The organism is Brevundimonas sp. (genome assembly GCF_016742135.1).
Lineage (GTDB): Bacteria > Pseudomonadota > Alphaproteobacteria > Caulobacterales > Caulobacteraceae > Brevundimonas.
Genome location: NZ_JACVCG010000002.1, coordinates 52,052 through 108,577, shown reverse-complemented (window position 1 = coordinate 108,577; position 56,526 = coordinate 52,052). Strand labels below are relative to the sequence as shown.

Annotated in this window: 51 protein-coding genes (2 of these 51 only partly in view); 28 read left to right on the top strand and 23 right to left on the bottom strand. The window is 67.1% G+C overall.

What is annotated here, in order from left to right; all coding sequences use genetic code 11:
• A protein-coding gene (locus IBJ06_RS04045; protein WP_292157516.1) for a hypothetical protein crosses the window boundary here: on the bottom strand, window positions 1-374 show its 5' portion. Its footprint begins 391 nt before the window's first position; the window shows 374 of its 765 coding nt (coding positions 1-374); its start codon is at window positions 372-374; the stop codon falls past the left edge of the window.
• Between the two features lie 789 nt (window positions 375-1,163).
• On the bottom strand, window positions 1,164-3,008 hold the full coding sequence (locus IBJ06_RS04040) for a PPC domain-containing protein (RefSeq protein ID WP_292157515.1): 1,845 nt from the start codon (window positions 3,006-3,008) through the stop codon (window positions 1,164-1,166).
• Window positions 3,009-3,114: 106 nt separating this feature from the next.
• Here IBJ06_RS04040 and folD point away from each other — a divergent pair, with 106 nt between their 5' ends.
• The 5 genes from folD (at window position 3,115) to IBJ06_RS04015 (ending at window position 7,048) form a co-directional block, all read left to right on the top strand.
• A complete protein-coding gene (gene folD, locus IBJ06_RS04035; RefSeq protein ID WP_292157513.1) occupies window positions 3,115-4,041 on the top strand; it encodes a bifunctional methylenetetrahydrofolate dehydrogenase/methenyltetrahydrofolate cyclohydrolase FolD in 927 nt (308 codons plus the stop codon).
• A 71-nt stretch (window positions 4,042-4,112) separates the two neighbouring features.
• Window positions 4,113-4,727: a LemA family protein gene (locus IBJ06_RS04030; RefSeq protein ID WP_292157511.1), complete on the top strand. Its 615-nt coding sequence runs from the start codon at window positions 4,113-4,115 to the stop codon at window positions 4,725-4,727.
• Complete coding sequence (locus tag IBJ06_RS04025; protein ID WP_292157509.1) at window positions 4,724-5,557, top strand: TPM domain-containing protein; 834 nt, start codon at window positions 4,724-4,726, stop codon at window positions 5,555-5,557. Before IBJ06_RS04030 ends, IBJ06_RS04025 begins: the two co-directional genes overlap by 4 nt.
• Window positions 5,557-6,243 carry a TPM domain-containing protein gene (locus IBJ06_RS04020; RefSeq protein ID WP_292157507.1) on the top strand — a complete coding sequence of 229 codons (687 nt, stop codon included), beginning with the start codon at window positions 5,557-5,559 and terminating at the stop codon, window positions 6,241-6,243. Before IBJ06_RS04025 ends, IBJ06_RS04020 begins: the two co-directional genes overlap by 1 nt.
• Window positions 6,244-6,304: 61 nt before the next feature.
• Window positions 6,305-7,048: an endonuclease/exonuclease/phosphatase family protein gene (locus IBJ06_RS04015; RefSeq protein WP_292157505.1), complete on the top strand. Its 744-nt coding sequence runs from the start codon at window positions 6,305-6,307 to the stop codon at window positions 7,046-7,048.
• Here the strand turns inward: IBJ06_RS04015 and IBJ06_RS04010 are convergent.
• Window positions 7,000-8,508, bottom strand: a complete 1,509-nt coding sequence (locus tag IBJ06_RS04010) for a phospholipase D-like domain-containing protein (RefSeq protein ID WP_292157503.1) — start codon at window positions 8,506-8,508, stop codon at window positions 7,000-7,002. The two genes, IBJ06_RS04015 and IBJ06_RS04010, sit on opposite strands and share 49 nt — an antisense overlap.
• 172 nt (window positions 8,509-8,680) lie before the next feature.
• Between IBJ06_RS04010 and IBJ06_RS04005 the strand changes: the two genes are divergently transcribed.
• From IBJ06_RS04005 to IBJ06_RS03995, 3 genes are all read left to right on the top strand, one after another.
• Entirely contained in the window at window positions 8,681-8,866 is a 186-nt protein-coding gene (locus IBJ06_RS04005) for a hypothetical protein (protein ID WP_292157501.1), read from the top strand.
• Window positions 8,867-8,990: 124 nt separating this feature from the next.
• A complete protein-coding gene (locus tag IBJ06_RS04000) occupies window positions 8,991-11,504 on the top strand; it encodes a tipN (protein WP_292157499.1) in 2,514 nt (837 codons plus the stop codon).
• A 104-nt stretch (window positions 11,505-11,608) separates the two neighbouring features.
• On the top strand, window positions 11,609-12,202 hold the full coding sequence (locus tag IBJ06_RS03995) for a hypothetical protein (RefSeq protein ID WP_292157498.1): 594 nt from the start codon (window positions 11,609-11,611) through the stop codon (window positions 12,200-12,202).
• Here the strand turns inward: IBJ06_RS03995 and IBJ06_RS03990 are convergent.
• Window positions 12,173-13,360: an MFS transporter gene (locus IBJ06_RS03990; protein WP_292157496.1), complete on the bottom strand. Its 1,188-nt coding sequence runs from the start codon at window positions 13,358-13,360 to the stop codon at window positions 12,173-12,175. The two genes, IBJ06_RS03995 and IBJ06_RS03990, sit on opposite strands and share 30 nt — an antisense overlap.
• Window positions 13,361-13,409: 49 nt before the next feature.
• Between IBJ06_RS03990 and IBJ06_RS03985 the strand changes: the two genes are divergently transcribed.
• Window positions 13,410-13,790, top strand: coding sequence for a DUF423 domain-containing protein (locus IBJ06_RS03985; RefSeq protein ID WP_292157494.1), 381 nt, complete (start codon window positions 13,410-13,412; stop codon window positions 13,788-13,790).
• A gap of 18 nt (window positions 13,791-13,808) precedes the next feature.
• Window positions 13,809-14,789, top strand: coding sequence for a prolyl aminopeptidase (pip, locus tag IBJ06_RS03980; RefSeq protein ID WP_292157492.1), 981 nt, complete (start codon window positions 13,809-13,811; stop codon window positions 14,787-14,789).
• Here the strand turns inward: pip and rodA are convergent, their stop codons facing one another.
• From rodA to IBJ06_RS03935, 9 genes are all read right to left on the bottom strand, one after another.
• A complete protein-coding gene (gene rodA / locus IBJ06_RS03975) occupies window positions 14,790-15,947 on the bottom strand; it encodes a rod shape-determining protein RodA (RefSeq protein WP_292157490.1) in 1,158 nt (385 codons plus the stop codon).
• Window positions 15,944-17,977 carry a penicillin-binding protein 2 gene (gene mrdA, locus IBJ06_RS03970; protein WP_292157488.1) on the bottom strand — a complete coding sequence of 678 codons (2,034 nt, stop codon included), beginning with the start codon at window positions 17,975-17,977 and terminating at the stop codon, window positions 15,944-15,946. The genes rodA and mrdA overlap by 4 nt, the downstream gene beginning before the upstream one ends.
• On the bottom strand, window positions 17,974-18,492 hold the full coding sequence (locus tag IBJ06_RS03965; RefSeq protein ID WP_292157486.1) for a hypothetical protein: 519 nt from the start codon (window positions 18,490-18,492) through the stop codon (window positions 17,974-17,976). The genes mrdA and IBJ06_RS03965 overlap by 4 nt, the downstream gene beginning before the upstream one ends.
• Window positions 18,489-19,442 carry a rod shape-determining protein MreC gene (mreC, locus tag IBJ06_RS03960; protein ID WP_292157484.1) on the bottom strand — a complete coding sequence of 318 codons (954 nt, stop codon included), beginning with the start codon at window positions 19,440-19,442 and terminating at the stop codon, window positions 18,489-18,491. Before mreC ends, IBJ06_RS03965 begins: the two co-directional genes overlap by 4 nt.
• 138 nt (window positions 19,443-19,580) lie before the next feature.
• Window positions 19,581-20,615 carry a rod shape-determining protein gene (locus IBJ06_RS03955; protein ID WP_209120518.1) on the bottom strand — a complete coding sequence of 345 codons (1,035 nt, stop codon included), beginning with the start codon at window positions 20,613-20,615 and terminating at the stop codon, window positions 19,581-19,583.
• Window positions 20,616-20,813: 198 nt separating this feature from the next.
• Window positions 20,814-21,440, bottom strand: coding sequence for a glutathione S-transferase C-terminal domain-containing protein (locus IBJ06_RS03950; RefSeq protein WP_292157480.1), 627 nt, complete (start codon window positions 21,438-21,440; stop codon window positions 20,814-20,816).
• 76 nt (window positions 21,441-21,516) lie between these two features.
• On the bottom strand, window positions 21,517-22,230 hold the full coding sequence (locus tag IBJ06_RS03945; protein WP_292157478.1) for a VTT domain-containing protein: 714 nt from the start codon (window positions 22,228-22,230) through the stop codon (window positions 21,517-21,519).
• The gene (locus tag IBJ06_RS03940; RefSeq protein ID WP_292157476.1) at window positions 22,227-23,282 is read right to left on the bottom strand and encodes a hypothetical protein; all 1,056 of its coding nucleotides are present in this window, start codon (window positions 23,280-23,282) and stop codon (window positions 22,227-22,229) included. Before IBJ06_RS03940 ends, IBJ06_RS03945 begins: the two co-directional genes overlap by 4 nt.
• A gap of 76 nt (window positions 23,283-23,358) precedes the next feature.
• Window positions 23,359-24,405, bottom strand: a complete 1,047-nt coding sequence (locus IBJ06_RS03935; protein ID WP_292157475.1) for a hypothetical protein — start codon at window positions 24,403-24,405, stop codon at window positions 23,359-23,361.
• Window positions 24,406-24,526: 121 nt separating this feature from the next.
• On the opposite strand from IBJ06_RS03935, the gene IBJ06_RS03930 reads away from it, so the two are divergent.
• Complete coding sequence (locus tag IBJ06_RS03930; RefSeq protein WP_292157472.1) at window positions 24,527-25,732, top strand: pyridoxal phosphate-dependent aminotransferase; 1,206 nt, start codon at window positions 24,527-24,529, stop codon at window positions 25,730-25,732.
• Here the strand turns inward: IBJ06_RS03930 and IBJ06_RS03925 are convergent.
• Entirely contained in the window at window positions 25,729-26,745 is a 1,017-nt protein-coding gene (locus IBJ06_RS03925) for a polyprenyl synthetase family protein (protein ID WP_292157470.1), read from the bottom strand. The genes IBJ06_RS03930 and IBJ06_RS03925 overlap by 4 nt on opposite strands.
• Window positions 26,746-26,849: 104 nt before the next feature.
• On the opposite strand from IBJ06_RS03925, the gene IBJ06_RS03920 reads away from it, so the two are divergent.
• Both IBJ06_RS03920 and IBJ06_RS03915 read left to right on the top strand, forming a co-directional pair.
• Complete coding sequence (locus IBJ06_RS03920; protein ID WP_292157468.1) at window positions 26,850-27,605, top strand: methyltransferase; 756 nt, start codon at window positions 26,850-26,852, stop codon at window positions 27,603-27,605.
• A gap of 40 nt (window positions 27,606-27,645) precedes the next feature.
• Entirely contained in the window at window positions 27,646-28,260 is a 615-nt protein-coding gene (locus IBJ06_RS03915; RefSeq protein ID WP_292157466.1) for a TIGR02466 family protein, read from the top strand.
• A gap of 27 nt (window positions 28,261-28,287) precedes the next feature.
• Here the strand turns inward: IBJ06_RS03915 and IBJ06_RS03910 are convergent, their stop codons facing one another.
• Window positions 28,288-30,858, bottom strand: a complete 2,571-nt coding sequence (locus tag IBJ06_RS03910; protein WP_292157464.1) for a hypothetical protein — start codon at window positions 30,856-30,858, stop codon at window positions 28,288-28,290.
• 140 nt (window positions 30,859-30,998) lie between these two features.
• Here IBJ06_RS03910 and IBJ06_RS03905 point away from each other — a divergent pair, with 140 nt between their 5' ends.
• From IBJ06_RS03905 to ettA, 3 genes are all read left to right on the top strand, one after another.
• On the top strand, window positions 30,999-32,240 hold the full coding sequence (locus tag IBJ06_RS03905) for a putative DNA modification/repair radical SAM protein (RefSeq protein ID WP_292157462.1): 1,242 nt from the start codon (window positions 30,999-31,001) through the stop codon (window positions 32,238-32,240).
• Window positions 32,240-33,682 (top strand): UdgX family uracil-DNA binding protein, encoded by a 1,443-nt coding sequence (locus IBJ06_RS03900; RefSeq protein WP_292157460.1) that lies wholly within the window; start codon window positions 32,240-32,242, stop codon window positions 33,680-33,682. Before IBJ06_RS03905 ends, IBJ06_RS03900 begins: the two co-directional genes overlap by 1 nt.
• 90 nt (window positions 33,683-33,772) lie before the next feature.
• Window positions 33,773-35,440: an energy-dependent translational throttle protein EttA gene (gene ettA / locus IBJ06_RS03895; protein ID WP_292157458.1), complete on the top strand. Its 1,668-nt coding sequence runs from the start codon at window positions 33,773-33,775 to the stop codon at window positions 35,438-35,440.
• Window positions 35,441-35,480: 40 nt separating this feature from the next.
• Here the strand turns inward: ettA and IBJ06_RS03890 are convergent, their stop codons facing one another.
• Window positions 35,481-37,001, bottom strand: coding sequence for a M56 family metallopeptidase (locus tag IBJ06_RS03890; RefSeq protein ID WP_292157456.1), 1,521 nt, complete (start codon window positions 36,999-37,001; stop codon window positions 35,481-35,483).
• Window positions 36,998-37,396, bottom strand: coding sequence for a BlaI/MecI/CopY family transcriptional regulator (locus tag IBJ06_RS03885; RefSeq protein WP_292157455.1), 399 nt, complete (start codon window positions 37,394-37,396; stop codon window positions 36,998-37,000). The genes IBJ06_RS03890 and IBJ06_RS03885 overlap by 4 nt, the downstream gene beginning before the upstream one ends.
• A gap of 126 nt (window positions 37,397-37,522) precedes the next feature.
• Here IBJ06_RS03885 and IBJ06_RS03880 point away from each other — a divergent pair, with 126 nt between their 5' ends.
• Window positions 37,523-38,452 carry a 2-hydroxyacid dehydrogenase gene (locus IBJ06_RS03880; RefSeq protein WP_292157454.1) on the top strand — a complete coding sequence of 310 codons (930 nt, stop codon included), beginning with the start codon at window positions 37,523-37,525 and terminating at the stop codon, window positions 38,450-38,452.
• Here the strand turns inward: IBJ06_RS03880 and IBJ06_RS03875 are convergent.
• On the bottom strand, window positions 38,449-38,931 hold the full coding sequence (locus IBJ06_RS03875) for an EF-hand domain-containing protein (protein WP_292157453.1): 483 nt from the start codon (window positions 38,929-38,931) through the stop codon (window positions 38,449-38,451). The genes IBJ06_RS03880 and IBJ06_RS03875 overlap by 4 nt on opposite strands.
• A 102-nt stretch (window positions 38,932-39,033) precedes the next feature.
• Here IBJ06_RS03875 and IBJ06_RS03870 point away from each other — a divergent pair, with 102 nt between their 5' ends.
• From IBJ06_RS03870 to metH, 7 genes are all read left to right on the top strand, one after another.
• A complete protein-coding gene (locus tag IBJ06_RS03870; RefSeq protein WP_292157452.1) occupies window positions 39,034-39,996 on the top strand; it encodes a metalloregulator ArsR/SmtB family transcription factor in 963 nt (320 codons plus the stop codon).
• The gene (gene metF / locus IBJ06_RS03865) at window positions 39,996-40,931 is read left to right on the top strand and encodes a methylenetetrahydrofolate reductase [NAD(P)H] (RefSeq protein WP_292157450.1); all 936 of its coding nucleotides are present in this window, start codon (window positions 39,996-39,998) and stop codon (window positions 40,929-40,931) included. The genes IBJ06_RS03870 and metF overlap by 1 nt, the downstream gene beginning before the upstream one ends.
• Complete coding sequence (locus tag IBJ06_RS03860) at window positions 40,928-41,995, top strand: homocysteine S-methyltransferase family protein (RefSeq protein ID WP_292157449.1); 1,068 nt, start codon at window positions 40,928-40,930, stop codon at window positions 41,993-41,995. Before metF ends, IBJ06_RS03860 begins: the two co-directional genes overlap by 4 nt.
• Before the next feature lie 95 nt (window positions 41,996-42,090).
• Window positions 42,091-42,513, top strand: a complete 423-nt coding sequence (locus tag IBJ06_RS03855; RefSeq protein WP_292157447.1) for a hypothetical protein — start codon at window positions 42,091-42,093, stop codon at window positions 42,511-42,513.
• On the top strand, window positions 42,510-42,959 hold the full coding sequence (locus IBJ06_RS03850; RefSeq protein ID WP_292157445.1) for a PIN domain-containing protein: 450 nt from the start codon (window positions 42,510-42,512) through the stop codon (window positions 42,957-42,959). The genes IBJ06_RS03855 and IBJ06_RS03850 overlap by 4 nt, the downstream gene beginning before the upstream one ends.
• 1 nt (window position 42,960) lies before the next feature.
• Window positions 42,961-43,653: a class I SAM-dependent methyltransferase gene (locus IBJ06_RS03845; RefSeq protein WP_292157444.1), complete on the top strand. Its 693-nt coding sequence runs from the start codon at window positions 42,961-42,963 to the stop codon at window positions 43,651-43,653.
• Window positions 43,650-46,316 carry a methionine synthase gene (metH, locus tag IBJ06_RS03840; RefSeq protein ID WP_292157442.1) on the top strand — a complete coding sequence of 889 codons (2,667 nt, stop codon included), beginning with the start codon at window positions 43,650-43,652 and terminating at the stop codon, window positions 46,314-46,316. The genes IBJ06_RS03845 and metH overlap by 4 nt, the downstream gene beginning before the upstream one ends.
• An 18-nt stretch (window positions 46,317-46,334) precedes the next feature.
• On the opposite strand, the gene IBJ06_RS03835 is transcribed toward metH, so the two are convergent.
• Together IBJ06_RS03835 and IBJ06_RS03830 are read right to left on the bottom strand one after the other, a co-directional pair.
• Window positions 46,335-46,886 (bottom strand): hypothetical protein, encoded by a 552-nt coding sequence (locus tag IBJ06_RS03835; RefSeq protein ID WP_292157441.1) that lies wholly within the window; start codon window positions 46,884-46,886, stop codon window positions 46,335-46,337.
• 152 nt (window positions 46,887-47,038) lie between these two features.
• Entirely contained in the window at window positions 47,039-50,308 is a 3,270-nt protein-coding gene (locus IBJ06_RS03830) for a TonB-dependent receptor (protein WP_292157440.1), read from the bottom strand.
• 561 nt (window positions 50,309-50,869) lie between these two features.
• On the opposite strand from IBJ06_RS03830, the gene IBJ06_RS03820 reads away from it, so the two are divergent.
• Entirely contained in the window at window positions 50,870-51,724 is an 855-nt protein-coding gene (locus tag IBJ06_RS03820) for an MBL fold metallo-hydrolase (protein ID WP_292157435.1), read from the top strand.
• Here IBJ06_RS03820 and IBJ06_RS03815 read toward each other — a convergent pair.
• Both IBJ06_RS03815 and IBJ06_RS03810 read right to left on the bottom strand, forming a co-directional pair.
• Window positions 51,709-52,386 (bottom strand): DUF1499 domain-containing protein, encoded by a 678-nt coding sequence (locus tag IBJ06_RS03815; protein ID WP_292157433.1) that lies wholly within the window; start codon window positions 52,384-52,386, stop codon window positions 51,709-51,711. The genes IBJ06_RS03820 and IBJ06_RS03815 overlap by 16 nt on opposite strands.
• Window positions 52,387-52,390: 4 nt before the next feature.
• Entirely contained in the window at window positions 52,391-54,025 is a 1,635-nt protein-coding gene (locus tag IBJ06_RS03810) for a long-chain-fatty-acid--CoA ligase (protein WP_292157431.1), read from the bottom strand.
• Between the two features lie 188 nt (window positions 54,026-54,213).
• Between IBJ06_RS03810 and IBJ06_RS03805 the strand changes: the two genes are divergently transcribed.
• Genes IBJ06_RS03805 through IBJ06_RS03795 form a run of 3 tightly spaced genes read left to right on the top strand, consistent with a single transcriptional unit; the run spans window position 54,214 to window position 56,196 of the window.
• Window positions 54,214-54,792 (top strand): hypothetical protein, encoded by a 579-nt coding sequence (locus tag IBJ06_RS03805; protein WP_292157429.1) that lies wholly within the window; start codon window positions 54,214-54,216, stop codon window positions 54,790-54,792.
• A gap of 9 nt (window positions 54,793-54,801) precedes the next feature.
• Complete coding sequence (udk, locus tag IBJ06_RS03800; protein ID WP_292157427.1) at window positions 54,802-55,464, top strand: uridine kinase; 663 nt, start codon at window positions 54,802-54,804, stop codon at window positions 55,462-55,464.
• A 48-nt stretch (window positions 55,465-55,512) separates the two neighbouring features.
• The gene (locus IBJ06_RS03795) at window positions 55,513-56,196 is read left to right on the top strand and encodes a TetR/AcrR family transcriptional regulator (RefSeq protein ID WP_292157425.1); all 684 of its coding nucleotides are present in this window, start codon (window positions 55,513-55,515) and stop codon (window positions 56,194-56,196) included.
• Between the two features lie 3 nt (window positions 56,197-56,199).
• Here the strand turns inward: IBJ06_RS03795 and pdxH are convergent, their stop codons facing one another.
• A protein-coding gene (gene pdxH / locus IBJ06_RS03790) for a pyridoxamine 5'-phosphate oxidase (protein ID WP_292157423.1) crosses the window boundary here: on the bottom strand, window positions 56,200-56,526 show its end. Its footprint extends 354 nt past the window's final position; 327 of the gene's 681 nt are visible here — the last part of the coding sequence; its start codon lies off the right edge, out of view; it ends in the stop codon at window positions 56,200-56,202.

Below are 56,526 nucleotides of genomic sequence, written 5' to 3'. Positions count from 1 at the left end.
TCGCCGGCGTTGAAGGCATTGGCGCGGATCAGGAGACGCGGCTGGGTAAAGGTGCCGCTGACCTGGGAGTTGGTGTTGTTTCCGCTGTCGTCGTCGGCCGCCACGGTCGTCATGCCGTCGCCGCAATCCCGGCCGGTCCCGACCACGAGGAAGGTGTCAAAAAAGCCGCTCATCAGGTCGATGGTGATCGGCTGGCCGTTGGGCTCCACCACCCAGCATTGGTAGTAGCTGCCGTCCTGAAGCCGGGGCGAGCTGGCATCAAGGGTCCCTCCCGACTGCTCGCCGACCGCGATACGGGTCTGAGCCGAAGCGGCGCCGGCACCGGCGACAAGGGCGAGGCCAACAGCGGTGGCGGTGACAAGGCGTAGGAGCATGGGATCCCTCCAGATATGTGACAGAGGCTAGCTGCAAAGCTGCTGCAAGGCGTCTGACGAAGCCTGACAAGGAACCGCCCACGCCAAAGCCCCTCTCGCCCGGGGGGCAGAGGTGATGGAGAGGGGGGCGGCGCGCGGGCCGGGGCCCGGAACCGTGTGCTCCCGTGCTTTCGCCGTCAGGGAGCGTGTGTGATTTTCGGCACCTGGCCTGGCGCCGCCCCGGTCGGTTCACGCGAGCGGTCTGAAGCTCCGGTCTCTTCCGCCGGGACCGGGGGCGCCGACGAACTTGCGCACCCCGGCTCGTTTGACCCGGTTCGACCTCTTTCAGACGTCTCGGCCCGCGACGGGCGGGGTGTCCAGAAACACCCCGGGCCCCGGCGTTTACACCGGGCAGTCCCGCTCGACCGGCCCCCGCCGCCGCATCAGTGCCTGGGTCCCGAGGCGCCTCTCCTGCGACGGAGACAGGTGAAGAGTTGCACACCCCGCGACCCGGTCGGGAAGAACGGTGCGAGAAACGGTGGGGGCGTTGAAAGGGATAGGGAATTTCGGGGCAGGTTTTATAGTTGAGGGCGTCGGCTCAGCGGTCCTTCTCCCCCGATAGGGAGAAGGGAGAAGAAAGAGGTTCATCACAAAGGACACTGAGGGGCCACGAAGGGCACAAAGGGGGGGGGGTGTCCGGGCTCGACCTCGTTGTGTCCTTTGCGGGCTCTTTGTGGCCTTTGTGATGAACCTGCCTGGCAGCTACGCGCCGCCCCTCGGGTGGCGGAGACGGGTAGCTGCCCCCGAATCCTAGGGCTTGCGGTCAACCTTGAGAGCGTAGGCACCGGATTCGCCCTGGCCGTAGCTGCCGGCACGGATGATGTAGACTCCGTCGTCCGGGACCCGCCATTCGAGGCGTGCGTGGGTTTCGGACAAGCCGTCGTCATCGCTGGCGAGGACTTCGAGGCGACCGCCGTCCTTCTCCCGTCCGACGATGATGAAGGCGTCAAAGGCATTTGAGACCATGGTGATCACCAGGGTTTCCCCCGCCTTGGCGGAGATGCGATAGGCATCGAAATAGCTGCCGTCATCGGCGGCAGCGTCGGTCTCGGTAAGGGTACCGCGTGCGGTGGCGCCGACCAGAATGCTGCCGGGCGACGGGGCCGGCCCCCGGTCGATCAGTTCAAGGGAGTAAAGGCCCTCACCCCCCTCGCTGAGGGGCGACACGCGGATCACATAGTCGCCGTCCGAAGGGAGGGTGAAGTTGATGCGCGAATCCGTACCCTCGCCCAGACCGTCGTCGTCGGAGGCCATGGCCTGGAACTCCCCCTCGGCAGAGCCCAGGCGCAGGAAGGTGTCGAAGTCGCCCGACCGGGCGATCACCTGCACCCGGTTGCCCTCGACCCCGGTGAAACGGAAGGAATCGTAATTCCGGTTCTGGGCGTCGGTGGGATCCCGATCATCGATCACGCCCTCCCGCACGGTGCCGAAGGCGATGGGCTCGGGCGGTCGCTCGGGGGCGATTTCGGCGAGGCTGAGGGTATAGCTACCCTCGACCATCTGACTGAAGCCACGCACCTCGATCAGGTAAGGGCCGGTGCCCTCGAGCGTGCGAAGCAGACGGGAGTTGGTCCCGACACTGTCGTCATTGTCGTCCAGACGGGTCGGCGGCTCACCGTCGTCGCGATAGAGCACGAGATAGGTGTCGAAGTCCTCGGCCTCGAGCCGGATGTCGATGCGCTGACCTTCGCGCCCCTCGAAGCGATAGAGCTGCGCGCGGTAACCTTCGTCGTTGACGGGAGAGTCCGGGCCGAGGCTACCGGTAAGGCTGTCGCCGATGTTCAGCCGTTTGGCTTCGGGCCGTGGCGGGGCGGCCTCGAGACTCAGTCTGTAGGCCCCGGCCTCGCCCCACGACAACGGGCGGACGCGGATCAGATACTCGCCCGGTGCGGGCACGGCAAAGACCAGGCGCGAATTAAGCGAGTCGCCGTCGTCGTCATTGAAGGCCAGTTCCTCAAACCCGCCGTCCGTGAGGCGACCGACCTGGACGAAGGTATCGAAGTCGTCGGAGGTCAGAACCATCATCACCCGCTCGCCCGCGGCGGCGGAGAAGCGCCAGGCGTCGTAGGCAATGTCCTGATCGTCGAGAGGGTCGGTGTCATCAATGACGCCCTCCACCGATTGGCCGAGCCGTATCGTCCCGGGTTCCGGGGCCGGTGGAGCCGGCGGGCGTTCGACCGCAATCAGGCGATAGCTGCCTATGGTCTCATCATCAAAGGAACTGGCCCGTAGGGTGTAGGTGCCGTCGACGGGGGCCGTATAGCGCAGGCGGGCATCGGTGCCGTCACCCGCCCCATCGTCATCGACTGCCACAGGGTCAGTGTCGTCGCCGGGGCCGTAAAGCTCCAGATAGGCGTCAAAGTCGCCCGAGGTCATCTCGATCTCGATACGCTGGCCCGCCGTCAGCATCAGGCTATAGGCATCGTAGGGTCCGCCGAATTCATCGCGGGAATCCTCTGCCGCGAGGGTGGCGTCCAGCCCCTCGCCCAGGGTCAGGGATACAGCTTCCTGGGCCCAGGCCCCACCGGCCATGAGCAGGGCCAGCGCCGAGGCGCCGACAAGCCCGACAATTCTGGTCCCCTGGAATCGGCGCATGATATCCCCTTCACAGCTTTACCCGATCATAGACGCCGAACCCGGCCCTGTGTAAATCGCCTGACCGCAAGGATTCCTGACAAGGGATCGGCAGACCGGACCCGCCATGACCGTGACCCCCTCCCCGACCGCCCGGATCATCGACGGCAAGGCGCGCGCCGCGGCCCTGGTCGATCAGGTGGCGGGGGCCGCCGCCCGACTGAAGGCCGAGACGGGCGTGTTGCCCGGGCTGGCCGCCGTGCTGGTGGGCGAGGACCCGGCCAGCCGTATCTATGTGAAAAGCAAGGGCGAGACGGCGACGCGCGCGGGGCTGAACTCCTTCACCCACACGCTGGGTGCAGAGACGACCGAGGCGACGCTGCTGGACCTGGTCGCGCGACTGAATGCCGATCCGGCGGTGCACGGGATTCTGGTGCAACTGCCCCTGCCCGCCCACATCCGCGAGACGGCGGTGCTGGCGGCCATCGACCCGGACAAGGATGTCGACGGCTTTCACGTGATCAATGCCGGGCGGCTGGCGACCGGACAGCCGGGACTGGTGCCCTGCACGCCGCTGGGCTGTCTCAAGCTGCTGAAGGCGACGCTGGGCGACCTGTCGGGGCTGGAGGCCGTGGTGGTGGGGCGCTCGAACATCGTCGGCAAACCGATGGCGCAGCTGCTGCTGGCAGAAAGCTGCACGGTGACCATCGCCCATTCACGGACGCGGAACCTGGCCGAGGTCTGCCGCCGGGCAGATATTCTGGTAGCCGCGGTCGGACGGCCGCTGATGATCCCCGGCGACTGGATCAAGCCCGGCGCGACCGTCATCGATGTCGGCATCAACCGCGTGCCGTCGGCGGACCCGGTCAGGGCGGCCGAGGGCAAGACCCGGGTGGTCGGGGATGTGGACTATGCCTCGGCGGCAGCCGTTGCCGGGGCCATCACCCCGGTGCCGGGCGGGGTCGGGCCGATGACCATCGCCTGCCTGCTGGCCAATACCTATGCCGCCGCCTGTCGCGCGGCGGGTGTGGAACCGTCACAGTTGAGCGCTTGAAGCGGCGACCGTCCGGGCCGATACTCCACAGTCGGCCGGATCGTCGGCCGAACCGCTCAAGGGGGCTTTCCATGACCGTTCTGCGTGCGCCCGTGCTGGCCGTCGCCGCCGTGACCCTGACGCTGGGAGGCTGCGGCTACAACACCATCCCGACCCAGGAAGAGGCGGCCCGGGCCAAATGGGCCGATGTCGAGGCCCAGTACCAGCGCCGCGCCGACCTGATTCCCAATCTGGTGGCGACGGTGCAGGGTGCCTCGATCGCCGAGCGCGAGACCCTGACCCAGGTGATCGAGGCCCGCTCGCGCGCCACCTCGATCCAGCTGGACGCCGATGCCCTGTCCGATCCGGCAGCGGTCGCCCGTTATCAGGCGGCCCAAGGCGAGTTGAGCCAGGCGCTGTCGCGACTGATGCTGGTGGTCGAGCAGTATCCGCAGATCCAGTCGAATGCGAACTTCATCGCCCTGCAGAGCCAGCTGGAAGGGACGGAGAACCGCATCGCCGTGGCCCGGCGCGATTACAACGAGGCGGCGAGGGTCTATAATACGACGCTGCGCACCTTCCCGGGGAACCTCTGGGCCGCGACCTTCCATTCGGGGTCTGATCCCCTGCCCCTGTTCACCGCCACCGAAGGTGCCGAGACCGCGCCCCAGGTGCAGTTCAACACCGGAGCCACCCCCAACCCGTGACCCGCACCCTGACCGTCGAGCAAGGGATGTGGCGAGCCGCAGCAGCAGGACTGGCCCTGGCGGTGGTCTGGCTGGCGCTGGCCCTTCCGGGGCACACCCAGCCGCGCTTTCCCGAGCTGACCGGCCGGGTGGTGGATGAGGCCAATCTGCTGAGTCCGGCCAGGGAAGCCGAGCTGGAGGCGCGGCTGGCGGCGCTGGAGCGCGACACCAGTGATCAGCTGGTGGTGGTCACTGTGCGCTCGTTGGGCGGCTATGACATCGCCGACTATGGCACCCGGCTGGGCCGGCACTGGCAGATCGGCCAGAAGGACGGCGACAACGGCGTGCTGCTGATCGTAGCGCTGGAAGAGCGCAAGATCCGCATCGAGGTCGGCTATGGGCTGGAGGGCATACTGACCGACGCCCTGTCGGCCCTGATCATCCACGAGCAGATCACCCCGGCCTTCAAGGTTGGCGGCTTTGAGCGGGGGATCGAACAAGGCGTGATCGCCATCGAGGCGCAGCTGCGGCTGGACCCCGAGGAGGCGCGGGCCCGGGCGGCGGCGGTCGAGGCCGCCGGACCCGGAATACCGGTCGGCGCCCTGATCATCATCGCCCTGGTGTTCGGCTTCATTCTGATCGCGGTGATCGGCATCGTCAGCAATGCCAGCGGACGCCGCCGCCGGGGCGGATCGGACATCGCCCCCATCCTGATCTGGGCCGCGTCGGAGGCCCTGCGCTCGCGCGGCGGCGGGGGTCGCGGCGGCGGCTTCGGCGGGGGCGGATTTGGCGGCGGCTTTGGCGGCGGAGGGGGCAGCTTTGGCGGCGGCGGCGCCTCGGGAGGCTGGTAATGCGTATTTCCCCGATGGATCACGACCGTATCCGCCGCGCCGTCGAGGAGGCCGAACAGGCCACCTCGGGCGAAATCTTCTGCGTCATCGCCCGGCGGGTGTCGTCCTACCGCGAGGTGGGCCTCGCCTGGGCGGCGGCGGCGGCCATGATCCTGCCCCTGCTGCTGATCCCTCTGGGCTTCAGCGCGGCCTGGCTTCCCGGTTATTCCGACGGCTGGCAGGCGGCACAGCTGGCGGCCACGCCGGTGACCCTGGCCCAGACGCTCGGGGCCTATGCCCTGGTGCAGGTGGTGATCTTTCTGGGGGTGTTCCTGATCCACGGCCTGCCGGTGGTGCGCAGGCTGATGACACCGGCCTCGATCCGTCGGCACCGCGTGCGCAAGGCGGCGATCCATCAGTTTCTGGCCCACGGCATCCATGTGACGGACAACCGCACCGGGGTGCTGATCTTCTGCGCGCTGGACGAGCACCGGGTCGAGGTGGTGGCCGATCAGGGCATCCACGCTCGCGTGCCGGTCGAGACCTGGGCGGATGTCACCTCGGCCCTGACCCGTGAGCTGCGCGCGGGGCGCCCCATCGAAGGCTTCGAGGCCGCCATCGCCCTGTGCGGTCAGGTGCTGGCGGCCCATTTTCCGCCGGGTCCGGATAATCCCAATGAACTGTCGGATCGACTGGTCGAACTGTGACGCCCCCTGAAGGCCCGAGTGGTGACCGAAACCGGCCCTGTTGTCCTGTCAGGAGGCACGCATGCCCCGCCTGATGTCGTACAATGTGCACCGCTGCGTCGGTATGGACCGCAAACTGGACCTGGACCGGATCGTCGGCGTGATCGCCGAGTATGAGCCCGATATCGTCTGCCTGCAGGAACTGGATGTCGGTCGCGCCCGCACCGGCGGCGTCGATCAGGCCGCCGAGATCGCCCGCAAGCTGGCCATGACGGTCCATTTCCACCCGGCCATGCAGGTCGAGGCGGAACTGTATGGGGACGCCGTCCTGACCCATCTGCCCGAGCGGCTGGTCAAGACCGACTCCCTGCCCTCTGTCGCCGGCATTCCGGGACTGGAGCCGCGCGGTGCCCTTTGGGTGCGGATCGAGATCGGCGGACAGGACCTGAATGTCCTCAACACCCACCTGGGACTGGTGCCGCGTGAGCAGCGCCGTCAGGCCACAGCGCTGGTCGGGCGCGACTGGCTGGGGCGCAAGGACTGCTCGGGTCCAACCATATTGACGGGGGACTTCAACGCCACCTCGATCACCCGTCCCTATCGCATCCTGGCCCGGCGACTGGATGACGCCCAGCGGCGGCTGGGGCTGAAGCCGTCGGTCAAGACGTTTCCGTCGAGCTTTCCCGCCATCCGGATCGATCATGCCTTCGTCAGCCCGGAGGTGCGGGTGACGGGCGTCAGGTCGTCGTTTTCACCGCTGGCCCGGATGGCCTCGGATCACCTGCCGCTGATCGTCGACTTCGAGTTGCCGCCCGCAAGGGCCTGATCCGGACGCTGGGTCGGGTTGCGCCGCTTCCACGGACGCCAGGCATCATCGGCCGACGTCGGGTCGCCCAGTTGCCATTCGGCGATAAGAGCCTCGATGCGTGACGGCGGATGGGCCCCCAACACCCGCATGCGGTGCGCCCCAAAGGTCAGGATCGCCCGCCCGACCGAGCCGGTCACTTCCTCGGCGGCGCGATAGGCATCCATCGGCGCGCCGATAAAGTGGGCAATAGACGCCTGCCGCAGTCGCCGGATGGCGCGACGCCCGGCCTCGTCAACCGGTTCTGCGGCGATGTCGCATTCCGTGTCGAAGCCCATGGACCGGTTGTTCAGATTGGCCGAACCGATCCTCAGCACCCGGTCGTCGATCACCGACACCTTGGCATGGACGATCAGGCGCTGCCCACCGTCGGTGACGGGACTGAAGGCGAAGAAGCGATCATGATGATCGGCCTGCTCCAGCCGGTAGAGAACCTCGGAACGAGTCGTGTCCATGGTCAGGCGATCGAACCAGCTGGGGCTCTGCCCGGTCGAGATGAGGACCACCTCCGGGCCATCAGGCTCGGCCAGACGCCGGGCAAGGGCTGCCGCGATGCGGGGCGAGGTGAAATACTGGTTCTCGAGATAGATCAGAGATTTGGCGGATTCTATTGATTCAAGATGAAGGGTCTCGACTTCGCGGACCTCTCGCCGGCCGGCCCAGCGGGGCTCGGTGCGCGCCACTCCGACGGGCACATTCACCAGATCCGGTTCGACCCCCTCGGGCCAGGGATCATGGTCGACGACATCGGGCTGGGTGCGTTCCCAGGTGGCCCGGAACCACCGCTCGCGCGCCAGATCGCCGAGGGCGCGGGCGGCATCGCCATCCATCACGCACATGGTCTCGTGACGGGGAGGTGCGATCAGGCCGGACGGCATGCAACGTCGCGGGTCGTCATCCAGATGTTCGGTGTTGTCCCAGCGATCCGTGGCCACGTCGCCGCCGCCGGTGAAGGCCACGGCATCGTCGATCACGATCACCTTCTGATGATGGCAGGCACCCAGCGGACCGGGCTGATCCAGCCGGAACTCGACCATGCGCTTGCGGAACCAGCCCTGGGCCCGATGCGGGTAAAAGCCCTGGGATGCGGCGATCAACAGGGGAGAATTCCAGATCAGCAGCCGGACATCCAGCTGAGGCCGGGTCTTGACCAGCATGCGCAGCTGATGGCCGATCTGGGCCTGATGATCATCGGGGCGGGTTTCGGGATCCAGCCGCGTGCGGGGGTCGAATTGCCAGCCCAGCACCACGATCGACCTTTGCGCCCTGGCAAGGGATGAGGCCAGGGCTTCGAAATAGGCCTCATTGTCCATGAGAACGGCGAACCGCGAGGCCGTGGCAACCTTCCAGCAGGCCCCGGGCCTGTCGATCAGGGAGGGTTGGGCAATCAGGGCGTCATTCCCGTCTGTGAACTGGCTCATGCCCTACCTGATGCGCCGAAGTCGTCATGACCGTGCCTTGCGTGTCCTATCGCACACTACCCGTCAATCCTGAGCGTTTCTTCGCATGCCGACGTTGTCGGGAGGGCGAAATTGTCGCATAGGAGGCTGGTGATGTCGCGTGTTTGCGGCATGAAGGGGAGGTGTGTCGCCCGTGCAGGCCCTGATCGAGATGATCATCGGCTTTATCGCCTTTATGGCGGCGGCGGCGCTTGCCCAGTTCGGTGTGGAATCGCGCGCCGAGCCCACCTCCAACCCCGAAGTGCATCGCGTCATTGAATGCGACAAGCAGCCTTCCTCCGCGGTTCTGGTCGGCACCGCGCCCAAGCGCGGGTGTTGATCCATCCCCTGCCCTGACGCGCTTCCTTTGCCTGAAGCGCTTTGCGCCCGCGTCCTGAGCCGTTAGGTTGACTTTTCGAGGTCGCGCCGGGGGGCGCGACGCCCGCGCATCGAGCAGAGTGTCCATGAAGTCCCGCCAACGGCCGCCGCTGAACCTGACCGCTCCCGATGAGGGTGCAGAGGTCGCTCACGAAAGAGAGGCGGGCGAGGTCAGGGGCGGCATGCCCGAGGGCGGAGTCGATCCCGAACCCGCGACCGAATCGCGGGCCGAGCGCCGGAAGCGCCGCCAGCGCGAACAGGCGGAAGCCGCAGCCGCGAAGACCGCCGCGCCCGAGCCGGAGCCGGCGGCCAGGACCTCGCTGTCCGTGCCGGTGTCAAAGGGCGAGGCTGTGCCGACCGAGCCGCCCGCTGCCCCCGCAGAAAGCGCGGAACTGGCTCCGATCCGGGCGGCACTGGACACTGTACCGGCCGAGACCATCAGCGCCCGGGGCGGGTACTGGACTGCGGCCCTCGCCTCCGCCCTGTGGGCGGGAGGCGTCGGCGCCTGGGCAGCCTATGAGGCCGGGTTCGGAGCCGCGCCGATCGAGCCGCTGAGACTGGCTTTTTACATTCTGGTGGCTCTGGCGCCTGCGGGTCTGACGTTTCTGCTGGCGCGGGCCGTGCACCAGTCCCGTCTGATCGCCGCCGAAACGCGCCGGGCCCGGGGTCTGGCCGAGGCCCTGATGGCCCCCACGGCCTTGGCGGCCCACAAGACCGGCGAGGTTCTGGTCGGGCTGAGAAATGACATTGACCAGGCGGCCCTGGCCGCCGAGCGCGCCCGTCAGGACATGGCCGAGTTGCGCCGGTCGCTGGCAGAGGAGAGCCGCCTGCTGAATGAGGCGGCCGAGACCGCAGGCCGGACTGCCCGTCGGCTGGTCGAGAGCCTGTCCGGCGAACGCGAGGCCATGGCCGCGCTGGGTGGCACGCTGGAGGGACAGGCCGCCCATGTGCTGGAGGTGGTGGATCGCCAGTCGCGCATGGTGGTGGAGGCCTCGGATCTGGCCCAGACCCAGCTAAGGGAGGCCGAGACCGCATTGGCTGCCCGGGCCGCCGACATGGCCGCCGCCGCAGGGGAAGCCCAGGAAGCCGCCCGCGCCGCCGCCGATGATCTGGCCCGTCAGACCCTGCGTCTCGAAAACGCCGGAGCGGGCGTTGCCGAACAGATCCAGTCGGTCGAGGAGGGTCTGGGCCAGCAGCGCGCGGCGCTGGTGACCGCCGCCTATTCGCTGCGCACCGATCAGGAAGATTTCTCGGCCCAGGTCGAGAGCCAGCGAGCCCAGCTGACCGAACAGCTGTCGGTCGTGCGCTCGACCAGCACCGAACTGGTCGAGACCACCACCATCGGAACCGAGGCGCTGCGCGACCTGGTCGAGGCCGCAGCGGATCAATTCCGCGCCCTGATCGAGATGTCCCAGCGCGAGGCCGACAATTTCGACAGCGCCACCAAGGTCTCTCTGGACCGGTTCGAGGCCCTGTCAGCCGACGCCCGCGACACCCTGCTGGAAGAAAGCCGCCGGGCGCTGGAGGCGCTGAAGGCCACCGCCGAGGAAAGCCGCAGGGCCGCCGCAGAAGCCACCGAGGAAGCCCAGCTGCGCGCCGACCGGCTGGGCGAGGCCGTGTTCGAGGCTTCGCAGAAGGCCGAGGCCGCCGCGGAAGCGCGTATCGACGGGGCCCGCAAGGTGGTCACCCACACCGCCGATCTGGTCGATGAAGCCGGCGACCGGGCCCTGCAACGGCTGGAAGCCACGATCGAGCGGATGAATGCGGCGCTGCAGAGGGTGGATGACTCGATCAACGAGCTGGATCAGCGCGCGGCCGAGCTTCCGGAACAGGCCCGCGAGCGAGTGGATGCCGTGCGCGCCGCCGTCGAGGACGGCCTTGCGGCCCTGTCGGAAGCGTCGCGCAAGGCGGCCGAGGACACCGAGGCGCTGGACGCCGGCTTCCAGGAGCGGGTCAGGCGCAACTATGAAATGCTGACCGAGGCGGTGCGCCTGATGGGTGTGGTCTCCGGCGACGGCGGGCGTGGCCGACGCGAGGCGCCTCCCCCTGCAGAACCGCCGGAGCCCCCTGCCCTGCGTCGCCCCCGGACCGAGCCGGAAGGTCGCGGCTTCGGCCTGCGCAACCGCGGCGACGCCCCCCGGACCCGGGCCCCGGACGAGGGCATGGGGTGGAAGGACCTGATGGGCGACGATCCGGAGCATGCGCCGATGGATCTGGACACGCCGGTGATGCCGCCCGCCGACACGGAGGCCCTGAACGAGCGGATGCTGGCCTCGATCCGGCGCATGGGGGTCGATCCCAATGCCCTCCTGCCCCGCTCGCGCATCGAAGAAGCCGCCGAGGCCTTTGTCACCCGCGATGCCGATGCTGCCCGACAGATCGTGCGCCGGGTGGCCCCCGCCGCCGTGCGCAGTGTCTCGCGCCGCGTTCTGAGCGATCCCGAGCTGAAGATCGATGCCGAGGCCTACGTCCGCACATGGTCGCGCATCGTCAGGGACCACGCGACGAACGGTGACGGACCGGCGGTGCTGAACCGGCTGGCTTCGGACGGCGGGCGGGCCTTCCTGCTGCTGGATGCCGCGGTCGGCGACCTCTCCTGAAGGGGGAAACCACCGTTCCATTCGGATTTGGGGGTTGACGATCCGGCCCCGATAACGACACGGTCCCCCCGCCGTCATATGTCCGTCACAGCTCTCTCAGGCCCATGCTCGACACGCCCGCCGATGCCCAGCCGGACTTGCGCCCCGGGCTTATGCTTTGCGCCTATGAGCCGGAGCTGGACTGGGACGTGGAAGGTCCGGAGGCGTCGCGTGACTGGATGCCCCCGGGCGCGCGCCTGATCCCTGTTGAAGCCGAAGCCCCGGAATCCCTGGCCCGAACCCTGGTTGAACGCCTGCGGGATCCGGCGTGTCGCGCGGCCCTGCTGGTCGGTCGGGCGACCGGAGCGGGCGACTTCCTGATCCAGACCCGCGCGGAAAACCGGGCGCTGAACGGCAAGGCCCGGCTGGTGCCCACGGGGCCGGGCGTGGCGCGCGCCACCGCCCCCGCCCTGGAAATGGCCCAGACCCTGTCCGAGGCCGGCCTTACGGCACGGCTGTCGTCCGAGACCGTAACCGACCCGGGCAATTATCTGCTGTATCGGCTGCTGTGCTCCCTGCCCGACGGCCCCGAGGCACCGCTGGTCGGCCTGTTGCGCGTGCCGGAGGGCGACGGGTCCATGATCAGACGCGCCGTGCGTCTGGCCGCCGAGGCCATGGCGCGGCACCTGTCACCCCTGCCCCGCCCGCGCGCGGCCTGAGCCTCGATCCAGCCGCCCACGCAGGCTGAGCGCGGCCACCCCACCCAGCGCCGCCAGCCCAGCCATCGCCAGATAACCACCGGCGCCATAGCTGTCGTAGAGCGGACCCGACAGGACGGTGGCGATGCCGATCAGGACCCCCGCAGAGACCGTCGAGGACAGGGTCTGGGCGGCGGTCTGGGCGTCCTCGGGGGCCAGGCGCTCGACGATCTCGACCCCGGCCAGATAGGTGGCGGCAAAGGTCAGGGCGTGCAGGCCCTGGAGCGGCCACAGCAGGGCGAGTGACGGACTGAAGGCCAGGACCGTCCAGCGCAGAACGCCCGCCCCGACCCCGACCGCCAGCATGGGCCAGGGCCCAATGCCCAGCCGTCGCCGCCAGGGATCCAGCCACCACATGAAGCCGATTTCGACGATCACCGATCCGGCCCACAGCGCGCCGACGAGACCGGTGGACAGGCCCTGCTGAGTCCAGAGGATGGCCGAGAAGCCGTAATAGAAGCCGTGGCTGGCCTGCACCGCGCCGATCGCCAGGAGGGCCGCCATGAACACCGGATCACCCAGCAGGCGCCCAAGCCCCAGAAAGCGGTTACGGCCCGAGGCGCGCCCGGCGGCACTGACCGCTTCAGCCGGCAGGCCGAACTGGGCATAGAGTGCCATCAGGGCGCTGCCGGCGACGATCCAGACGATCACCACCGCGACCGGCAGCCGGATCAGCAGCGCCCCCATGGCCAGATTGGCCAGCACAAAGGCCGCCGAACCGAAGCCGCGCGGGACGGAAAAGGAAAAGCCCTCGCGCCGGGCGATGCGCAGGCTCAGCACATCGATCAGGGGAACGATGGCCGAAGTGGCGGTCGCCGCCACGAACCAGCAGAGCGTCCAGAGCACATAGCCTTCGACCAGGCCCGCCGCGCCATAGCCCGCCACCGCCACCCAGCCGAGAATGGCGATCGGCGCGCGACGGGTGGCGAATCCGTCGGCCCAGACGGCGATCATCGGTCCCGTCACGAATCGCGCCAGCATGGGCACCGCCAGCAGGGTGCCGATCTCGGCCCCGTCCAGCCCCAGGCTTTTCAGCCACAGACCCGCGAACGGCAGGCTGACCCCGGTGACGCCGAAGAGCAACACATAGTGAAGGGCAAGACGAACGGAGGGCTGCATCCCCGTTCCGATAGCAGACTCCGGCGATTCCGTGGGTTAGCTTGGCCATATGTCGGTGAATCGTACCCTGGCGGTGACGGCCTGTGGCCTCGGCGCATTCTGTGTTCTGCTGGGTGCGTTCGCGGCCCACGGTGCGGGCCCGCAGGTCAGGACCCTGCTGACCACCAGTGCCCATTATGGTCTAGTCCACGCCCTGCTGGCAGTTGTGGCTGCGGGGCTGGCGACGCACAGTCGTCTGATCCTGGGGGCCGGGTGGCTGGCGGTGATCGGGGGCGCGATCTTTGCCCTGGCCCTCGCCCTGATCGGTATGGCGGGCCTGACCGCGATGGGTGCAGTGGCGCCGATCGGCGGTGTGCTGATGGTCGCCGCATGGCTCCTGTTTGCGTTCGGGGCGTTAGGCCTGCGCCACCACCCGCGTGACCCATCCTGAGTTCCACAGCGAGTATTCATGTCCTTTCCCAAGCCCGAGGGCGACCGCCGCGACCTGTTCCCCGAGATCGAAGCCTTTGCCAGCGGCTGGATGAAGACCCAGGATGGCCACGAAATCTATTTCGAGGAGAGCGGTAATCCGCAGGGCAAGCCCGTGCTGGTCCTGCACGGCGGGCCCGGCGGGGCGACCAGCCCGGGCATGCGGCGTTATTTCGATCCGTCGGCCTACCGGATCATCATGTTCGACCAGCGCGGCTGTGGCCAGTCCAGGCCCTATGCCTCGCTGGACAACAACACCACCTGGACCCTGATCGAGGATATCGAGCGGCTGCGCGAGCGCTGCGGCGTCGACAAATGGGTGGTGTTCGGCGGGTCCTGGGGTTCGACCCTGTCGCTGACCTATGCGGTGACCCACCCCGAGCGGGTCAAGGCGCTGGTGCTGCGCGGCATCTTCCTGCTGACGAAGAAGGAGCTGCACTGGTTCTACCAGGATGGGGCGTCGATGATCTTCCCCGACGCCTGGGAGCGGTTTCTGGCACCGATCCCCGAGGCCGAGCGTGACGACCTGATGGCGGCCTATGAAAAGCGGCTGACGGGGGACGATGAGGCCGCGCGCCGCGAATGCGCCATCGCCTGGTCCAGCTGGGAGGGCGAGACCGTCAGCGTGGGTGGGCCGGACTCACGCCCCGACAAGTTCGCCGAGGCCGAGTTTGCCATCGCCTTCGCCCGGATCGAGAACCACTATTTCCGCAATGGCGGATTCCTGCCCGAAGACGGTTGGCTGCTGAAAAAGATCGACCGCATCCGGCATATCCCGGCGTGGATCGCCCAGGGCCGGTTCGATGTGGTGACGCCGATGTCCGGCGCCTGGGCCCTGCACCGGGCCTGGCCGGAAGCGCGGCTGGAGGTGATCGGCGACGCGGGGCATGCCTCGTCAGAACCGGGCATTATCGACAGTTTGGTGCGCGCCACCGACTGGGCCGCAGGCCTGCCGGAGTGATCAAAACAGGCCGTGACCCTTGGGCAGTTCGACGTAACGGTGAACGCGGGTGGCCATCACGAGACCAAAGCCGATCATGACGGTCAGCATGACTGTGCCGCCGTTTGACATCAGCGGCATGGGCACGCCCACCACCGGGGCCAGCCCCATGACCATGGCCCCGTTGATCAGCACATAAAGGGCAAAGGTGGCGGTCACTCCGGCCGTGGCCAGACGACCGAAATGGCTGTGCGACAGGGAGGCGATCCGCAGCGAGATCAGGATCACGCCCAGATAGCAGAGCAGCATGCCGAACGAGCCGACGAAGCCGAATTCCTCGGACACCGCCGCGAATATGAAGTCGGTGTGGCGTTCCGGCAGGAACTCCAGCTGGCTCTGGCTGCCCAGACCATAGCCCTTGCCCAGCAAGCCGCCGGAGCCCATGGCGATCTTGGACTGCATGATCTGATAGCCCTCTCCCGAGGGATCGGCCTCGGGGTTGAGGAAAGTCAGGACCCGGTCGCGCTGATAGTCATGCATGACGAACTGGATGAAGGGCCAGACACCCGCGATGGCGGCCCCGGCCCCCGCGACAATGATCTTCCAGCTGAGGCCCGCCGCGAACATGATGGCGGCACCGGTCAGGCCCAGCAGAAGGGCGCTGCCGAGGTCGGGCTGGTGGGCGACGAGGGCGAAGGGTGCCCCGATCATGAGCGCCGGATAGATCAGTTTCCAGTGGAACCGGGCTTCCTGGGCCGTGGCACCGTGGTACCAGCGGGCCAGCGCCAGAACGAGGGCGATCTTCATCAGCTCGGACGGCTGGATACGGGTCACGCCGAGATCCAGCCAGCGGGTCGCGCCCATGGCGGTATAGCCCAGGCCGGGAATCTCGATCGCCGCGAGCAGCAGCAGCGACCCGAAATAGGCCGGATAGGCCAGATGGAACCACCATTTGAGGTTCACCAGCGACAGGGCCAGCAGGATCGCCAGACAGAGGCCAAAGCGGATCAGATGATTGGCGGCCCACGGCTCCCACGAACCCTTGGCCACCGAATAGAGCATGGCGGCCCCCATGCCGGCGATGGCGCACAGCAACAGGAGCAGTCGCCAGTCCAGCTGGGCGATCTTCACGCTCAGCCGGTCACGCTCGCCGGGACGGGTCAGGGCCGAGGCGGTCATTGCGGATCCGGAAGATAGGGCTGCGGGCCGGCAAGCTCCTGCGGCGCGGGCCTGGCGGGAACGGGGTCAGGCGCGACCGGGGCCGGCGACGGCGGCGCGATGGCCGCCGGGTCTTCCTCTTCCAGCGGCCCCACGGGCTCGGGGGGCAGCGGCCGCTCGATCCGGCTGCGCATGTCGGGGTCCTTGAGCAGCGTCACACGCATGACCTCGCGCGCCTTCTCTGCCGCAATCCGGGATCCCCCGCCGTGCTGGACGATGACGGCTATGGCATAGCGCGGCGCATCATGGGGGGCGAAGGCCACAAACAGGCCGTGGTCGCGACTGGACCACGCTACCGAGGTTCCCCGGCGCAGGCCGGCGCGGGCCTGGGCCGTGCCGGTCTTGCCCGCCATCTGTATGTCGCCGAGACCCAGCTGGCTGACCCGATAGGCCGTGCCGGTCACATCATTGGCCACCGCCGCCATGCCCGCGCGCACGATGTCCAGGTGCGTGTCCTCGAACGGAAGATCCTTGACGGCCGCGCCCGAGGGACGGTCCACCCCGCCCACGGACTTGATGAGGCGCGGCTCGATCGCCTTGCGGCCGTTGGCGATGCGGGCGGTCATGACCGCCAGTTGAAGCGCGTTGACCTCAATGGCCCCCTGGCCGATCGCCACGGACAGGGTCTCGCCCGGAAACCAGGTCTGGTCCGCCGGATTGCGAAAATTCTCACGCTTCCACTTCGTCGACGGCATGGTGCCCGCCCGTTGGCCCGACAGACCCATTTCATAGGTCCGGTGCAGGCCCAGCGCCTCGGCGGTGCGGGCGATGCGGTCCACGCCCGCCCGGTTGGCCATATGATAGAAGTAGACGTTGCAGGAGTTCTTGATGGCGTCGTGCATGGTCTGCGGACCATGACCGGCGCGCCGGTGGCATACGAACGTCCGGTTGCCAAAGCGATAGGCGCCCGAGCAATTGACCCTTTCGGTCGGATTGATGCCCGCATCCAGAAGCGCCAGGGCGGTGGTCATCTTGAAGGTCGAACCCGGCGGGAAGGTGCCATAGATCGCCTTGTCCAGCAGGGGACGGCGCTCATAGTCAGCCCAGGCGCGGTAGATGTTGCTGGGCACGCCCGAGACGAACAGGTTCGGATCGAACGAAGGCGAGGACACCATGCACAGGACGTCCCCGTTGCGGACATCCATGACGACACAGCCGCCGGACTCCTCGCCGAACACCTCGAGCGCCCGGTTCTGGATATCGGAATCCAGGGTAAGCACCACTTCCTGCCCGGGCACAGCGGGTCGGGAGTTCGCGGGATCCTCGCCGACCACCCGGCCGCGGGCATCCACCTCGACCCGCTGCCCTCCCGCCACACCGCGCAAATCGGTATCCAGGGTGGCCTCGACCCCCTGACGGCCAATGCGGAAGCCGGGGTTGAACAACAGCGGCGAGGCTTCCTCGCCCCGGGCCCGTACGGCCTCGACATCGGCCGCTGAAACCTTGGCCACATAGCCGACGACGTGGGCAAAGGCGCCGCCGTGCGGATAGTAGCGGGTCTCGTGCATGTCGGCCATCACGCCGGGCAGTTCATTGGCGTAGAGGTTGACCTTGGCGAATTCTTCCCAGGTCAGGTCGCTCTTGACCGGCACGGGTGAGAAGCGCGGGGCGGCGTTGACGTCGCGGATGATGGCCCTGCGGCGGTCGAGTGTTTCGGGGATCAACCGACCCAGAAGATCGAGCGTCTGGTCCAGATCCTTGGTCTCGTCGCGAACCACCAGCACGCGGAAGCTGGGCCGGTTGCCGGCGATGACCACCCCGTCCCGGTCCTTGATGACCCCGCGCGGCGGCGGGACGAGGCGGAAGTTGAACTGGTTGGCGGTGGCCAGGGTGGTGTATTCCTGCGCCTGGACGACCTGCAGCTGACCGAGTCGCGCAGTCAGGCCCAGCACGCCGAGGGCCGTCAGCCCCCCCATGACGAAGGTGCGCCGCAGGAAGGAGCCCTGCCGCTCATTGACGTCCGAAAAGAAGATCGAGGGTTCGCTGCTCATCGAAACCGCACATCGCCATCGTCAAACCGCTGGATCAGGCGATCCGCCAGCGGGAAGATCAGAAGCGTCGGCACCACCTGACCCAGAAGGGCCAGCAGGCTTGGCGCCCGCCCCGCGGCGATTGTAACGATGACCCAGGCCAGAAAGAAGGCCCCCAGAGCGGCGACCGTGTACCAGACGAACAGCACACGGGTTTCCTGCCCGATCAGGAAGTTTCGCGACACCAGAATGGCGGCATAGACGCACAGCAGGACCAGTCCCCACAGACCCAGCGGGCCGTACCACAGCAGGTCCAGCACCAGACCCAGGGCAAAGAGGGCCAGCGGCGCGGTGATCGAGGGCCGGATCAGCGGCCAGGCGAAGGCCAGGACCATGGGGATGACCGGCTCGGGCAGGCTGAGGCCGAACAGGGTCACGGGCGTGGCCAGTACCAGGGTCGCCAGTATGGCCAGCAAGGACGGATAGACGATCCACTGCAGAGGCCCGACGACGCGGACGGCGACCGGACGTCTCACTCGCCCGCACCGCCGGGCTGGGCCGGAGTCGCCGGAGGCGGGGTGGCGGGGGCCTGAGTGGCGGGGGCCGGCCCCAGGGCGGCCAGAGGCGGGGCATTCAGCGCCTCGGGATCGACCAGTTGGCCGAAGTCCTCGAACTTCATGACCTTGACGAAGTCGATGGCGCCCCGGTCACTGAACAGCTTGACCCGCCAGGACCCGTCGATGCCCCGCGCGACAACGCCGATCGGCACGCCGCGGGGAATACCGCCGCCGTCGCCCGAGGTCAGAACGCGGTCGCCGACCTCGACCGAGTCGGTGCCCCGGACGTATTCCAGACGCGGATTGCCGCTGCCGTCGCCGGACAACATGGCGCGCGCATCGGTGCGGTCGATCAGCACCGGGATGCGGCTGGAGACATCGGTGACCAGCAGGACGCGGCTGACGCGCGGCGATGTCCCGACCACTCGTCCGACCAGGCCGTGCTCATTGATCACCGGATTGCCGATCCGGACACCGCGAGATGTACCGACATCGACCAGGCGCGAGCGGGCGAACGGACCACGTGACTCCGAAATCGACCGCGCCGTTTCCATCTCGACGCTCGGCTCGACCCGGATGCCCAGCATGGCTTCATAGCGGGTGTTGATGTTCTGCAGGGCGATGTTGGCGTCGGCCACGGCCTGAAGCTCGGCCACCTGCTCCTTGAGGCGGCGGTTCTCGGAGACGGCAAAGAAATAGTCGCCGACATAGTCGCTGGCGGCGCCGACCCAGCGCACGGGAGCGGCCAGAACGCCCCCTACCCCGCCCGAGACCTGGTCACCGGCACCCCTGATGGCATTCTGGCTGTCGCCGCGACGCTGGCTGATCAGCAGAAAGGCCGAGGCGACCAGAACGATGAGCACGGTGATGCCCGCCGTCCAGATCAGCGGCACCTTGAGGTTTTCGAACGGTCCGTCGCGAAACGCCACGGCGACCCTTGCGTCAGAGGGTTGAAGTCACCCGGCCCACGCGGGAGCCGGCGGGCGAATCTGCCCATGAAAATCAGGCTATCGCAGAATCACCGGGCCTTGAAAACCGCTGATGTCCGCAGGCGCGCGAGACGGACTCTAGAGCGAGCTTTCCAGCACGCCCTTCATCCAGCGCGGGTGTTCCAGCACCCGGCCGCAGCCGATGGCCACGCAGGACAGGGGATCGTCGGCGACCGATACCGGCAGGCCCGTGTGATCGCGGATCTCGGCGTCCAGACCACGCAGCAGGGCCCCGCCGCCGGTCAGCATGATGCCCTTGTCGGCGATGTCAGCGGCCAGTTCCGGCGGGGTGGCTTCCAGCGCGACCTTGACCGCGTCGATGATCTGGCTGACCGGCTCGGTCAGGGCTTCGGCGGCCTGGCGCTCGCTCATGCGCACCTCGCGCGGGACGCCCTGCATCAGGTCGCGGCCCTTGACCTCGATCGACAGGCCTTCGCCGTCGGCCGGGATGCGGGCCGTGCCGATGTCCTTCTTGATGCGCTCGGCGGTGGTCTCGCCGATCAGCAGATTATGGTTGCGGCGCATATAGCTGATGATCGCCTCGTCCATCTTGTCGCCGCCGACGCGGACCGAACGCGAATAGACGATGCCGGACAGCGACAGCACAGCCACTTCGGTGGTGCCGCCGCCGATGTCGACGACCATGGAACCGGTCGGCTCGTGGATCGGCAGGCCGGCGCCGATCGCCGCGGCCATCGGCTCGTCGATCAGGCCGACGCGACGGGCCGAGGCGTTGAGGCAGGAATCATTGATGGCGCGGCGCTCGACCGCCGTGGCGCCCGACGGCACGCAGACGATGACCTTGGGGTTCACGAAGCCCTTGCGGTTATGCACCTTGCGGATGAAGTGCTTGATCATCTCCTCGGCGACTTCGAAGTCGGCGATGACCCCGTCGCGCATCGGACGGATGGCTTCCATGTGACCGGGCGTGCGGCCCAGCATCTGTTTGGCCTCGATGCCCACCGCGTGGACGATCTTGCGTCCACCGACGTTTCTGAGGGCCACCACCGACGGCTCGTTCAGAACAATGCCCTTGCCCTTCATATAGATCAGGGTGTTGGCCGTGCCGAGGTCGATGGCGATGTCGTTCGAGATCATGCCGAAGAGATGCATAGGGGTGGGATACCGTTCCGGGTTGGGCCTTTTTGGGGCGGTCAGCGATCATGTCCGCTGCGACGAAGCCCCGCCCCGCTGCGCATCCCCACGCACGGGCCGTCCTGATCGATATCGCCGAGCCGACCGTGGCCCGTTTGCCCTTACGGGACAGGGATTACAAGTCCTGAATCGGCCCGGCGTATCACGAGGGTGTCGTCAGGCGGCGACGGGTTCCAGACCCTCGGCCTTCAGCATGCGTTGAACGGCGGGGCGGGCCTGGACGCGATCCAGATGGGCATTCAGCTTCGGATAGCGGGCCGCGTCCAGCAGCTTCGCCTGCCGCGCCCAGCGGGTGAAGACGGAAAGATAGTTGTCGGCCAGAGTCCAGGCATCGCCGAACACCCAGTCGCCCTCCAGCAGATGCTGTTCGGCCAGGTCGTATTTGGCCAGCGCCTGTTCGACGGCCTGGTCCCTGGCCTCGCCCTCCAGCGGCGGGCGGCTGAACAGCACCTTGCCGATGGCCGGGTGAAGGCTGGACGCCAGCCAGCCATTGAAGGCGTGGAAGCGGGCCATGGCAAAGGCATCGCCGAGCGGGGCCAAATTCTTGTCGGGGTTGGTCTCGGCCACCCAGGCGAGGATGGCGGCGTTCTGGGTGATCACGCCCTGATCGGTCTTCAGCGCCGGGGTCACGCCCGCCGGGTTGATGGCCAGATACTCGGGCGTGCGCTGCTCGCCCTTCTTCAGGTCGATGACCGTGGCCTCATAGTCGAGACCGGCCTCCTCGAGGGCGGAATGCGAGGCCATGGCGCAGGCGCCGGGCGAGATGTAGACGGTCAGGGACAAGCGATCTCTCCTTCCAGATTCGGGTCAGTGCGACCTGAACGGGCAGATAGGCGTGCGGCTCCATATTGCAACCGACTCAGTTGCGTTTTGCCTCGCGGCGCTTGACCCATTCCCGCACGCCCAGCATCAGGGCCAGCCAGACGACGGCCACGCCCGCCAGGATCAGGCTGGTCCAGACGCCGTCGCCGCTGACCGCCACCGCCACCGCTCCGCCGAAGAAGGCCACCAGCGCCGTCTTGGGCAGGACGCCCAGGGCACAGCCGGCGAGGAAAGGCACGAACCCGGCCCGGGCCGCCCCGAACGCCATATTGACCACAATGAAGGGCGCCGAGGGCACATTGCGGATCATGAAGCTGGCGTAGAAGGCATTGCGCCCGACGAAGCCCTTCAGCCGCGTCACCGTCTTGCCGCTCCAGCGGTCCAGCAGCCGCGCGGTTGGCCCGCGCCCCAGCCAATAGGTCACTCCCGCCGAAATCACCGTAGCCGCCCAGCTGTACCAGAACCCCAGCGACGGCCCGAACGCCACCACACAGGCTGCGATCAACAGAAACTGCGGTGCCCCGATAAAGGCCGCCCCGACAAACAGTGCCACCGTCGCCGCAAACGCCCATGGCCCTCCGGCATAGCCCTCAAGCCAGGCCTCAAGCCGGTGATCCGCCTCCAGCCCCAGCATCGACTTGCCGACCAGCAACAGCCCAAGGACCGCCGCCAGCAGCACAGCCGTCACCAGCGCCGCCCGCCACCTGGCCGCCTCCATATTCAGCACAAAATCGAGGATGCGGCGGATCATTCGTCCTCAGGTTTCAGTTCGCGGAAAGGGCCAACGGTCCAGTCATCCAGATGCCATAGCCCGCCCGGCGCCCGGGACCATTGCTGGACATAGTCGGCAACCATATAGCGACGTTCACCGCCAGATGTGCCCTCTTCCCGATAGGCGACCTGCCCCTTGATCCAGCCTTGTTCGTCGTCCCTGGCCCCGATTTCAGCCTGATAGATGGTGAGATCGGGCAGAGTCGCGCCGAACTCGACCATGACCTGCGACAGCCGGGGCGCCTCCGCCTGACCGGAACGATAGGTATTGCTCTCTTGATAGATCTGACCACCCCAGTCCAGCCGACCGCCGTTGTCGGTCGACAACCATTCCCGCCATTCGGCTTCTGTTGGCGTGATGCCATAGGAAAATGACGGCGGCTCGCCCTTTTGAGTCATCAGACTGGCGGCCGCAAGCGTATTGCCAGACAGATACAGGCAGTCGCTCAGTCGCACGATGTTGTTGTAGTATCCGTCGAGGTCGAGTTCCGCACAGGCCGGAAACGCCTCTACGGCCAATCCGGCCAGAATGAACCCGAACCTGACGACGGGCTCCGGGCCGATTGTATCACAGGCGTTCTGGCGGCGGCGGTAGGGTTCGCTCAGCCGCTTTCGGCCATATTCGTATGTGTTCGCCAGCTCAACGGTCGTGGTCCAGCCGTCCGTGCAGAGGGTATAGACAACCTCATCCCCGGTCTGAACGTCCTCCGGTAAAGGCACGAGTTCACGGCCCACGATCCAGCTCTCATCGACGACCCGATCCCAGGCCTCACGGCTCACAGGGGCCGAAATCCGTTTTCCCTCAAAGCCATACACACTGACCATCGGCGGCGCATCCGGGCGCATCTCGAAACTGACCCCGAGTAGATCCCTGCCATAGCCATTCCTGTAGAACGCCCGGTAAACCACCGCCCCCGTGGCCGCTTCTTGCTCGATCGGCACCATACCGAGGGATTGAAGCAATTCCGCGCTCGGCGTCGGGTCCGGCTCCTGCCCACCCAACACCACACTCATCAGCATAGCCATCAGCATGAATGTCCCTCCTGCCGGGTCTGGAGCCTACCTGTCTCAGGTATCTCGAACAGCACGTCTATCAGAATACGGCGGATCACAGTTCGTAGGACCCCGTCGATTGAAACGGTTCCACGATCCAGCTCTCCAGCTCCCACTGGCCGCTGTAGGGAGAAAGGCCCCAAACCTGCGTGTACGAGGCCTCAAAACTAACTCGATGGGTCGGAGTATCCTGTTGGTAGGTAATGACACCAGTGACCTGTGCGGTTGTCGCAGTATCCCCGTGCACGGTCCCGACGTAGCCCCATAGCGCCTCGAGTTGACCGTCCTTCTCCTCAAGGAAGGTGCCGATGTCCGCTATGCCGACCAAGGGGGGCTCGTCATCCCATTGCAGGTGGGCTGTGCGGGAGCTGCCGAGCCACCAGATCCACGAGACGCGACCATCATCGACTACATTGAAGTCAAAGTTCCTGTGACCGATGGCGTTCATCACATCCGCCGCTGCGATGACATCTCCCGTCAGATTGCCGCAAGCTTCGAAACGCGAGACCTCGTTGCGATAGTACTCAGGATCGAGGCGGTCGCACGCGGGAAACAGAGGCATGGCGGCCCGTGCGAGCGACCATGAGAACTGGTGGGTCAGGTCTGCCTTGCAGCCCACTGACTGACGGCTGCGAACCGGCTCTGGCTCCATTGCACGCTGAGGCGCGTTCACTATTTCCACGGTCGAGGTCCACGGATGAAGGCACAGGAAGGGCTCATCGGCCTCGATCGGCACAAGCTCCCGGTCGGCATAGAGGGCCTGTCGACGAACGTCAGCCCACACTTCGGCAGGGACCGGAGCCTCGAGGCGCCTGTCGGGTGTAAAGTAGATCACTGCCAACGGGGGCTGACCCGGGCGCCGCTCAAACGACAGAGTCGGCATGCTGCGCCCGTAGCCATCGGAAAAGAACGCCCGATAGGCTTCTACCCCCTCGCTCGCCTCCTGTTCGGCAGGTTTCACGCCCCTTCGGGCGAGGACACAGACATGATCGCCAAATCGGTCCCAAGGCAGGCCATCCAGATCATCGCAGGGCTCCCCCGCTGAAGAAGCGGCTCCAGCCTGCCCGCCTAGTATCAAGCTCATCAGCATGGTGATCAGCATGCGGGACCCTCCCCGAAGCGTCGGGCATCCGATCTGCCCGCCCCCATTTGCACCGGCGCGCCGCCGCTCGTAAACAGCACAGGTCCGAATTGCCGGGCCTCCCCGAATGCGAGTCTGCCCCATGTCCGAGCTCCAGTCCAAAGCCCTTGCCCGCGTCAAGCCGTCGCCGACCCTTGCGGTGACCGCCCAGGCGCGCGCGCTGAAGGCCGAGGGCCGCGACATCATCAGCCTGGGCGCGGGCGAGCCCGACTTCGACACCCCGGATAATATCAAGGAGGCCGCCATCGCGGCCATCCGCCGGGGCGAAACCAAATATACCGACGCCGACGGCATGGCCGAGCTGAAGGCCGCCGTGGTCGCCAAGTTCGCCCGCGAGAACGGCCTCACCTATGCCGCCAATCAGGTCCACGTTGCCTCGGGCGGCAAGGCGGTGATCTACAACGCGCTTCTGGCCACCCTTTCACCGGGCGATGAGGTCATTGTCCCGGCCCCCTACTGGGTCAGCTATCCCGACATGGTGCTGCTGGCGGGCGGCGAGCCCGTCACCGTGGTCGGCGAGGAGGCCGATGGCTTCAAGCTGCGGCCCGAGGTGCTGGAGGCCGCCATCACCCCCCGCACCCGCTGGCTCATCCTGAACAGCCCGTCCAACCCCACCGGCGCCGTCTATTCCGCCGCCGAGCTGGAGGCCCTCGCCGAGGTCCTGAGTCGCCACCCGCACGTCTGGGTGCTGACCGACGATATGTACGAGCACCTGCTCTATGGCGACACGCCCTTTGCCACCATCGCCCGGGTCGCGCCCGACCTTTATGACCGCACCCTGACCGTCAATGGCGTCTCGAAGGCCTATGCCATGACCGGCTGGCGTATCGGCTATGCCGCCGGGCCCAAGGCGCTGATCGACCTGATGCGCAAGGTCGCCAGCCAGACGACCTCCAACCCCTCCTCCATCAGCCAGTGGGCCGCCGTCGAGGCCCTCAACGGCCCGCAGGACTTCATCGCCGGGCGCGGCCGGGCGTTCGAGGCCCGCCGAGATCTGGTCGTTGCCATGCTCAATCAGGCGAGCGGCATCCGCTGCGCCACGCCGGACGGTGCCTTTTACGTCTATCCCTCCATCGAGGGCCTGATCGGCAAGACGACGCCGGCCGGGACGGTGATCGACAGCGACGACACCTTTGCCAGCGCCCTGCTGGACGCCGAGGGCGTGGCCGTTGTGCAGGGCTCGGCCTTTGGCCTCAGCCCCTATTTCCGCATCAGCTATGCGACCAGCGAGAGCGTGCTGGAAGCGGCGTGCGAACGGATTCAGCGGTTCTGCGGAAGTCTGCGCTAGTAGACCCGGCTGACGGCGTAGTCGGCGAGCAGCTCAAGCGCGTCGCGCCAGTCGCTGTCGGGAAGGACCCGGAGGGCGGCCTTTGCCGCGTCGGCATAGTCGCCGGCCACGTCCAGGGTGGCGCTGACGGCACCCGTGCCGATCACCCGCTCCCGCGCGCGGGCGAAATCGTCGTCATCGCGGACGGACTTGGCAAAGGTCTGATCCCAGAAGCCGTCTTTCAGACCGCCGCCACGCTCGATAGCCAGGATCAGCGGCAGGGTGACCTTGCCCTCGCGAAAGTCGTCGCCGGCATTCTTCCCCAGCGCTGCGGCCGTGCCGCCATAGTCCAGCGCATCGTCGGCCAGCTGGAAGGCGATGCCGAGCTTCATGCCGTAATCGCGCAGGCCCTTGATCACGACGTCATCGGCGCCCGCTCCGACAGCGCCCGCTTCGGCGGCGGCCGCGAACAGTTCGGCGGTCTTGGCGGTGATGATCTCGAGATAGACGTCGGTATCGAGGTTGAGGTCGTGGGCGCGCGTCAGCTGCAGCACCTCGCCCTCGGAGATGACGCTGGAGGCCCGGGCCAGAGTGCCCAGCGCGCGCATGGAGTCCGTCTCGACCATCAGCTCGAAGGCGCGGGCGAACAGGAAGTCCCCAACTAGCACGCTGGAGGGGGCGCCCCAGATCAGGTGCGCGGCCACCTTGCCCCGGCGCAGGTCCGAGGTGTCGACCACATCGTCGTGCAGCAGGGTGGCGGTGTGGATGAACTCGACAGCGGCCGCCAGCTTCAGCGGGTTGTCGATGCCCCTGTCCCCGCCCGAGGCGCGCGCCGCCGCGATGGTCAGCATGGGGCGCAGACGCTTGCCGCCCGCCGCGATCAGGTGATCTGCCAAGGCCGGAATCAGCGGCACGTCGGACGCCATGCGCTCACGGATCAACTGGTTGACGCGATCCATGTCGGGTTCGCTCAGCCGCACGATCGGGGCGACATCTCCGGCGGGTCGGCTGACGGAATTGGAAACGGCGTCCAAGGAGAACTCGTGCGATACAGCGGGGGATAAGAAAAGCCGGTGCCCGTCTTGCCGGGGCGGGTTGGCGCGCACAATGGTGGTCGGACCATGAAGGGTCAAGACGCGTGACAGTCGCAGGCAGTATCCCGGAGGTCCAGGAAGACGCCCTGCTGGGCGAGCGGGTAAGGCTGGCCCAGCCGGTGCGGGGCTATCGCGCGGGCATGGATGCAGCCCTGCTGGCGGCCACGGTCGCGGCCCGCCCGGGAGAGCGGGTGATCGAGGCGGGTTGTGGGCCGGGGGCGGTACTGACCCAGATCGCGGCGAGGTGCCCCGGCGTGCAGCTGGTCGGGCTCGAGCGCGAGGCGGAGATCGCCGAATTGGCGCGGCGGAATGTCGAGACGAACGGGCTGGGCGACCGGGCGGATATTCTGACCGGAGATGTGGCCGACGGCTTTCGGGCGCTGGATCTTGCGCCGTTCAACTGGGCGGTCAGCAATCCGCCCTTTTTTGACGACCCCGGCAGCTTGAGGCCCCCTGCCCCCGAGCGACGCGCGGCGTGGATGGCGGATGACGGGCTTGAGGCCTGGACCGGCTTTTTGCTCAAGGCGGTGAGCGAGGGCGGACGGATCGTCCTGATCCACCGGGCCGAGCGACTGGCTGACATCCTGGCGCTGCTGTCGCCCAAGGCCGGGTCGTTCGCCATCCGCCCCGTCCATCCCTTTGCCGACCAGCCGGCCAGGCGGGTGCTGGTCCAGGCGGTCAAGACCGGCAAGGCGCCGCTGCGCCTGTTGCCGCCGCTGATCCTGCATGACCGCGGGGGGGCGCCGCATACGGCGGAGGCAGAGGCCATTCTGCGCGGGGAAGCGGCCCTGCCCTTCTGAGCGGCTTCTCGCCGGACGCACGACAGGGTATCCCGTCGCCATGACATTGCGCCCCCCCTCCCTGCGCCCCCTGTTTGTGACCCAGGTCTATGAGTCCCGTCTGGACGATCCCGCCCTGATCGGTGAGCTGGCCGAGGCCTGTCGCCTGCTGGCGGTTGAGGACGGGGCGGGCCGCGCCTGGTGCCGGGATCACGGCTATCGCGGCTATACCTCCTACGGCTCGCTCAACGACCTGCCGAAGCGGATGCCCGAGTTCGAGGCGCTGAAGCGGCATCTGGACCGTCATGCCCTGGCCTATGCCAGGGCGCTGAACTTCGAACTGGCGCGAAAGCCCCGGCTGGACAATCTGTGGGTCAATATCCTGAAGCCCGGCGGCGGCCATTCGGGCCACATCCACCCGCACGCCTTCCTGTCCGGCACGATCTATGTCGAGGTGCCGGACGGGGCCTCGTCGCTGAAACTGGAAGATCCGCGTCTGCCGATGATGATGGCGCGGCCGGGGGTTCATGCCGAAGCTCCGGAGGCCGAGCGGCCGTTCGTCTATCTGGCGCCCCGCTCCGGTACGGTGCTGATGTGGGAAAGCTGGCTGCGCCACGAGGTGCCGCCCAATGCCGCAAAGGCGGAGCGGATCTCGATCAGCTTCAACTACGCGTAATTCCGCCGAACCGGGCTTGACCGCGGTTTAGGTCTTCCAATCCTTGAGGGCAGCCAGGATCTTGCTGCGTCTCTGTTCGAGGAAGGGCATGTGGAAGGCCATTGGCCCTTCCCGCGATGCGGCGATCAAGGCATCGAACCGGGTCACGGTCCGCTCAAGCATGGGGCGATCCTGATCGACCCGACCCAGGTGCTCCATCATGGCCACGGCCGCGAAGGCGGCTTCGAACCACAGGCCCTGTTGCCTCTGGGGGTCCAGAAGGGTCAGGGCGCGATCCAGGGCGGTCAATGCCGACCTGGCATGGAACTCCGCGTCCGGGCCCCGACCTTCGATCTCCGCAAGGCTGGCATGAGCGCTACCGAAGGATTTCAGGGCCAGGGTTTCGCCATGCAGGTTGCCTGTCGCGGCGAAGAGGTCGGCCGCTGCTTCCGCGTCATCCGCTGCGGAGCGAAGCAGGCTCCTCCGGTGTTCGGTCGACTCCAGCGGAGCGAGGCTGCATCGAGCGACGGAGCGGTTAAGCAGGATTGATGCCTCCATGGCGCGATCCCTCGCGGTGGTGGAACTGTTCAGCATCTCCCCGCTGAGGCTTTCCGCCTCGCGCAGGCGGGAGACGGCCAGGGCGGGTTCGCCGCCTGCGGCTGCACCGATAAGCGCGATGACCATGTTCGCCCGGGCCTGTTCCAGGAGGGCGTCGCCAGCCAGTTGCGGATCATGGATCACGCGGCGATAGGTCTCCAGACTCCGCGCGATCAGTCGATCCTGATCGGGTCCGGCGGGCGTCAGCGCCGCCTGGATCGACAGAACCTGGGCCTCGATCTCCTGCACGGCTGACCCGACACGTGGCACATCCCGGCCCGCGATCCGTTTGGTTTCTGCAACCCAATGCAGGGCCTGCTGGATGGCCTGCGGTCGGGTTTGATCGTGGATCAAATGCACCCGAAGACGCCATACCTGCGCCATGCGATAGGCCGCCGTGCCCCGGATCGCGACGGGAAATGCCTCTGCGGGGCTGTCCAGAATCGACTTCAGCTGCGCGGCGACGGCATCCAGAAGCGCGAATCCCTGGGCCGATCCTGACTGTCCGACCGCCAGTATCACCGCCGCTGCGTGGTCGAGGAGTTCCATCGGCGATCGGGCACGGTCCGGCTCGGCGGCCAGATCGGCCACGTCGACGGCACCGTCTCCGTGGGCGGACAGCGACACCTTTATCCCGGAGAGCAGCCGCCGCGCCTCGGCCACGATCTCCGGGTCGGAAACCGTGCGGGCCGTCATCCGGTCGATGAAGGCCTGGACGTCATGGACCAGATCGCGCGGATCGACGTCCGGCGTGTCTCGCATCATCCCGGCCCGCTCCGTGACCGCCGCCCAGTAAAGCAGCTCTGCCTTGTCCGCTTTCCGGACATGGCCGAGAGCGTGCAAGCCTCTCGCCGCCTTTTCGAGTCCGTCAGCTGCCGTCTTCAGGCGCTCGGCGGCGTCGGCGCCCCCGGTCCGCAGGCTGAGCGTGTACAGGGCCTGGGATCTGGCGGCGAGGCACAGGTGATACTCCAGCGGATCCTGTTCGAGCAGCTGCGGCGTCAGCAGCACGTCATAGGCCAGCATGGCCGTGTTCAGCGCACCGGGTCCCAGCAGGGCGCCCTCCTCGCCCAGAGCCAGGAGATGGTCGGCCGCAGCCCGTCGCAGACCGACCCGCGGAGCCTCCCCGTCCAGAGGCGGCAGGGCGAGGGTCTCGAGCGTGCGGGCCGCTCGCGAATTGCCGCGTCGCGCCAGATCGACGATGGCGTCAAGCGCTGCGTTGACCTCCGCTTCCGTCCCGGCGACCGCCAGAGCCTGTTCCTCGCGCCGGATGTCCTCCTTGCGGGCGATGCGGCCTGCGATCTCGGCCGCCTTCAGCAGACCGCCGATGACGAGAACGTCGAGAACCAGACGGAAGACGAAAGCCGCGCCGCCACCTGTCGGCTGGACGACCTCCACACCAGAAGGATTGTCGTAGCCGAAGACCTCTATGTTGCCGATGATCGGGAGGGCCTCGAGCGCCTCTGAGGCGACGTACAGAATATTGCCGCCCTGCGCAGCGCTCGGGTCCAGATCAAAGAAGCCCAGTTCGGCCAGACGCCAGACCAGCAAGGCGCCGAACAGAAAGACACAGGAAAGCGCCGCGACCAGTTCGTTGTTGAAGTCCTCGCCGCCCGGAGCGCGCTTGTGGTGAGCCGCAAGCCCGAGGGCGCGATCTTCCTCGTCCCAGGTCCACCGCCGCACCACCGCCAGGACCAGCGCAAGGCCGAACAACAGCAGCGGAGTCGCCACCACGGCCGGAAGGAAGGCCCCGGCTATGGCCAGTCCCAGAAACCACGCCACCAGTCGTCCCCAGCGCCTCAACCCCTGCGTTTCGTCGAGCCCGAGCAGGCCGGCCAGTTGCAGGGCCAGAACACTGTCGAGCGACCGGAAGCCGAGCGACAGGGTCGCCAGGGGCCACCGGGTGGCGCGCTGCACCCCCGCCACCACAATCATCCCCATGATGAGGAACAGGACAGCGCCCGCTGCAGCGACCCCCAACTGCGTCGCCGCAACCGCCATATCCGGCATCTGTAGCTTCATCATGCCCCCCCGATTTGACCCGCCTTCATTTCATCACACGGCGCGAACGAGGAGAAGACGGCAGCGCGGCAACCCCGCCCGCGACATTCCGCCTTTATGGCCACGCTGGACCTCATCCGTGATATGGAACATAGCATGAACACATGGCCCGTCTCGACCTTCGCCGAAAACTGGAAATCCTGGCCGATGCGGCCAAATATGATGCGTCGTGCGCGTCGTCGGGGGCGGGCAAGCGGAACTCGGTCGGGGGCAAGGGGATCGGCTCGACCGAGGGGATGGGCATCTGCCACGCCTATACGCCGGACGGGCGGTGCGTCAGCCTGCTGAAGGTCCTGCTGACCAACTTCTGCATCTATGACTGCGCCTATTGCATCAACCGGGTGTCGTCGAACGTGCCGCGGGCGCGGTTTTCGGTGCAGGAGGTCGTCGACCTGACGCTGAACTTCTATCGGCGGAATTACATCGAGGGGCTGTTCCTGTCGTCGGGCATCGTCCAGTCGGGCGACTATACGATGGAGGAGCTGGTGCGGGTCGCGCGGATGCTGCGCGAGGAGCATGACTTTCGCGGCTATATCCATCTGAAGCTGATCCCCGAGGCGGACCCCGAGCTGGTGGCGCAGGCGGGGCTGTATGCCGACCGGCTGTCGGCCAATATCGAACTGCCGCGCGACGAGGCGCTGGCCCGGCTGGCCCCGCAGAAGGACGCCGGCGTGATCAAGCGGACCATGGGTCAGGTGCGCCAGCGAGTGGAGGCCGCCCGACCGGCGAAGAAGGACCGCAAACGCCCGCCCCGCTTTGCCCCCGGTGGCCAGTCGACCCAACTGATCATCGGTGCCGACGGCGCGCCGGACGGAGAGATTCTGGAGCGGTCGGCGTCGCTGTATGGCGGCTATGGCCTGCGCCGGGTCTATTATTCCGCCTTCAGCCCCATTCCGGATTCGTCGGCGCAACTGCCGCTGTCGAAACCGCCACTGATCCGCGAGCACCGGCTGTACCAGGCCGACTGGCTGATGCGGTTCTATGGCTTTTCGGCACCCGAGATCGCCTCGGCCACGCCCGATGGCATGCTGGACCTGGCGGTCGACCCCAAGCTGGGCTGGGCGCTGGCCAACCGGTCCAGCTTTCCCGTCGATGTGAATGTGGCGGAGCGCGAGACCCTGTTGCGGGTGCCCGGCCTCGGCGTGCGCTCGATCGACCGGATCCTCAAGGTGCGGCGCTACCGGACGCTGAGGCTGGAGGACATCCAGCGGCTGACGCGCAGCCTCGACAAGATCCGGCCCTTCATCACCACGCTGGACTGGACCCCCGGCGGCCTGACCGATGCTGCCGACCTCAAGGCGCGACTGGTGAAGCCGCGCGAGCCCGAGCAGCTGAGCCTGTTCTGATGCGCACCGTGCGGCTGGAGTCGGAGACCGACCTTGAGGGCTGGCGCACCCATGCGCGCGCCCTGCTGGCCGAAGGCAGTCCGCCGTCCAACACCTGCTTTCTGACCCGGGCGGCTCCCGGCGGTCTGTTCGAGGATGAGGCGCCCTCTGCCCCGGTCCCGCCCGGCTCAGGCCTGAGCGTGCCCCGCGCCTTCCTCGACCTCGCCGAACAGGTGGCCCTGCACCGGTCGGAGGACCGGTTCGACCTGCTGTACCGGCTGCTGTGGCGGCTCCAGCGCGAGCGGACCTTGCTGCACATCGTCTCGGACCGCGACGTGGCCGACGCCATGGAGCGGGCGAAGAACGTCAGCCGGGCGGCGCACAAGATGAAGGCCTTTGTGCGCTTTCGCCGGATCGAGGATGAGGGCGGCGAGCACTGGATCGCCTGGTTCGAGCCGGCGCACCGGGTGCTGGAGCGGACCGCCCCCTTCTTCCAGCGGCGGTTCACGACCATGCGCTGGACCATATTGACGCCCGACGGCACGGCACACTGGGACCTTGAACGCCTCAGCTTCGGGCCGTCTGCCACCAGGGATCAGGCGCCCGAGGGCGACGATGTCGAGGAGTTCTGGAAGACCTATTACGCCTCGACCTTCAATCCGGCACGGCTGAAGACGAAGATGATGCAGAGCGAGATGCCGCGTCGCTACTGGGCCAATCTGCCTGAGGCTTCGCTGATCCCCGACATGATCCGCGAGGCGGAGGCCCGGCTAGCCACAATGGTCAGCGCCCCGGCCACGCCCGCCAATCCGCGGCTCAGCCACGCGGTCGCGCCTGTCGTGGAGCGCCCAGGCGAGCGATCAGAACCGCCGGTGTCGCTGGACGGGCTTGAGGCTGCGGTTCAGGGATGCCGTCGTTGCCCCCTGTGGCGCGATGCTACCCAGGCCGTCTGTGGCAGGGGGCCGGCCCGCGCGGACCTGATGATCGTAGGTGAGCAGCCGGGCGATCAGGAGGATCTGGCCGGCGAACCCTTTGTCGGGCCGGCGGGTCAGGTGCTGGATGCCGCCCTGGCCGAGGCGGGCATCGACCGCGACCGGGCCTGGGTCACCAATGCGGTCAAGCATTTCAAGCACGAACCGCGCGGCAAGCGGCGCCTGCACAAGACGCCCGACTCCGGCGAGGTCGAGGCCTGCCGCTGGTGGCTGGACGCCGAGCGGGCGCTGGTAAAGCCCCGGCTGATCGTGACGCTGGGGGCCACGGCGGCGCTGGGCGTGCTGGGCCACAAGATCGCGGTGACGAAGGACCGGGGCCGCCCGATCCGGCTGGACGATGGAACGGCCGTCCTGCCCACCGTTCACCCGTCATACCTGCTGCGCCTGCCGGACGCGGCGACGCGCGAGGCCGAACGCGCCCGCTTCGTCGACGACCTGAAGGCCGCGAGGGCGATGCTCGGGACCGCCTGATTGCCCGGGCGGGCGTTGCCCTTCGCCGCCGCAGTCGCTACATCCCGCCCCAACCTCCCCCCACACGATTTCAAGGGCGCACCGCACTCCATGGCGCAGCAGTACATCTTTCAGATGCAGGGTCTGACCAAGACCTTCCCCGGCGGCAAGAAGATCTTCGAGAACATCTGGCTGTCGTTCTACAACGACGCCAAGATCGGCGTGGTCGGGGTCAACGGCTCGGGCAAGTCGACCCTGCTGAAGATCATGGCCGGGCTGGACAAGGAGTTCCAGGGCGAGGCCAAGGCCGCCGACGGCATCAAGCGCGGCTATCTGGAGCAGGAGCCCCAGCTGGACCCCAACCTGAACGTGCGTGAGAACGTCGAGGCCTGGTGCGAGGAGAAGCAGTGGGTGAACCGCTTCAACGCGGTGGCCGGCGAGCTGGGCGAAAACTACACCGACGAACTGATGGAGGAGATGACCGCCCTCCAGGAGAAGATCGACGCGGCCGACGTCTGGGACATCGACAGCCGTATCGAAATGGCCATGGACGCCCTGCGTTGTCCGCCGGACGACTGGGAAGTGACCAATCTGTCGGGCGGCGAGAAGCGCCGCGTGGCGCTGGCCCGCCTGTTGCTGTCGAAGCCCGACATGCTGCTGATGGACGAACCGACCAACCACCTGGACGCCGAGTCGGTCGCCTGGCTGCAGCACCACCTGGAGAATTTCCCGGGCTGCGTGATCCTGGTGACCCACGACCGCTACTTCCTGGACCAGGTGACGAAGTGGACGCTGGAGCTGGACCGCGGCAAGGGCCACCCGCACGAGGGCAACTATTCCAGCTGGCTGGAAGCCAAGCAGAAGCGGGTGGTGCAGGAACAGTCCGAGTCCGAGGCCCGTCAGCGGGCGCTTACCCGTGAACTGGAATGGGTGCGCTCGGGCGCCAAGGCCCGTCAGGCCAAGTCCAAGGCGCGTCTGGCCGCCTATGAGCGGATGGTCGCCGAACAGGAGGGCATGCGCGGGGCCCAGACCCACGCCGTCATCCAGATCCCGCCCGGACCCCGCCTCGGCAATGTGGTGCTGGAGGTCGAGGGGCTGGAAAAATCCTATGGCGACAAGCTGCTGTTCAAGGATCTGACCTTCAAGCTTCCGCCGAACGGCATCGTCGGCGTGATCGGGCCGAACGGCGCCGGCAAGTCGACCCTGTTCAAGCTGATCACCGGCCAGGAACAACCCGACGCCGGCAAGATCCGCGTGGGCGAGACGGTCAAGCTGGCCTATGTCGACCAGTCGCGCGACGACCTGAAGCCCGACGAGACCATCTGGCAGGCCATTTCCGGCGGTACAGATGTGATGATGGTCGGCAAGCGCGAGATCAACACCCGCGCCTATGTCGGCAGCTTCAACTTCAAGGGCGGCGACCAGCAGAAGAAGGTCGGCCAGCTGTCGGGCGGTGAGCGCAACCGGGTACACCTGGCGCGCACCCTGGCGACCGGTGGCAATCTGATCCTGCTCGACGAACCGACCAACGACCTGGACATCGAAACGCTTCAGAACCTCGAGGAGGCGCTGGAGGAGTTCGCCGGCTGCGCCGTGGTCATCTCCCACGACCGCTGGTTCCTCGACCGTCTGGCCACCCACATCCTGGCCTTCGAGGGCGACAGCCACGTCGAATGGTTCGAGGGTAACTTCGAGGCGTACGAAGAAGACAAGAAGCGCCGCCTCGGCACCGACGCCCTCATCCCCCACCGCATCAAGTTCCAGAAATTCGGGCGGTAATTTCGGCGGGCGGCGCGATCCGCGCCTCCCGCCCCTCCCCTCAGCCCATCCGGGCGGCGCGGGCGCGCATCTCGACGGCCTTGCGTTCCAGTTCATCGGCCTGCTGACGCAGGCGGGGTGCAAGCGCGCGGAGCTCGGCGTCGGTGACGACCTCCCCCCGTTCGCGGTTACGGGCGATCTGTTCGGCGCGATAGGCGGGGTCTTCCAGCCGGGTGGCTTCCTCGCGCATCTGGCGGGCACCGACCAGCATCTGCTCGGCCCCCTCGGCCATCTGACGACCGGCGTCGCGGCGGGCGACCGTGGCCTCGGCGCGGGCCCTTTCGGCCTCGGCCCGGGCGACCGCGGCCTGTTCACGCGCAACCGTCGCCTGGACGCGGGCGCGCTCCATCTCTGCCCTTTCCTGCGGCGTCGCCTGGCTCCAGGAGATGACGCGGGCACCCGACCGGGGCGGCGGCGGCGCAGGCGGGGCCGGAGGAACGGGTGGATCCTGGAGCCTGCGCGGCGGCGCGGGGGGCGCGGGCGGAGCCGGGACGGGCGCAAGCGCCAGCACCGGAGGCGCGGGCGGTGCGGCCGGAACGGGCGGCGGTGCCGGCGGGTCCTGCATCACCTGCAGGGCGGCGAGCGGCGTGGCCACCAGCGACAGGGCGGCAACGGTCATGGCCACGGTCAGCGGACGGGCGTGGGGGGCATGGTCGGTCATCAGGCAATCGATCCTCTTCTTGAAAGTGCGGGCGTCGCCCGCCATGGCGGTCGAGGTCCAGGGCAGAGCGGTGTTGGCGGTAGGCTGGCTGGCCCGTCGAACAAGGGCGTGGGCATAGGCCTTGCGGTCGACACGCGAGACGGCGGCAGCATCGGCGGCCTCTTCGGTTCGGGCCACCAGCGCGGCGTGCAGCACCCAGACCAGCGGATTGAACCAGAACAGGGCGACCGCCAGCCGCGACAGGATCAGGAAGAGCCAGTCACCGCGCCGCAGATGGGCCAGCTCATGAGCCAGCACCGCCTCGGCCGTGTGGGGCTCGGACAAACTGGCCGGGTCGAGCAGGATGGTGCCGGGCGGCACGCCCCAGCTGACCGGTCCGGGCAGGCGCTCGCTGGCGATCAGCCGGGGCCGACGCCCGGCGCACAGTCGGTCGAGGGCCGCGCGCCAGGCCGGACAGGTCACGACCTGCCCCTCGGATGTCCAGCGGTCAAGCGTCAGGACACCCAGCACCAGTCGTCCGGCGATGATCAGGGCGCCTGCCAGCCATGGGAAGAGCACAAGGGCCATGGACGAGGACCAGGGCAGGGCCGCTTCGATCGACACACCGCCGACCGGTCCGATTTCACCCTGCCACACGGCCGCTGAGCCGATGTCGGGCGCTGCGCCGGCTGGCAGAAGGGCCAGCTCCCAGGCCGGCAAGGCCAGCGCCACCCCCGGCAGGGCCAGCAGCAGGCAGACCGTGGCCCTCAGGATATCGGCCCGGTCGGACGACCGGCGCGCCAACGCTGCGGCACAGACAAGTCCCGCACCCGCGATCAGGGCGGACTTGAGGGCCAGCGACAGGATCAGGGTGGCGATCATGAGGGGTCCCCCTCTCCCGCCGTGCCCATCCGGTCGATGGTGCGGCGCAGGGCTTCGGCCTCCTCCGCCGTCAGGGATGCGCCCATCCCCAGCAGCGCGGTCGCGGCACTGGCCGCCGATCCGGCGAAGAAGGTCTCGACCATCCGCCTGAGCGCCCCCTCCGCCACAGCGTCGGTGCGCGGCACGGGGGCATAGACAAATCCGTCCGGACCGGCCGTCCGCCTTACCAGCCCCTTGGCCTCCAGCCGGCTGAGCAGGGTTCGGACCGCCGAGTCACTGAGGGGATCGGTCAGCACCCCGCGCAGGGTGGCGGCGGTCGCCTGTTCCAGCCGATACAGGGTTTCGAACACTTCGCGCTCGCGACGGGGCAGCTGGTCGATTGGGGTCGGGGGCATGGGACGCTCGCTACATTTGTAACGCTACATTTGTAGCGAAATGCGTCGGCAATGGGGCAGCCGGATGAAACCCCTGACAGGAAGGCAGCCCTTGCCAGCCGGCGTGCGACGGGAAAGAATCGCCCCATGACCCAACGCCCCGCAGTCCTGATCATGCAGCGGCATCTGGCGCCGCTGACCGGCTTTCTGGAAGCCAGCTATGACGTCTACCGGTTCTGGGAGCATCCACCGGTCGAGGCCGAGCGGGATATCCAGGCCCTGGTGATGGCGGGCGAATTTCCGCTGGACACGGCCCTGATCGAGCGGCTGCCCGAACTGAAGCTGATCGCCTGTTTCACCTCTGGCTATGACGGGATCGATGTCGGCTGGTGCCGGGCCCGCGGCCTGCCGGTCACCCATGCGCCGGCGATCAATCACGAGGATGTCGCCGACCATGCCATTGGCCTGATCCTCGCCTCGCGCCGACGGCTGGTCGAGGGGGACCGAACCCTGCGTAGCGGCGGCTGGACGCCCGAGACGCGCCTGATCACGCCCTCGCTGAAGGGGGCACGGGTCGGCGTCGTCGGCATGGGCCTGATCGGTCAGGCGGTGGCCCGGCGGGCCGAGGCCCTGCGGATGACGGTCGGGTGGTGGGGACCGCGGCCCAAGGATGTGCAATGGCCCCGGACCGACAGCCTGATGGAGCTGGCGCGTGGCTCTGACATACTGGTGGTGGCCTGCAAGGCCGACGAGGACAATCGCGGCCTGATCGACGCCGGAGTGCTGGCGGCACTGGGTCCGTCCGGCCTGCTGGTCAATGTCGCGCGCGGCAGTCTGGTGGACGAAGATGCCCTGATCGATGCGCTCAAGACCGGAACCCTGGGGGCAGCGGCGCTGGATGTCTATGAGGACGAACCGACCGATCCGGCGCGCTGGGCCGATGTGCCAAACACGGTGCTCACCCCGCATACGGGGGGTGCCACGACCGAGTCCGTCCAAGGGATGCTGATCCTGCTGATGAAGAATCTGGCGGCCCTGTTCGCGGACCAGCCGCTGGTCACGCCCGTTCCCGACTAGCGGTCGCGGCGGGGGCGTTCGGCCTCGGTGACCACGCCGTTGCCGTCGACGTCCATCATGGCGAACAGGCTGCGGGCGGCTTGGCGGACTTCGTCACGGGTCAGGGTGCCGTCGCCGTCCTGATCGGCGCGGCGCAGCATGCGGGACCCACCGCGCCCATCACCTGCCGCCAGTTCCTCGGGGGTCAGCCGTCCGTCACTGTCGACGTCCAGCCGGTCAAAGCCGGCCAGCATCCGCGCTTCCAACCCTTGCAGGGTCTGATCTCCGCCGTCCGGGCCGCGACGACGACGGTCCTTGAACCCTTCCCCCGCGCCCGCGATCGGCGCCGTCGCCGCCTCTGGCGATGCCTGCTCGGTCGGCTCGGGCGCCGGGGCCTGGGCCGCGACAGGCGCCGCAACGTCTTCCCGCTCGGGTGCGGGACCGCAGGCGGCCAGCGCCAGGACCAGACCGGCGACGGACATCGGATACAGTTTCGACATGGGTGGCTCCTTGCTTGTCCTGTGAAACCCACGCGCCAGCCCACGCGTTCCGTCGCCCGATTTTGCTTGCATAATCGTATAAGGATATCTTTATATGATTGAATGAGCTGGACGGCGGATCAGACCATAGAGGCCCTGCGCGGGGCGGGAGAGCCCACGCGGTTGCGCGTGCTGGCCCTGCTGGCGGGTGACGAGCTGTCGGTGATGGAGCTGTCGCACATCCTCGACCAAAGCCAGCCGCGCGTGTCCCGCCATCTCAAACTGATGACCGAGGCCGGCCTGATCGAGCGCTTCCCGGACGGGGCCCGGGTTTATTACCGCCTGTCCTCCGACCCCACGGCCCGGCGTCTGGTCGACACGGTGCTGGACCTGCTGGACGACCGCTCCAGCGAACAGGATCACCGCCGTCTGGACGAGGTGCGCCGCGACCGCGAGGCTGCCGCCGAAGCCTATTTCGAACAGGTCGCCCCGCAATGGGACCGTATCCGCTCGCTCTATGTCTGCGAATCTGCGGTCGAGGCGGCGATCGAGCGCGCCGCCGGGCCCGGGCCGTTCGAGCGTCTGGTCGATCTGGGCACCGGCTCGGGGCGGATGCTGACCCTGCTGGGCGGGCGGGCCCGCATGGCCGTGGGGCTGGACCTGTCCCAGAACATGCTGAACATCGCCCGCGCCAAGGTGGCCCAGGCGGGTGTCGGCAAGGTCGAGCTGCGCCACGGCGACATCTTTGCCACCCGCCTGCCCTCGCAGAGCGCCGATCTGGTGCTGGTTCATCAGGTGTTGCACTACCTGTCTGACCCGGCGGCGGCCGTCAGCGAAGCGGCGCGTCTGGTGATGCCGGGCGGCAAGCTGCTGATCGTCGACTTCGCCCGCCACGACCTAGAGGAGCTGCGCGAGGAACACCAGCACCGGCGGCTGGGCTTCACCGATGCCGAGATCAATGGCTGGCTGGCAGACGCCGGGCTCAAGGCCAGCGCGCCCATCGCCCTGCCCCCCGACAAGGACGGTCTGACCGTGCTGATCTGGACGGCGACACGGCCCGCCCAAGCCCGGCGGAGCGTCGCCTGATGACCTCGCTGGCCGAAGCCCGGGCCCTGCTGCTGTCGCCACTGGGACCGGTGGCGCGGGCGGGCTCGAACCGCAACGCGGTCAATGTCTCGTTCGAATTCTTCCCGCCCCGGTCGGATGAGGCCGAGGCCACGCTGTGGAAGGCCATCCGCCGGCTGGAGCCCCTCAACCCCGCCTTTGTGTCGGTGACCTATGGGGCGGGCGGATCGACGCGTGAGCGGACCCACCGCACGGTACAGCGTATTCTGGCCGAGACGGGCCTGGCCCCCGCCGCCCACCTGACCTGTGTCGAGGCCTCGCGCGGCGAGGTCGATGATGTCATCGCCGAGTACAAGGCCGCCGGGGTTGGCCACATCGTGGCGCTGCGCGGGGATCCGCCAGGCGGGAGCGGAATCGGCGGGGTCTATCAGCCGCGCGCCGACGGCTATGCCAATGCCACAGAACTGACCGCCGCCATCGCCCGGCACGGCGGCATGGACATCTCGGTCGGCGTCTATCCCGAAAAACATCCCGAAAGCCCCTCCATCGACCATGACATCGATGTGCTGAAGGCCAAGATCGACGCGGGCGCGACGCGCGCCGTCAGCCAGTTCTTCTTCGACATCGACGCCTTTTTGCGATTCCGCGACCGGGTGCGGGCGGCGGGCATCACCCTGCCCCTCATCCCCGGCATCATGCCGGTGTCCAACTTCGCCGGGCTCAAGCGGATGAGCGCGGCCTGTGGCGCCTCGGTGCCAGACTGGCTGGCCGCCCATTTCGACGGGCTGGACGACGACCCCGAGACCCGCAAGCTGCTGGCCGCCTCGGTCGCCGCCGAGATGTGCGCCCGCCTGCAGGAAGAGGGCTTTTCCGACTTCCACTTCTACACCCTGAACCGCGCCGACCTGGTCTATGCCATCTGCCGGGTGCTGGGCGTGCGCGAGGCCGTGTCGTGACCCGCGCCGACCGCATCGCCGCCCTGCATGCCGCCGCGAAAGAACGCATCCTCGTGCTCGACGGTGCCTGGGGCGTGATGATCCAGCGCATTGAGCTGTCAGAAGCGGACTTTCGCGGCGACCGCTTCGCCGGTCACAGCGGTCAGATGAAGGGCAACAACGACATCCTGTGCCTGACCCGGCCCGACGTCATCGCCGACCTGCATGACCGCTATTTCGCGGCCGGCGCCGACATCTCCGAAACCAACACCTTCTCGGCCACGGTGATCGCCCAGGACGATTACAAGCTGGACGCACAGTCGGTGTGGGACATCAATCTGGAAGGCGCGAAACTGGCCCGCGCCGCCGCCGACCGCTGGACGGAAAAGGAGCCGTCGAAGCCCCGCTTTGCCGCCGGCTCCATCGGTCCGCTGAACAAGATGCTGTCGATGTCGTCGGACGTGAACGACCCCGGCGCCCGCAGCGTGACCTTCGATCAGGTCTATGACGCCTATCGCCATCAGGTGAAGGCGCTGAACGAGGGCGGCGTGCACCTTTATCTGATCGAGACGATCACCGACACGCTGAACTGCAAGGCCGCGATCAAGGCGATCAAGGACCTGGAGGACGAGGGCATGGAGCCCCTGCCCATCTGGATTTCGGGCACCATCACCGACCGCTCGGGCCGCACCCTGTCGGGCCAGACGGCAGAGGCCTTCTGGAACAGCGTACGACACGCCAGGCCGTTCGCCGTGGGCTTCAACTGCGCCCTGGGGGCGGATCTGATGCGGCCGTTCATCGCCGAGCTGTCGCGGGTGGCCGACACCCTGGTCGCCGCCTATCCCAACGCCGGCCTGCCCAATGCCATGGGCCAGTATGACGAACAGCCGCACGAAACCGCCCACCACCTCGAGGAGTGGGCCCGCTCGGGTCTGGTCAACATCGTCGGTGGCTGCTGTGGCACCACGCCGGAGCACATCAGGCACGTCGCCGAAGAGGTCGCTCCGCTGAACCCCCGCGCCATCCCGGAACGGCCGGTGGCGATGCGGCTGTCGGGGCTGGAGCCGTTCGAGCTGGTGGCGTGATACCTTTAGGTGCCCGAGGGGGGTATAACTGGGGGTATATAGGGGTATTTACACGCACCCCAATCCACCCTATATTGCGGCCATAGGAGGTTCCCATGGCCCATACGACCGTTTCCGATTTCGTCATCTGGACGAAGCACATCCACGGCGATCCGGCGATCGAACGCGCGATCCTGGCTCTTGAGGAAGGCGAGGCGATCCGCCTGCGTGTCGCGGGCGCGGCCGGGGCCTGGACGCGCATGAAAGACGGCAAGGACGGCCGTCCCACGCCCGGCATCCGCCCCATCGGCGCCGCCAAGGACTTCTGGCGGGAACTCTACAGTTCACGACGGGGGGACGTTGTGGATATCGAGGTGATTAGCGAAGACGCCGGTCTGGGCGCACCTCGGGAAACCCGACTGATCGACCGCTCACCGGAGTCACGGCTGGCGGCCATCGAAGCCTTCCTCGGGCTCTCCGGCCAGGGCTGGCGCTCGGAAGGTCGCTCCGTGTCACGCGACGAGATGCACGAGCGATGATCTCGATCGACACCAATGTGGTCGTCTATGTTTCCGACGACGATGCGCCTCGGAAGCAGGAGACCGCCCGCGATCTCCTGCGCGCGGCGATGCAGCGGCCCACGCGTCTCGGCCTGCAGGTCATAGGGGAACTCCAGAACGTCCTGCACCGCAAACTCAAGCAGCCGCCGTGGGTCGCGGCGCAGAACGCCCGCAACCTGCTGCACGCCTTCGACACCTTCCCGGCCAGCGAACGCGCGACCGAGGAGGCCCTGACCCACATGGCGACGGGCCGTCTGTCCTACTGGGACGCCTTGTTGATCTTCTCGGCGCGCGACGCGGGCGTCACCACCCTCGTCACTGAGGACATGCAGGACACGGCCGTGATCGGCGGCGTCCGCATCCTCAATCCTTTCGCGCCGGACGGCTCGCCCAGCCCCGCCTTGCGAGAGCTTTTCGGAACCTGACTTGACCAAACCCGCCTCCAACTTCGCCGATCCCGACTTCGTCGCCAAATATGTCGAGAAGGGCCCGCGCGCCTTCATGCCCGGCCAGCCCGGCGTGCTGCAGATGGCGGGCATCCTGCTGGCCGAACGCGTGCCGGACGACGGCCATGTGCTGGTCGTCGGTGCCGGCGGGGGACTGGACACCCAGGCGCTGGCCAAGGCCGGGCCCGGCTGGCGCTTCACCGGCGTCGATCCTGCCGGAAAGATGCTGGACCTCGCCCGTCATATCCTCGGCGAAGAAACCATGCGGCGCGTCGACCTGATCGAGGGCGGCGTCGAGGCTGCACCCCAGGGGCCGTTCGACGGCGCGACCATGATCCTTGTGCTGGGCATCCTTCCGGACGACGGGTCCAAGCTGACGACGCTCCGCGATATCCATCGACGGCTGAAGCCCGGGTCGCCCTTCATTCTGGTCGACCGCTGCGACAGCGCCGACTACCCGCATTTTGACCGCAATATGGATCGCTACGTCGCCTTCGCGGCGGCCAATGGTGTCGATCCCGAGACATTGAAGAACGCCCGCGCCAGCCATCGCGGCAATCCGGGCCTAGCGACGGCTGCGCGCGACGAGGCGCTTCTGGACGAAGCCGGTTTCAGCGGCATCGAGCATTTCTATCACGCCATGAACTGGCACGGTTGGGTGGCGTACGCGTGAGACCTGTCTTCATCAACGTCGGTGAGCGGACGAACGTTACCGGCTCGGCCAAATTGCGGAAGCTGATCGTCGCGGGGGATTACTGGGCGGCCATCGAGGTCGCGCGCCAGCAGGTCGAGGCGGGCGCCCAGATCATCGACGTCAACATGGACGAGGGGCTGCTGGACGGCGCCGTCGCCATGCGGACCTTCCTCAACCTCATCGCCGCCGAGCCCGACATCGCCCGCGTGCCGGTGATGATCGACAGCTCCAAGTGGGAGGTGATCGAGGCGGGCCTGAAATGCGTTCAGGGCAAGCCGATCGTGAACTCGATCAGCCTGAAGGCCGGCGAGGCCGAGTTCCGCGGACAGGCGGTCAAATGCCTGCGCTACGGGGCGGCCGTGGTCGTCATGGCCTTTGACGAGGACGGTCAGGCCGATACGGCGGCGCGGAAGATCGAGATCTGCACCCGCGCCTACCATATCCTCGTCGACGAGGTCGGTTTCCCGCCCGAGGACATCATCTTCGACCCCAACATCTTCGCCGTGGCGACGGGGATCGAGGAGCACGACAACTACGCCGTCGACTTCATCGAGGCGACGCGGGTGATCAAGGCCACGCTGCCCTATGCGCGGGTGTCGGGCGGGGTGTCGAACGTCTCGTTCAGCTTCCGCGGCAATGAGCCGGTGCGGCGGGCGATCCACAGTGTGTTCCTGTACCACGCCATCCAGGCGGGCATGGATATGGGCATCGTCAACGCCGGCGACCTGCCGGTCTATGACGACATCGACCCTACCCTGAGGGAGGCCGTCGAGGATGTGGTCCTGAACCGGCCCCAGCGGACCAATGTGTCCAACACAGAGCGGCTGGTTGACCTCGCACCCTCATACAAGGGCGACAAGGGACAGGCCCGGGTCGTCGACCTGAAGTGGCGGGACGCCCCGGTCGGCAAGCGCATCGAACACGCCCTGGTGCACGGCATCACCGAGTTCATCGAGGCCGATACCGAGGAGGCGCGGCAGGCTGCCAAACGCCCGCTACACGTCATCGAAGGCCCGCTGATGGACGGCATGAATGTCGTTGGCGACCTGTTCGGCTCGGGCAAGATGTTCCTGCCGCAGGTGGTGAAGTCGGCGCGGGTGATGAAACAGGCCGTAGCCTGGCTGGAACCCTTCATGGAGGCCGAAAAGGCCGGCAAGCCGCGCGAGCAGGCCGGCCGCATCCTGATGGCGACCGTCAAGGGCGACGTCCACGACATCGGCAAGAACATCGTCGGCGTGGTCCTCCAGTGTAACAATTATGAGGTCATCGACCTTGGCGTCATGGTTCCGGCCGACCGCATCCTGGACGCCGCGATCGAGCACAAGGTCGACATCATCGGCCTGTCCGGCCTGATCACGCCCTCGCTGGACGAGATGGTGTTCGTGGCCTCGGAGATGGAGCGGCGCGGGTTCGATATCCCCCTGCTGATCGGCGGCGCGACGACCAGCCGGACCCATACGGCGGTCAAGATCGAACCGGCCTATCGCCGGGGGTCGACCACCTATGTCATCGACGCCAGCCGCGCCGTCGGTGTCGTCGCGGGCCTTCTGTCAAAGGACGAGCGCGCCAGCAATGAGGCCGCAACCCGCGACGAATACATTCGCATCCGCGAGCAATATGCGCGCAGTCAGGACACCAAGGCGCGCACGACCCTCGCCGATGCACGGGCCAATCGCTGGAGGGCGGAGGCGGGTGCCCCCCTGCCCTGCGCGCCCTCCTTCATCGGGACCCGGACATTCGACGCCTGGGACCTGCAGGACCTGGCCGACCACATCGACTGGACGCCCTTCTTCGCCAGCTGGGAGTTGATCGGCCGCTATCCGATGATCCTTGAGGATGAAATCGTCGGCGAGGCCGCGGGCGACCTGTTCAAGGACGCGCAGGCCATGCTGAAGCGGATCATCGACGAGCGGTGGTTCACGGCCCGCGGCGTCATTGGCTTCTGGCCTGCCAATGCGCGTGGAGACGACATCGTGGTCTGGACCGACGAGACCCGCACCGCTGAACTTGCCCGCTTCCACGGTCTGCGCCAGCAGATCAGGAAGTCGAACGGCAAGCCGAACCTGTGCCTGTCGGACTTCGTCGCCGAGGACGACCCGGACTGGATCGGTGCCTTTGCCGTTACCGCCGGCCACGGCGAACTGGAGATCGCAAAGCGGTTCAGGGATGCGGGCGACGACTATTCTGCCATCATGGCCACCGCCCTGGCCGACCGCCTGGCCGAGGCCTTCGCCGAGCGGCTGCACAGGGAGGTGCGGACCACGCTGTGGGGCTATGCGCCGACCGAGGCGACGACGGTCGAGGCCCTGATCGCCGAGCAGTACCAGGGCATTCGCCCTGCCCCCGGCTATCCGGCCCAGCCGGATCATACGGAAAAGGCGACGTTGTTCCGTATACTGAACGCACGGCAGAACGCCGGCATGGCCCTGACCGAAAGTTTTGCCATGACGCCCCCGGCTTCGGTGTCCGGCATCTATTTCGGCCACCCGGGCAGCCACTATTTCGGCGTCGGCAAGATCGACCGCGACCAGGTCGAGGATTACGCGCGCCGCAAGGGCTGGGACCTGGCCACCGCCGAGCGCTGGCTGGCCCCGATCCTGAACTATCAGCCGGAGCGTGCCGCGCGCAGCGACGCGGCCTGAGGCCTGGCCTGCGAAGCCCTATTCCAGCCCGACATCGGCCAGGGTCGCGGGCGGGGTGGTGATGTTTTCGCGGATCCGGCGGGCGGCGTGCTCGCACCGCCCCGGCAGGCCAAAGAACAGGCCAAACGTCTCGCTGCGCGCGGCGCTATCCTGCTCCATGACACGGGCCCAGCGGGTGCGGACAGAAGCTGCGGCCGCCTCGGCCTCGCGCAGGGTTTCAGGGCTCTGGCGCGGCCCGGCGACCTCGAGCGCGCGGCTGAACTTGCGGGCCTCGCCGCGGCCCAGCTCGATCAACTCCAGATCCAGGGCGTCGTCGGTGTTCAGGCTTTCGCCCAGCGTCACGTGGCCGCTGACCATTGCCTCGCACCAGGCCACCAGCGGATAGTCGGCGGTCGGCGCGCCCGGCGGCAAGGGGTTGGAATAGGCCACTGCCTCCCACATCCGTTCGTTGCTCTGCGAGGTGAAGACGGCGTCCGTGCCGCCCGTGCGGATCACGGCCTCCTGCGCGGCGGCGGTGCCGGCCAGCCCCATCGCCAGGGCGGTTCCAAGAAGAAGCGAACGAACAAACATGAAAATCCTGACGTCTGCGGGTGACAGCCCTGAATGCGGGGAACAGCGTCACGGTTCAACCGGGCATTTTGACGGCGGTTCCCGGGAGCGCCCAAAGAAAAGGGCGGCGAACCCGAAGGTCCGCCGCCCCGATCCTTGGTCTGGCGTACCGTTTAGAAGCGGTAGGCCAGGCTCAGGCGCACCGAACGCGGGGCCTGATAGGCCGTCGGCTTGGCAAAGTTGGGATCGGCAGCCCCATTGGCGAGGTCGCCGAACTCGTTGTAGTCGGTCTCGGCTTCGAACCCGAAGACATTGAACACGTCGGCCCGCAGGACCAGGGAGTCACCCGGAATGGTGAAGACTTCCGCCAGATTGTAGGCGAACGTCAGGTCCAGGTTCTTGGTCCAGTCGCTTTCGAAGACCGCGCCACGGGGCGTGGCCACACCCTGACAGAACCACGACGCCGGGCCGTAAAGCGAGGCGAAGAAGTCGGTCGGGTGAATACCCTGACAGCCGAACTTGCGCGGCGACTGAATGATCAGGTTGGCCCCGATGTTCAGCGCCGGCGTCACCTGCCAGTTACCGAACGCCTTGAAGCTGTGCGCGCGGTGGTTGGGCAGGAAGCCGTAGGAGTTGTCCGTCAGGCCCGGCTGGTCGAAGTCCTGCGACAGACCGGGGTCAACCTGGCCGTTGTCAGACTTGAGGGCCCCTTCATAGTTGCCTTCGCTTTCGGACCAGACGTAGCTGAACCGGGCGCCCCAGATACCGTCGAAGGATTTCTCCATCGAGATTTCCACGGCCTTATAGGTCCGCTCGGGCCTCGGATAGTTCAGTTGGTCGGCCGTCAGGGTGATCTCGCGATCACTTGTGATCACACCGCCGGTGGCACGCGACAGGTCGGCACCCGACAGGGTGATGACCATGTCCTCACCCGGGTTGGTCAGGACGTACTGGTGGAAGCCGTACCACACCGAATAGCACTGGGTGTAGGTCAGGTCCGTCGCGACGTTATCGCAATAGTCGAGAACGGCGGCGTCGATGGCGACGTCGTCGATGGCCGTGCCCAGTTCACGATAGGTGCCTTTGACACCCAGGGTCCAGCCATCCCACATCTGCTGTTCGTAGCCGAGGATGAACTCGTCCACGTACATCGGGTCCAGTTCCTTGTCGACCTGGGTCGAGATCGGACGCACCGACCCGTCGGCGAAGTTGCCCCCGCTCAGGAAGCCGGCGTTATTCGTCCCATAGCCGCGCAGGATGGGCTCGCCGGTGTTGTCATCGATACCGTCGCGGTTGGCATCCGGACGACCGGCGACAGCACCCGAGAAGTCGAGTTGCCAGACGTCCTGGATGAAGAACTCCGAACCGGCCAGGCGCTGGTTGGTGTTCACCGCGACCGGCAGGAAGTAACGCCCGTAGAAGCCGAACAGTTTGGACGTGCGGTCACCCGTGACGTCATAGGTGAAGCCCAGGCGCGGAGCCCACTGGTTCTGCAGGTCCACAAAGGCCACGCCGGCGATGTTCTCGTTCTCGAAGCCTTCGTTCCGGATGCCCAGGTTCAGGGTCAGCTGGTCCGTCACCCGCCAGGAATCCTGCAGGTAATAGGCGTTCTGGGTCGAGCTCCAGCCACCGTCGTTGTCATAGGCCCGGACGCGCGCCCGCGAGGCGAGGCCGATCGGGTTTGCCCGGCCGATCAGGGTCGGGTTGTAGTTCGGGTTCGGATTACCTGCGTTAGGCCCGGTCAGGAGGACCGGATCGAGCACGCCCGTGCCATTTGCATTGGTCAGGTTGCCCGCCGTGATAACGGTCTGGTTGCGGTACCATATACCACCGGTGCGATCACCCGTGCAGTTCACGACCGTGCTGATCGGACGCGATCCGGGAACGTTGCGGGCCTGAGCGCGGCAGTAGTTGTACCCAGCGCCGGAGTAGTCCAGCTCCTGATAGGATTCCAGCTTCTCCTGGTCGATACCGAAGCGGAAGTGGTGCGAACCGAAGAAGTCCGCATAGATGTCGACATCGGCCCGCAGGACAGTGCGCTCATCTTCATTGATCGAGGGCTGACCAACACCCCAGATGCCGCGACGCGGATAGCCGGGCAACTCATCGGTCAGCAGGGCGCCCGCATCTCCGGGGGAATAGTTGTACTCATTATACTCGTTGACGCCGTAGGCGATCGACGTCGTCAGCCAGTCCGTCCAGATGCCGGTGTAGCGGGCGATCCAGTTGGTACCCCCGAACTTGAACGTAGACGGTGTGAACTCACCCACATAGCCGCCGTTGGCGTCCACGAAGATGTTGCGGGTGTTCTGCTCCTGCTCATCCGAGAAGTAGGTGAACTCGACGCGGTGTTCGTCATTGATCAGATAGTCAATCTTGGCGCCGTAGAACGGGTCATTCGACGTCACCCGGGTGCCGTTCGCGCCGGCACCAAAGTCCGGATCGTTCGTCGGAGCGCCGATGTTGACGAATTCACGGTCGCGGAAATTGACCAGACCGAAGATGAACAGACGGTCCTGGATAATCGGGCCGCCAAAGTCGAAGATGATGTCGGAGGTTTCAACTTCATCGAAGCGGTTCTGGGCCAGATAGGTGTCCGGAGCGTCTGAACGCAGGCTGTCCGGTTCCCAATAGGCGGTGATGCCGAATTCCCACTGGTTTCCGCCAGACTTGGTCGTGCCGTTCAGGACGCCACCGGTGCCGCGACCGAACTCCGACGAGTAGCCACCGGTCTTGGTTTCCAGCGTCTGATAGAACTCAAACGGAACGATCGACGACCCGGTGAAGTCACGGAATTTCGTGATGTTCAAGCCGTTGATGAAGTAGGTGTTTTCACCCGCCGAGGCACCACCGATGGTCGGGATGCCGCCGAAAGCAGCATCGGAAGCGGTCACACCCGGAGCCAGCAGGGCCACGGCGCCGGCGTCACGTGCGATCGGCACATTGCGCGACAGCTCTTCGACGTTGACGGTCAGGCCGGTGGTGGTGGCGTCGAACTCGGACACAGCCTGACGCACGCCGACGACGACGATGTCATCCACGGTCGAGGCACCCGACGCGCTGCCGACGGTGAAGACGACCGAGGTCGTGCCGCCCGATCCGACCGAGATGGTGTCGGACAGCGAGGCATAGCCCGGCGCCGTGATGGTCGCGGTGTAGCGGCCCTGCGGCAAGGCGATGGCGCGGAACGAACCGGAGGCGTCGGTGGTGTAGGTGCGGGTGAAGCCTTGCGACACCGATTGCAGCGTCACGGTGGCGCCGGCGACCGGCGTCCGCGATTGCGTTTCAACGGTGCCGGACACGGCGCCCTGCACCAGGTCCTGGGCCATGGCGGTGCTGGGAGCCAGCAGGCCGACGGCCGGAGCCGCCACAAGCGCCATCAGGGCGGTACCGCCGATCATGGTCGAATGCAGCAGACGTTGGCGAATGGTCTGGGTTTTCAAACTGTGGTCCTCCTGTGGCCGAGACGAAGTTCCCGTAGGTCCCCCTTGCCTCGACAACCATTATCCATGCGCCCCAATGCACACAGACTGCCTTGAAGCCTAAACCCGCATCTTTGCGAGCGCACGATAATTACAGGCCGGTAATCCAATCGTCGCGACAATGTCGCAATCAAGCCACAGTGGCCCTATGATATTGAATCATCATGATTTTTTGGGGATCCCGGTCGGCCAGGCTCTGGTTGACCGGTGTCATTCCGAGCCCGCAGACCGGTAGTTTTGTCTTATGCCCGAAACTTTGACCGCCGCGCCGAATACTCTAGCTGGGCAATAATGCCCTGAGTCGCCCTATCGGCTGATCGCCACGCGGCTGGCATAGGGAACGGGCTCGGGCGTGCAGGAGGCCGCCATGAGCTGGCTCGCCATGATACACAGGAAGGCGAACGCGACCGGCAAGAGCCGATTTGAAACATCCAGAGCCAGGGATCGGGCCATGACGCGCACTCCACAAAGGGTTTACGAGCCCTTAACGCAAGGCCCGGGCCAGCCGGGGAGCCACCCCGCGTGACGGCGCCGCCCATTCCCTTCGTTCGCGATTTCACGCCCCTGTACGGACAGGCCGAGCGCCTGACGCCGCGCATCCGCCGGGTGCTGGCCCACAATCCCGGCCCGTTCACCTTTGCGGGGACCGGCACCTTTCTGGTCGGGGACGCAGACTCGGTGGCCGTCATCGACCCCGGCCCGGCCGATTACGCCCATCTGGAGGCCTTGCTGCAAGCTGTCGAAGGCCAGACCGTCAGCCATGTGCTGGTCACCCATGGCCATGCCGACCACCTGCCGCTGGCCCGGCCCTTTGCCGAGGCCGTGGGCGCGCCGGTGCTGGCCCACCCGGCCCTGTCGCCGGACCGGGATCTGGAGGATGGCGCCCGCATCACCGGCGACGGCTGGACGGTGGAGGTCATGGCCACCCCCGGTCATGCGCCCGAGCACCTGGCCTTTGCCCTTCTGGAAGAAAACACCCTGTTCAGCGGCGACCATGTGATGGGCTGGTCGACCAGTGTGGTCTCACCGCCCGAGGGCGACATGGACGCCTATCTGGCCAGTCTGGACCGGATCATGGACGCCGGGTTCGACACCCTGTGGCCGACGCACGGCGGGCCAGTGACCAACCCCCTCCCCTTCCTTACGGCGCTGAAGGGCCACCGGCTGAGCCGGGACGACCAGGTGCTGGAGGTGCTGAAAAGGGGCCCGTCCTCCGCGCAGGATATGGTGCCGACCCTCTATGCCGCGGTCGACGAACGCCTGTGGCCGGCAGCGGCCCAGTCGCTGCTGGCGCATCTGATCCGGCTGGAGCGTCGCGGCGATATCATGGCGTCAGAGGCACCGTCGGCCACCACCGTCTATCAGCGGCGCGGCTGAAGCTCCGCCACGACCCGCTGCAGAAGGCGGCACGTCTCGCCGCCGTTGGGCCGTGTGTTGCGGGCTGCAACCCTTATATCCGTCTGTCCCGGCCGAATGCGGATGGTGGCATCGTGCCGGAGGAGGAACCACATCCCTTCGTGGGTCCCCTCGACCTGGAACAGCGCAGACGGCAGGGGCGTAAACCCTGCGCGCCGCAAGGCCTCACTCGCATCCTCGGCCCGGACCTGGGTGGGGATGGAGACCACGCCCTCGCACGCTTCCACGTCGACCGTGCCGTGGTAGCGCCGCAGCGATGGCGAAAAGCCGGGAGGTTCAAGCGTGTCCGTCGCGACGTCGAGCGGCGATGAGTTATCGCCCCTGACCCCGGGAGAGGCGAGATAGAGCCAGCTGCCCATGGCCATCATGGCCACGGCCGCCAGCCCCAGCAGCCAGCCCACCGCTCCGGTCCGCCGCGCGCGCCACAGCAGGATCAGAGCGCAGATTGCGCCCAGCCCCAGCAGCCAGGGGACGACGGTGATGCTCAGCAGGTCGAGCGCGACTTCAAGACCCCACCAGCCGAACCGCAAGCCAAAGACAGCGACGAACACCAAGAGGGGCGCCGACAGCACGCCGGCGATGAGCGCCAGTGTCGTCCAGCCGCCGGTGCCGCGCCGCGCCATCGGATCAGCCCTGCGCCGTCGGCAGGACGTAGTCCTTCATCCGCTCGCGCACGAGCTTCTTGTCGATCTTGCCGGTGGCGCCCAGCGGGATGTCGTCGACGAACACCACATCGTCGGGCATCCACCATTTGGCGATCTTGCCCTGCAGGAAATCCAGATGCTCCTGCTTGTCCTGACTTTCGCCGGGCTTGAGCTTGATGACCAGCACCGGGCGTTCGTCCCATTTCGGATGGGCGGCGCCGATCACGGCGGCCAGCTCGACCTTGGGATGGCCGACCGAGATGTTCTCAATGTCGATCGAGCTGATCCACTCGCCGCCTGACTTGATCACATCCTTGGCCCGGTCGGTGATCTGCATGAAGCCGTGCTCGTCAATAGTCGAGACGTCACCGGTGTCGAAGAAGCCTTCGTTGTCGAGGATCTTGCCGCCCTCCTCCTTGAAATAGCCCCCGGCGATGGTCGGGCCGCGCACCATCAGCCGGCCATAGGTCTTGCCGTCATGCGGCATCTCCTGACCGGCATAGTTCTTGAGCTTCAGCTCCACGCCCAGCGGCGGCATGCCCTGTTTGATGCGCCACTTCATCTGCTCGTCGTACGGCAGGGCCGACAGTTCGGGCGTCAGCCGTGACAGGGTGCCGACCGGAGAGGTTTCGGTCATGCCCCAGCCCTGGAAGACCTCGACGCCGAATTCGTCGTTGAAGGCGCGGATCAGGCTTTCAGGGACGGCCGAACCGCCAATCAGCACCTTCTTGACCGTCGACAGCTTCAGCGAATTCTCGCGCATATAGGCCAGCAGACCCTGCCACACCGTCGGCACGGCGGCCGAGAAGGTGACCTTTTCGGACTCCAACAGTTCGTAGATGGAGCCCCCGTCCATCTGGGCACCGGGCATGACCAGCTTCGACCCGGCTGCGGGACCGGAGAAGGCGATACCCCAGGCATTGGCGTGGAACATGGGCACCACCGGCAGGATCACCTCATCCGGCGTCGCCCCCATGATGGTGGCCTGCAGGGTCACCAGGGTGTGCAGGAAGTTCGAGCGGTGCGAGTACAGCACACCCTTGGGATTGCCCGTCGTACCCGAAGTGTAGCAGAGGCCGCAGGCGGTCTGTTCGTCAAAGCCGCCCCACTCGATATCCTCCGAGGATTCCTCCAGCAGCTGCTCATAGCATTCGGCGCGGGGCAGTTTGGTCGCCGGCATGTTCCACTGGTCGGTCATGACCACCACCCGCTCGACGGTGGGGCAGTGCGGCAGGATCGCTTCCAGCAGCGGCACAAAGGTCAGATCGACGAAGATGATCCGGTCTTCGGCATGATTGATGATGTAGATCAGCTGTTCCGGGAACAGGCGCGGGTTCAGCGTGTGACAGACCGCGCCGATGCCCATAATGCCGTACCAGGCCTCGATGTGGCGACCGGTGTTCCAGGCCAGGGTCGCGACCCGGTCACCGACCTTGACGTCCCAGCCCTTCAGCACGTTCGAGACACGCTTGGCCCGGCCATGAATCTCGCCATAGGTGCTTCGCACCACCGGCCCCTCGACCGAACGGGTCACGACCTCACGGTGCGGATGCCAGTTCTTGGCGTGGTCGAGGATCTTGTCGACCGTCAGCGGCCAGTCCTGCATCAATCCGAGCATCGGTTTCCTCTCCGAAATTCATGGGTCTGGCCAGCGTTGCCCGCGGCACTTGCCGGCAAGCTATCGGCGGCGTGAGGGATAGGCAACGTGACGCAACGTCAGGGGCGGCGAGTTTCTTTGCCGCAGACGGCCCACTTTGGGCTAGTTTGGGCACGAACCTTTCCCGATCCGGCCGACAGGACCCGACCATGACCCTCGCGCGCACCGCCCTGACACTCTCTGCCCTTCTGGCCCTCGCGGGCTGCGATACCGCGACCGAAACGCCCGCCCCCTCGCCGCAGGCCGCACCGCCCGGACAGGAAACGGCCCAGGTCGCCCAGGGGGGACTGGCGCTCGAAGGCGAGGGCCTGCGGGCTTTCACGGCCCAGGGCTCGGCCCGCGCCCTGTCCTTCGGCATGTCGCAGGATATGGTGCTGACCGCCGTTTCCACCCTGCTGGACACCGGGACCCCGACCGTGACCACCAATGCCGAGTGCGGGGCCGGACCCACCCAGTTCGCCGAATATCCGAACGGCCTGCAGCTGACCTTTCAGGATGACAGGTTCGCCGGCTGGTTTCTGGACGCGCCCGGCCTGACCACGGCGGACGGGGTCGGCGTGGGCACGCGCCATGCAGATCTGCAGTCGGCGCGGGAAATCGAAATCGTGCCGGACTCGACCCTGGGGGTGGAGTTCACCAGCGGCGATCTGGGCGGGTTCCTCTCGTCGGAGGGGCCGGACGGCACGGTTGAGAGCCTGTATGCGGGCCTGACCTGCTTTTTCCGCTAATACCCGCCCATGGCCATTCTGATCGCGATTACCGGCGGCTCGGGCTCGGGCAAGAGCACCCTGGCCGAGGCCCTGATCCGGCATCTGCCTGCCGGGGCCGCAACCCTGGTGCGCGAGGACTCCTACTATCGGGATGCCGCCTCCCTGCCCGACTTCGACGCCGCGACGTTTGATTTCGACGACGTGTCCGCCCGAGATCACGACCTTCTGCACGATCACCTCAGCGCATTGAAGGCAGGGCAGTCGGTCGAGGCCCCAATCTATTCCTTTGTCACCCACGGGCGGGAGTCGGGGGGCGAGCCCGTGCCCGCCGCCGAGGTGATCGTGATCGAGGGCACACATCTGTTGTGCAGCCCGGCGCTGGTTCGGCTGTTCGACATCCGGGTGTTTGTCGACACCCCCCCGGACATCCGCTTCATCCGGCGGCTGCTGCGGGACCAGGTCGAGCGCGGCCGTACGGCCCAGTCGGTCATCGACCAGTATCTGCTGACGGTCCGGCCGGGGCATGAGCGGCTGACCGAACCGGCCAAGGTCCATGCCGACTTCATCGTCGCCGACGCCACCGCCGCCGTGGTACTCACCGACCCACAGTCCGTAGACCGGCTGGTGGCCCCGGTCCTGACGCATCCGCTGCTGGCCCGCTGGACAGGCGGCATACGTTGTAACCCCTAGAAATTCCGGTCTTGCAGGACGGCGTTATCCACGCCAACCTGCGCCGCCATGAGTTCGACCCGCACCGCGCCGCACCGCGCGCCAGCCCTTCACCCCAACCCTGTTGATGACCCCCGGTGCCGCTATGTGCTGGTCGAAGCCCGACGTCATTTCCTGGCGGAGGGCTTCGCCGCGACGCGGGTCGAGCCGATCGCGCGGGATGCCGGCGTATCGACCGCGACCCTCTATACCTTCTTCCCGTCCAAGGCCGACCTGTTCCAGGCGGTCATCGACGACACCTCGGACGAGTTTGCCCGACAGATGGATGAGGTCCGCGCTGTGGATGGTCCCGCGCGATGTCAGCTGACCCGGTTCTGCGAAGCCTATGTCGCCTTCATGGCCGACCCGCTGGTGACGTCCGTGTTCCGTCTGGTGATGGCCGAACGCACACGGTTCCAGGCCATGGCCCTCCACTTCTATGAGCGCGGCAAGACCCGGATCGGTGTCACCCTGGTCGAGGCCATCACCGCCCTGGCCGCGCGGGGCGAACTGGCCTGTGACAAGCCCTCCTGGGCGGCTGGCCAGCTGATGGGTATGCTCGAACATCCGGTGTTCTTCGTCCCGATGGTCACGGGCGACACCCTGGACCTTCGACGCTCTCACCGGCAGATCGCGGCCGATGCCGTCGAAACCTTCCTCGCCCGGTATGGCGGACCCAATCTGGATCGTGCGGCGCCTGACCTCGAAAGCTGATCCTCAGGGGTACAGCCGCTGCGTTCGCCAGGGCGCGTCCACGCTGTCCCGATCGAACCGCAGCCGGTCATGCAGGCGGAACGGGCGATCCCGCCAGAACTCGACCTGAATCGGCACCAGCCGCCACCCGGTCCAGCCCTCGGGACGCGGCACGTCCCTGCCCTCGAAGCGGGCCATTTCGCGCGCCACGGAGGCCTCCAGCTCGGTCCGGTCGGCGAGCGGACGCGACTGGGCCGAGGCCCAGGCCCCGATCCGGCTCTCCCGGGCACGGCTGGCGAAATAGGCGTCGGCTTCGGCGGCGCTGACCGGTTCGACGGGCCCTCGCAGCCG

Excerpts from the sequence above, each read along its gene's own strand:
- IBJ06_RS04030 (WP_292157511.1), top strand. The coding sequence starts at position 4,113 with ATGACCGTTCTGCGTGCGCCCGTGCTGGCCGTCGCCGCCGTGACCCTG.
- IBJ06_RS03955 (WP_209120518.1), bottom strand. The coding sequence starts at position 20,615 with ATGCATCTCTTCGGCATGATCTCGAACGACATCGCCATCGACCTCGGC.
- IBJ06_RS03815 (WP_292157433.1), bottom strand. The coding sequence starts at position 52,386 with ATGGCGCGGCGCGGCACCGGCGGCTGGACGACACTGGCGCTCATCGCC.
- folD (WP_292157513.1), top strand. The coding sequence starts at position 3,115 with ATGACCGTGACCCCCTCCCCGACCGCCCGGATCATCGACGGCAAGGCG.
- IBJ06_RS04010 (WP_292157503.1), bottom strand. The coding sequence starts at position 8,508 with ATGAGCCAGTTCACAGACGGGAATGACGCCCTGATTGCCCAACCCTCC.
- IBJ06_RS03905 (WP_292157462.1), top strand. The coding sequence starts at position 30,999 with ATGGCCCGTCTCGACCTTCGCCGAAAACTGGAAATCCTGGCCGATGCG.
- IBJ06_RS03945 (WP_292157478.1), bottom strand. The coding sequence starts at position 22,230 with ATGATCCGCCGCATCCTCGATTTTGTGCTGAATATGGAGGCGGCCAGG.
- mrdA (WP_292157488.1), bottom strand. The coding sequence starts at position 17,977 with ATGAGCAGCGAACCCTCGATCTTCTTTTCGGACGTCAATGAGCGGCAG.
- IBJ06_RS04015 (WP_292157505.1), top strand. The coding sequence starts at position 6,305 with ATGCCCCGCCTGATGTCGTACAATGTGCACCGCTGCGTCGGTATGGAC.
- IBJ06_RS03995 (WP_292157498.1), top strand. The coding sequence starts at position 11,609 with ATGCTCGACACGCCCGCCGATGCCCAGCCGGACTTGCGCCCCGGGCTT.
- IBJ06_RS03795 (WP_292157425.1), top strand. The coding sequence starts at position 55,513 with ATGAGTTCGACCCGCACCGCGCCGCACCGCGCGCCAGCCCTTCACCCC.
- IBJ06_RS03935 (WP_292157475.1), bottom strand. The coding sequence starts at position 24,405 with ATGCTGATCACCATGCTGATGAGCTTGATACTAGGCGGGCAGGCTGGA.
- IBJ06_RS04040 (WP_292157515.1), bottom strand. The coding sequence starts at position 3,008 with ATGCGCCGATTCCAGGGGACCAGAATTGTCGGGCTTGTCGGCGCCTCG.
- IBJ06_RS03810 (WP_292157431.1), bottom strand. The coding sequence starts at position 54,025 with ATGCTCGGATTGATGCAGGACTGGCCGCTGACGGTCGACAAGATCCTC.
- IBJ06_RS03990 (WP_292157496.1), bottom strand. The coding sequence starts at position 13,360 with ATGCAGCCCTCCGTTCGTCTTGCCCTTCACTATGTGTTGCTCTTCGGC.
- IBJ06_RS03985 (WP_292157494.1), top strand. The coding sequence starts at position 13,410 with ATGTCGGTGAATCGTACCCTGGCGGTGACGGCCTGTGGCCTCGGCGCA.
- IBJ06_RS03875 (WP_292157453.1), bottom strand. The coding sequence starts at position 38,931 with ATGTCGAAACTGTATCCGATGTCCGTCGCCGGTCTGGTCCTGGCGCTG.
- IBJ06_RS04020 (WP_292157507.1), top strand. The coding sequence starts at position 5,557 with ATGCGTATTTCCCCGATGGATCACGACCGTATCCGCCGCGCCGTCGAG.
- IBJ06_RS03915 (WP_292157466.1), top strand. The coding sequence starts at position 27,646 with ATGACATTGCGCCCCCCCTCCCTGCGCCCCCTGTTTGTGACCCAGGTC.
- IBJ06_RS04000 (WP_292157499.1), top strand. The coding sequence starts at position 8,991 with ATGAAGTCCCGCCAACGGCCGCCGCTGAACCTGACCGCTCCCGATGAG.
- udk (WP_292157427.1), top strand. The coding sequence starts at position 54,802 with ATGGCCATTCTGATCGCGATTACCGGCGGCTCGGGCTCGGGCAAGAGC.
- IBJ06_RS03850 (WP_292157445.1), top strand. The coding sequence starts at position 42,510 with ATGATCTCGATCGACACCAATGTGGTCGTCTATGTTTCCGACGACGAT.
- IBJ06_RS03835 (WP_292157441.1), bottom strand. The coding sequence starts at position 46,886 with ATGTTTGTTCGTTCGCTTCTTCTTGGAACCGCCCTGGCGATGGGGCTG.
- IBJ06_RS03805 (WP_292157429.1), top strand. The coding sequence starts at position 54,214 with ATGACCCTCGCGCGCACCGCCCTGACACTCTCTGCCCTTCTGGCCCTC.
- IBJ06_RS03930 (WP_292157472.1), top strand. The coding sequence starts at position 24,527 with ATGTCCGAGCTCCAGTCCAAAGCCCTTGCCCGCGTCAAGCCGTCGCCG.
- metF (WP_292157450.1), top strand. The coding sequence starts at position 39,996 with ATGACCTCGCTGGCCGAAGCCCGGGCCCTGCTGCTGTCGCCACTGGGA.
- IBJ06_RS03900 (WP_292157460.1), top strand. The coding sequence starts at position 32,240 with ATGCGCACCGTGCGGCTGGAGTCGGAGACCGACCTTGAGGGCTGGCGC.
- IBJ06_RS03890 (WP_292157456.1), bottom strand. The coding sequence starts at position 37,001 with ATGATCGCCACCCTGATCCTGTCGCTGGCCCTCAAGTCCGCCCTGATC.
- IBJ06_RS03870 (WP_292157452.1), top strand. The coding sequence starts at position 39,034 with ATGAGCTGGACGGCGGATCAGACCATAGAGGCCCTGCGCGGGGCGGGA.
- pip (WP_292157492.1), top strand. The coding sequence starts at position 13,809 with ATGTCCTTTCCCAAGCCCGAGGGCGACCGCCGCGACCTGTTCCCCGAG.
- IBJ06_RS03855 (WP_292157447.1), top strand. The coding sequence starts at position 42,091 with ATGGCCCATACGACCGTTTCCGATTTCGTCATCTGGACGAAGCACATC.
- ettA (WP_292157458.1), top strand. The coding sequence starts at position 33,773 with ATGGCGCAGCAGTACATCTTTCAGATGCAGGGTCTGACCAAGACCTTC.
- IBJ06_RS03910 (WP_292157464.1), bottom strand. The coding sequence starts at position 30,858 with ATGATGAAGCTACAGATGCCGGATATGGCGGTTGCGGCGACGCAGTTG.
- IBJ06_RS03940 (WP_292157476.1), bottom strand. The coding sequence starts at position 23,282 with ATGCTGATGGCTATGCTGATGAGTGTGGTGTTGGGTGGGCAGGAGCCG.
- IBJ06_RS03885 (WP_292157455.1), bottom strand. The coding sequence starts at position 37,396 with ATGCCCCCGACCCCAATCGACCAGCTGCCCCGTCGCGAGCGCGAAGTG.
- IBJ06_RS03880 (WP_292157454.1), top strand. The coding sequence starts at position 37,523 with ATGACCCAACGCCCCGCAGTCCTGATCATGCAGCGGCATCTGGCGCCG.
- rodA (WP_292157490.1), bottom strand. The coding sequence starts at position 15,947 with ATGACCGCCTCGGCCCTGACCCGTCCCGGCGAGCGTGACCGGCTGAGC.